Raw genomic sequence first — 54,978 nt, 5'->3', positions numbered from 1 at the left:
CCCGGCCCAGGGTCAGCGCCGCCACCAGGGAGACCAGCGCGAGCCCGAAGGTCACGGCCCCGGCGAGGTCGGGGCGGCCGCCGCGCGGGGCCCGGGACTCCGACAGGAGGCGTGCGGACAGGGCGGCCACGAGCACGGCGGCGGCGCCGAGAACGCCGTACGACACTCTCCAGTTCGGCATCGCGCCGCTCAGCAGAGGGCCGATCGCGATGCCGCCGCTCACGAACGCGCCCCATACTCCGGTCGCGTGCAGGCGTCCCCTGGGTGAGGGGAACGCGTGGACGATCAGGCCAAGGCTGCTCGCGAGGAGCGCCGCGCTGGCCGCGCCCTGGGCGATCCGGGCCAGGGTGAACAGCCAGGTGGACGAGGTCAGCGCGCCGAGGGCCGTGGTCAGGCCGAGCGCCAGGGTGCCCGCGACGAAGATCCGGCGGCGGCCGTAGTCGTCGGCGAGGCTGCCGGCGACCAGGAGGAGGGCGGCGAGGCCGAGCGGGGTGCCGTTCAGGAGCCAGGCCTGGGCGGACAGCGGGGTGTGCAGGTCGGCGGCGACATCGGGGAGCGTGACCATCGGCGCGGTGTACGTCATGAGGGCCACGGCGGTGGCCGTGCTGGTCAGGGTGAGCGTGGCGGTGGGGGGCGCGGGAGACGCCTCGGGGGTCTCGGCGGCCTTCACCTCAGTGAGAGTTCGTTCATTGAACCTAGCCATGGCGAAGACCGTAGCAGAGTGAGTTCGGTCATTGAACCCACGACCGGAAAATGGTTACAGTGGGCCCCATGGCACTGGGCAAGGACTACGCGACACAGGAATGCTCGATCGCCCGCGCGCTGGAGATCGTCGGCGAACGCTGGACCCTGCTCGTCGTCCGCGACGCCCTCTACGGCGTCCGGCGCTACAACGACTTCCTCGTCCACCTCGGCATCCCGCGCGCGGTCCTCGCCGCCCGCCTCCAGATGCTCACCGAGGAAGGGATCCTCGAGAAGCGCCGGTACCAGGAATCCCCGCCGCGCGACGAGTACGTCACCACCGACCGCGCCCTCGCGCTGTGGCCCATCCTGCGCGCCCTCGGCCGCTGGGGACGCGAGCACCGCGGCGAGAGCGCGCTGCGCCTCTTCCAGCACACCGAGTGCGGCACCGAGCTCGGCGCCTACGGCGAATGCCCCGCCTGCGCGGCCCTCGTACCGGTCGAGGAGGTGCTGATGGTGCCGGGCCCCGGACTCGATCCGGACCCGGCGGATCCGGTCAGCCGCGCCCTGCTCAAGCCGAGGAGGCTCTTGCAGCCCGTCGCGGTCGATCAGGTATAACCGGGGGAGGACCGACAACAGGGAGGGGGAGCGCCATGATCCGCAACTGGACGACCGTGCGCCCCGCCGCCGTGTTCCTGCTCCTCGTCCTCGACGTCGTCCTGCTCGACACCAGCAGCCTCTCCGCCGCGGTCGCGCTCGCCGCGACCGCCGCGGCCGGCTCCGCGTTCGCCGCCTGCTCGCTGATCGCCTCGCGCTGCGCGCCCGCCGTACCGCCCACCCGGGTCCGTACGGCCATCCGCGACCGCGCCCGCCGTACGGCCTTCCTCCCACAGCGTGACCCCGACGCCAAGGGGCGTTCCCGTCCCCGGGCGCCCGGCCACGCCCTCCGGACGATCACCGCGTAGGAACCCCTCGCGCACAGGGGTGTCCCGCGCGGGTCGTCATGCCGTCTCACCTCACTTCCGGCACGACGAGACCCCCGGAGGGCTCACCCATGTCCGTCTTCGCTGATCTGGTCCAGCACCTCGCTGACCTGCTCCACCCCCTCTTCGGCGCCACCGCGGCCGCCGCCGCGATCGTCCTGTTCACCGCGTTCGTACGACTGCTCGTGCACCCGCTGTCCCGCGCCGCCGCCCGCGGCCAGAAGGCCCGCACCAAGCTCCAGCCGAAGATCGCCGAGCTTCGCAAGAAGCACAAGGACGACCCCGAGAAGCTCCAGAAGGCCGTGATGGCCCTGCACGCCGAGGAGAAGGTCTCACCGCTGTCCGGCTGTCTGCCCGGACTGTTCCAGCTCCCCGCGTTCTTCCTGCTCTACCACCTCTTCTCCAACACGACGATCGGCGGGAAGGCCAACGAACTGCTCAGTCACGAGCTGTTCGCCGCGCCGCTCGGCGGACGCTGGGCGGACGCGCTCGGCAGCGGCGGGGTGTTCGGGGGAGCGGGGCTCGTATACGTCTGCCTCTTCGCGTTCGTGGTCGTGGTGGCGACCTTCAACTACCGCCGCACAAAGCGGATGATGGCCGCGAACCCGGTGCTGCCGGTGACGGACGGGCAGCCGGTGCCCGGGGTCGGCGCGGTGAGCAGGCTCATGCCCTTCATGTCCTTCTTCACGCTCTTCACCGTGGCGGTGATGCCCCTGGCGGCCGCGCTGTACGTGGTGACCAGTTCGACGTGGGCCGCGGTCGAGCGGGCGGCCCTCTACCGCTGAGCCGTCGTGGTGACGGTCCAGTCCGTGAACCGGGTATTGCGGACTGGACGCCCAGCTTGGAGGATCGACCAGTCATCCGATGGCTGCACCCGTCGGCGGACGCCCCGCGATCTAGGGAGATAGTGATCATGAAGCTGCTGCGAGTCGGTACGGCGGGAACGGAGACGCCCGCGCTGCTCGACGCCGACGGGGTCCTGCGGGACCTGTCCGGTGTCGTGGACGACATCGACGGGACGCTGCTCGCCGACGACGCGGCACTCGGCCGCATCCGCGCGGCCGCCGAGGCCGGGGACCTGCCGGCGCTGGACGCCACGGGGCTCCGTGTCGGGCCGCCGGTCGGGCGGATCGGGAAGATCGTCTGCATCGGCCTGAACTACCACGACCACGCGCGCGAGACGGGTGCCGAGCCGCCCGCCGAGCCGGTGATCTTCTTCAAGGCCGCGGACACGGTGGTCGGGCCCTACGACACCGTCCTGGTGCCCCGGAAGTCGGTGAAGACCGACTGGGAGGTCGAGCTGGCGGTCGTGATCGGGCGTACGTCCCGGTATCTGTCGTCCGCCGAGGAGGCGCTCGCCCATGTCGCCGGGTACGCGGTGGCGCACGACGTGTCGGAGCGGGAGTTCCAGATCGAGCGCGGGGGCACGTGGGACAAGGGGAAGAACTGCGAGACGTTCAATCCCCTGGGGCCGTGGCTGGTGACGGCTGACGAGGTTCCGGATCCGCAGGACCTGTCCCTGAAGCTGTGGGTCAACGGGGAGCTGAAGCAGAACGGCACGACCGCCGAGCAGATCTTCCCCGTGGGTGAAGTGGTGCGGTACGTCAGCCAGTTCATGACCCTGTACCCCGGCGACGTGATCAACACGGGCACGCCGGCCGGGGTCGCGATGGGGGAGCCCGAGCCCAAGCCGTATCTGCGGTCCGGGGACGTGGTGGAGCTGGAGATCTCGGGGCTCGGGCGTCAGCGGCAGGAGTTCAAAGACGCCTGAGGGGCGGGGGAACCTTCAGGCCAGCAAGGATGCGAGCTTGCGCCATGCCTCCCTCGGAAGGCTGTAGCGCGGGCCGCCGTCCACCACCTGCAGGGCCACGTGGTCCGCGCCCGCCTCGATGAACTCGTCGACGCGGGCGCGGATCTTCTCGTCCGTGCCCCAGGCGTAGACCGCGTCGACCAGGCGGTCGCTGCCGCCGTCCTTGAGGTCGTCCTCCGTGAAGCCGTTGCGGAGGAAGTTGTTGGTGTAGTTGGGCAGGGCGAGGTACATGGCCAGGTAGTCGCGGGCCACGGTGCGGGCCTTCACGGGGTCGGATTCGAGGACGACCTTCAGCTCCGGGGCCAGCAGGGGCTCTTCGCCCAGGAGTGCACGGGAGCGTGCCGTCTGGTCGGCGGTGATCAGGTACGGGATGGAGCCGGCCGCGCGGTCCCGGGCCAGCTCGATGGTCCTGGGGCCCAGCGCGGCCAGGACGCGGCCCTCGGCCGGGACTCCCGCCTCGTCCAGGGCGTCCAGGTAGGCCACCAGGGCCGAGTACGGCCGGCGGTACTGCTCCGCGAGCTTGGCGTGGCTGACGCCCAGGCCCAGGGTGAAGCGGCCGGCGTGGGCGGCGTTCAGGTCGGTGTAGCTCGCGGCGGCGGCCTCGGCCTCGTGGTCCCAGATGCTCTGGATGCTGGTGCCGACGACGATCCGCGACGTGGCCTCCAGGAGTGGGGCGGCGTTGGCGGCGGAGCTGCTGCCGCCCAGCCAGATCGCGCCGAACCCGAGCTCCTCCAGCTCGGCGGCGGCCTCGGCGCGTTCGCCCGCCAGGGACGGGTCCTCCCCGCGCAGACCGCCGCCGTTCCAGATGCCGTACTTTCCGATGCTCTGCTTCATGGCAGGTGCCAACGATCAGGAGCCCGGCGTCATTCCGGCCCTGGCTACCGCTCCTTGCTCAGAAACTCCTCCAGCGCCTCCACGACGAACCGGTGGTCCTGGAGCTGGGGCAGCCCCGAGACCGTCACCGTACCGACGACGCCCACGCCCTCCACGGTGATCGGGAAGGAGCCGCCGTGGGCCGCGTACTCGTCCGGGTCCAGGCGCGAGGACTCCTCGAAGGTGCTGCCCTTGGCGCGGAAGCGGGCGCCCACCAGGTAGGAGGCGGAGCCGTAGCGCTCCACGACCCGGCGCTTGCGGTCGATCCAGGCGTCGTTGTCCGGGGTGGAGCCCGGCAGGGCCGCGTGGAAGAGCTGCTGGCCGCCGCGGCGGATGTCGACGGCCACCGGGGCCTGACGCTCGCGGGCCAGCTCCACCAGCAGGGAGCCCAGCGCCCACGCGTCCTCGTACGTGAACTGCCGGAAGACCAGGCGGCGTTCCTGTGCCTCCAGCTCCTCCAGGGGCGGGGTGAGTTCCGGATGGAACTTCGGGGTCAGCTCGGTGTTGTGTGTCACAGCTCCACCGCCACTCCGTCGTGGGCCGAACGGCGCGCCGCCTCCAGTACGTCGAGGGCGGCGGCCGCCTCCAGCGCGGTCACCGGGTTGGTGCCGCCGTCGGAGAGGGCCCTGGCCACGGCCGCATAGTAAGCGGGGTAGTCGCCCGGGAGGGTGCGGACCGGGCTGCCGCCGCCCGTCACGGGGGACTCTCCCGCGCCCAGCCGGCCCCACAGCGACTCGGGCTCCTGACCCCAGCCGGCCGCCGTGCCGGGGCGCTCGCCCTCCCGCAGCGCCGCCTCCTGCGGGTCCAGGCCGTACTTCACATAGCCCGCCTTCGAGCCCAGCACCCGGAAACGGGGGCCGAGTTGGGCGGTGGTGGCGGAGACGTAGAGGTGGGAGCGGACGCCGCTCGTGTGGGTGATCGCGATGAACGTGTCGTCGTCGATCTCGGCGCCCGGGCGGCGGACGTCGGCCTCGGCGTACACGGAGGCGGCGGGGCCGAAGAGGGTCAGCGCCTGGTCGACGACGTGGCTGCCGAGGTCGTACAGGAGACCTCCGACCTCTGCGGGGTCGCCGGACTCGCGCCAGCCGCCCTTGGGCTGCGGCCGCCAGCGCTCGAAACGCGACTCGAAGCGCCATACGTCGCCCAGTTCGCCCTCGTCGAGGAGGCGTCGCAGGGTCAGGAAGTCGTTGTCCCAGCGGCGGTTCTGGAAGACGGAGAGGAGCAGGCCGCGGTCCTCGGCGAGGGCGGCGAGCTCGCGCGCCTCGGCCGCCGTACCGGCGATCGGCTTGTCGACCACGACCGGCAGGCCCGCCTCCAGCGCGGTGGTGGCGAGCGGGACGTGCGTCTTGTTCGGGGACGCGATGACGATCAGGTCCAGTTCGGCGGCGCGGGCGAACAGCTCGTCGGCGCCTGCGACCGTACGGACGTCCGGGAACTCGGCGCGGGCCTGTTCCTGCCGCTCGGGGTTCGAGGTCACCACCGTGTCGAGGGTCAGGCCCTCGGTGGCGGCGATCAGCGGGGCGTGGAAGACGGAGCCCGCGAGGCCGTAGCCGACGAGGCCCACGCGGAGGTCAGCAGCAGTCATGCCCCCACTTTCGCAACGGTGTTGCCAAAGTGCAAGCGTCGCGGACAATGGCAGGCGTGAACAGGACGAACGGTGGCGTCGGCCTCCTGGCCCCGCGCAGCCACAACACCGCGCTCGTGCTCGACCTGCTGCGGGGTGCGGGCGCCGGCGGGATCAGCCGACTGGAACTCGCCGAGCGGACCGGGCTGACCCCGCAGGCCGTCAGCAAGATCACCGGGCGGCTGCGGGAGGAGGGCCTCGCGGTGGAGGCGGGACACCGGGCCTCGACCGGCGGCAAGCCACGGACCGTCCTGCGTCTCGTGCCCGGAGCGGGCCACGCGGTGGGCGTCCACCTGGACCGGGACGCGCTGCGGGCCGTGCTGGTGGATCTCGCCGGGACGGTGGTGGGCGAGCGGTGTGCCGCGCTGGACCTGGGCGCGGGCGCGGAGGCTGTGGTGTCGGCGGTCGCGGGGGAGATCGAGATGCTGACGAGGGGGGAGCGGGACCGCGGCTTGACCGGGGGCGGCGGATTGAGTGCCGGCGATGGGCTTCCGGGCCCGGCGTCCGCGCCGGTGAAGGGGGTGCTGGGGCGCGGAAAGGGCGCCCTTTCAGGTGCCGGTACCGCGCGGTCGACAGCTCCCGGGCCCCAGGCCAGGGGTGCCGCCGCGTCGCCCGCCTTCGCTCCGCATCCCGCTGGTGGTGCGCCACCGGTCCCAGGCGCCCTCCCCTCCCTCCTCGGTGCCGGTGTCGCCCTCCCCGGACCCCTCGATCACACCCGGGGTGTGCTGCACCGCGTCACCGGCTTCCCCGAGTGGGACGGCTTCCCCCTGCGGGACGCGCTCGCGCGGCGGCTCGGGGTGCCCGTCGTGGTCGACAAGGACACCAACGCGGCCGCGCTCGGGCTCGCGGTCGCGGGGGAGCGCGGGTCGTTCGCGTATCTGCATCTCGGTACGGGCCTGGGCGCCGGGCTCGTCATCGGCGGGGCCGTGCACCGGGGTGCGCGAACCGCGGCCGGGGAGTTCGGGCACCAGGTCGTCCAGCTCGACGGGCCGCCCTGCGGCTGCGGCGACCGGGGCTGCGTCGAGGCGCTGTGCCTGGCCGCGGTGGCCCGCGGCGACCTCGCCGAAGCGGCCCGGGTCCTCGGCGTCGCGGCCGGCAACCTCGTCGCCCTGCTCGACATCGACCTGGTCCTGCTGGGCGGCCGTACCGTCGCCACCGCCCCCGACGCGTTCCTGCGAGGGGTCGCAGCCGTCCTCGGCGAACGCGCCCGACGCACCGGCGAGGACACGGTCCCGGTCCGCGCCACGGCCGGCGAGGTCGCCGAAGGCGCGGCACAACTCGTACTGGCCCCGCTCTTCGGCCGGGCCGACGCCTGACGTCCGCTGATCGAGGGGACTTCCCGGGCTGTACGGAGCGGCATCCCCCGCCGGCCGCATCCACCCGGCATGGTCATGTGTTCATGCGACGGTATGTGTACGGCTCCACGCCCGCTCTCCTCGGCCTCGCCGCGGCGGCCGCCCTGATCGCCGCGCCCCCCGCGGCGGCCCGCCCGGCCCCGGCCCCCGCCGACCCCTCCTGCGCCCCCACCGGCAGCGCCTTCCCCCTCACCACCCGCATCCACGGCGGTCCCACCGCTTACGAGGCCGGTGGCGGCTTCCGGACCTGGTACCTGGATCTGATCAACACGACCCGGCGCACCTGCGAAGGAATCCACCCGGTCGTCGTCCTCGTCGACGAGCGGCACGCCCTGAAGCCCTCGCAGGCCCGCCTGGAGTTCTACGACGGCCCGCGCACCCGCGCCGTCCGGTTCGAGAGCACCGACGAGGACGAACTCGTCGGGGCGTTCGGAGGCGCCGGGTTCACCGTCGGCCCCGGAAAGACCCTCTCCGTGAAGGTGCGGCTCGCGGTCGCCGCGGACGCCGTACCGAACGAGGTCACCGTCAACGCGGCCGTCGTCCAGCGGCACGGCGACGACGGCGACTGGGTGGGGCAGTCCGACGACTACCGCTTCGGCATCGGCTCCGCTCCGGGCACCAGGCCCGACACCACCTCCACCCCCACCGGTACCCCCACCGGTACCCCCACCCCCACCCCCACCCCCACCTCCACCCCCACCTCCACCCGGGAAAGCCTTCCCTTCACGGACGCGGCCGAGGAACTCGCCAGTACCGGCCCCGCCGTGGCCGCCGCCGCCCTCGCGGCCCTCGCCCTCCTCCTGGTCACGGTGGGCGCGATCCTGCGGGCCCGCGGCCGCCGCTGACCCCTGACCTTCCGGGACCTGTCCCCAGCCGGCCATTCCCCCAAGATCCGGCCATGTCTAGGCTGGGGCCGACGCAGCACGGCGTACACGCGTACGGCAGGAGATCCCGCACATGGCAGACCGCAAGCCCATCGATTCGTGGCTCACCGACATGGACGGTGTACTCATCCACGAGGGCGTACCGATCCCCGGCGCCGACGCCTTCCTCAAGAAGCTCCGCGAGTCCGGCAAGCCGTTCCTGGTGCTGACCAACAACTCCATCTACACCCCGCGCGACCTGCATGCCCGCCTGCGCCGCATGGGCCTGGACGTCCCGATCGAGAACATCTGGACTTCCGCCCTGGCCACCGCCCAGTTCCTGGACGACCAGCGGCCCGAGGGGACGGCGTACGTCATCGGCGAGGCGGGTCTGACCACCGCCCTGCACGACATCGGCTACATCCTCACCGACCACGAGCCCGACTACGTCGTCCTCGGCGAGACCCGCACCTACTCCTTCGAGGCCATGACCAAGGCGGTCCGGCTCATCAACGACGGCGCCCGGTTCATCTGCACCAACCCCGACGAGACCGGTCCCTCCGCCGAGGGCGCGCTGCCGGCCACCGGCGCCGTCGCCGCCCTGATCACCAAGGCGACCGGCAAGCAGCCGTACTTCGCCGGCAAGCCCAACCCGCTGATGATGCGCACCGGGCTCAACACCATCGGCGCGCACTCCGAGACCAGCGCGATGATCGGCGACCGCATGGACACCGACGTCCTGGCCGGCATGGAGGCGGGCATGCAGACCTTCCTGGTGCTGACCGGCCTGACCCGGCCCGAGCAGGTCGAGGACTTCCCGTACCGGCCCTCGAAGGTCGTGGACTCGATCGCGGACCTGGTCGACCGGATCTGAGACCCGTCCGGGACCTGACCCGAACGGAGTAACGCGGCACCTTCCCGGGATGCGGGCCCGGCCCTCCCGGGGGACTCTCCAGACATCTGGAGGTTCACGATGGGTTCAGTACGCCTCACTCTCTGTACCGCGGTCCTGGCTGTCGCCGCCTTCGCCCCCGCCGCGCAGGCGGCGGACGGGCGCGGCGTCTCGGTGACCCCGTCGACCCCCGCCGCCGGCACCGACCTCACGCTGCGGGTGACCGGCTGCACCGGGGAGACGGCCACCGCGGCCTCGGCCGCGTTCGTCGCGGACGCCCGGCTCACGGGGGCCGGCGGCAGCCTCGCCGGCGAGAGCCGTGTCCGCTCCTCGATCGAGCCCGGCCCCTACGACGTGAAGATCACCTGCGCCGACGTCGAGGTGCAGGGCACGATCACCGTCGTGGCGCCGACAACGGGCGGCGCGGCCCCGGCGTCCCCAGCCGCCCCCGTCGACGCCGGCGGCGGCTGGACCGCCACCCACCTCTCCGCCATGGAACCCCACGTCACCGAACCCGGCACCGGGCACGCGGTCACCGGCCTGGTGCTCGCCGGGGTCGCGGCGGTGGCCGTGGTGCTGCGCCGCAGCCGTCGGAGCCGCGGGGCGGAGTGAGCGGAGATGTCCGACCGTTTCTCCGACCGGGAAGGCGGCCGCGCCCCTCACCTACGCGTGTCGGGGACCGGGCGGCTGTCGGCCGGCGTCGTCTGGGCGACGCTGCTGCTCGGGCTGTGGCTGTGGGGGCGCGAGGTCACCGACGTGCGGCACGGCGGGTCCGCGCCGGCCACCGGTGCCGTGGCCGCGGTCGGGCGCCCGACCGCGGCCGTCGAACTGCCGCCCGCCGCGCGGCCGTTGACGGGAGCGAGGCCACAGCGCCTGGACATCCCGGACCTCGGGGTGCAGGCGCCCGTGGTGGCCCGCGGCCTGGACGCCCGGGGCGCCCTCGAGCCGCCGCCCTTCGGGCAGCCCGGCGTCGTCGGCTGGTACGCGGCCGGCGCGAAACCCGGGGCCGCCGGGACCGCGCTGATGGTGGGACACGTCGACACCGACACCCGGCCCGCCGTCTTCCACCGGATCAGCGCGCTCAGGCCGGGCGAGACGGTCCGGGTGATCCGCGACGACGGCAGGGTCGCCGAGTTCACCGTCGACGACGTGCGGACCCTCACCCGCGAGCACTTCGACGCCCACCAGGCCTACGGCCCACGCGAGCCGGGCCGCGCCGAACTGCGGCTGATCACCTGCGGCGGCACCTTCGACCGCGCGAGCCGCAGCTACACGGCCAACGTGATCGTCTCGGCGTATCTGACGGGCACGGGCCTGTAGGACTCCGTGGGCATCACCTGGCCCGGTCGGCGACCCGCTCCCCCCGAAGTCGCCGACCGGGCTGGTCCTCGACCGCACGCGCGCGGGCTGCGGGAGTAACCCGGCGACGGCGCGGGAGGCATGGAGGGCCTGGAGGCTCGGTGGTGATGACTGCGGCCAGGGGCTGGGGCCGTATCCCGATGAGAAGACTCTAGAACGGATGTGCGCCCGGGCCTAGAGGCTGAAGGGCGCCGAGCCCGTGCTCGTGGCGCACCGTCATACGCCCTGGTGGTCCAGGGTTCTACACGGGTCCGTCAGCGCGTCCGTCGACCTGGCGGCGCAGTTCGGCGTCCTCCGCGACACCCTCGATGACCGCGCTCGCCACCTGGTCCAGGGGCAGCCGGTGCCGTCGCGCGTACTGCCGCAGTGCCGTGAACGCGTGGTCGGCGGGGACACTCCAGCGCTCCGCGAGCATCCCCTTGGCCTGCTCGATGCGCACCCTGCTGGACAGGGCTTCCTGCAACTGACCGGACAGGGTGCGGTACCGCGCGTAGGTGTGACGGTTCTGCAGACCGAGGGCGGCGGCGTCGGCGAGCGCCTGGGCGACATGGAGCCCGGAGGTGGCGTCGTCGGCCGGGGTGCGGTCGGGCGGCGTGGGCACGAACACGTTGAGGGCGCCCAGCAGGTTCTCGCGGCGGCGCAGCGGGACCGCGAACGTCGTCACGATGTCGTGTCCGAGGGCCCGTTCGGTGAAGTCGGGCCAGCGGGCGGCCGCGTGGGCGACCCGTATGGAGACGGGCGGTACGGCCTTTCCCGAGCCGTAGCTGTCCAGACAGGGCCCGCCGCCGTGCTGCGCCTCCAGCAGGTCCAGCGCCACCTGCTCGTGCCGGCTGCTCGCGGCGAGCGACACCGACCGGCCGCCGTCGATGAGCATGACCCCGGCCGCCCGGGCGTCGAGCAGCTCCACACAGTGGTCGGACACCCGTTGTAAGTACCGGCCGGCCTCGAAGCCCTCGACGAGGGTGTCCGCCGCCTCCACCAGTGCCGAGGCCAGCCGGATCTCCCTGGTGGCGTACCGCATCGCTGAGCACTCCCCTTCATGGACGAGCGCCCCCGTACGGCGCGCACCTACCCCGACCTTCGGGGCTGTAACAGCTCCTGGACAAGGCTCCGGTGACCTCGTGGGCGGCGCGACCGGTGTGTCACGATTGAGACTTGCCACAGTGCACCCAGGGGGGAATTGGATGTACGTCAGCAGGGGGGCCGGGAGTGCGGCCCGGGCACGGGCGTCCGCGGCGGTGCTGGGGGCGGCACTGCTGCTCGCCGCGTGTTCGTCGTCGGGAGACGGGGACAAGGAGGGTGACGGCGACAAGGCAGGTGCCGGGATCACCCAGCAGCCCAAGGAGGCCGACCCGTTCTGGGTCAACCCGGACGGCAACGCGGCCAAGCAGGTCGCGGCCTACGTCAAGAGCGGCAAGGACGACGAGGCCGGACAGATCCGCAAGATCGCCCAGCAGCCGACCGGCGAGTGGATCGGCCCGGAGAACCCGGAGCAGGAGGCACGCGGCTTCACCGAGGCCGCGGACAAGGCCGGCCGCACCGCCCTGCTCGTCCTCTACAACATCCCGCACCGCGACTGCGGCCAGTACTCCCAGGGCGGCGCCGCCGACGGCAACGCCTACCGGACCTGGATCGACGGCGTGGCCGCGGGCATCGGCGACCGGCCGGTGACGGTGATCCTCGAACCGGACGCCGTCCTGCACCTGGTCGACGGCTGCACCAAGGACGAGTTCCACGAGGAGCGCTACGACCTGCTCAGCGGCGCCGTCGCGAAGCTCAAGTCCCTGAAGAACACGAAGGTCTACCTGGACGCGGGCAATGCGGGCTGGGGCCACCCCGACCAGATCTTCGAACCCCTCCAGCGGGCCGGCATCGCCAAGGCCGACGGCTTCTCGGTGAACGTCTCCAACTTCTACTCCACCAAGGACTCCATCACCTACGGCAAACAGCTCTCCGCCAAGGTCGGCGACAAGCACTTCGTCATCGACACCAGCCGCAACGGCAACGGCCCGTACAAGGACGGCGACGAGAACGAGCGGTGGTGCAACCCACCGGGCAGGGCGCTGGGGGAGACGCCGACCATAAAGACGGCGGACCCGCTGGTGGACGCGTACCTGTGGGTCAAGCGCCCGGGCGAGTCGGACGGCGAGTGCAAGGGCGGCCCGAAGGCCGGCCAGTGGTGGCCGACCTACGCCATGAAGCTGGCAGAGGCTTCAACTCCTTAGGGGCGCGGGGCTGTATCGATCTGCGGCTGCCGCCGCGTGGGCGCGACCAGCCCAAAACGCTCCCGCACCCGAAATCAAAGGTGCGGGAGCGTCTTTGGCATTACGGCACCCGAACCCACTGTGCCTTCGACGGCGTCCCCTGATCGTCATCGACGAACAGCATGTACCACCCCGACTGCACCAGGTTCTTGTTCTCCGGCACCGTCACCTTCACCTTGTCCCCGGACACCGTGAACTTCAGCTCGATGGACCGCTGATCCACATCGGTCACATGAGTCGACGCACTGGGCCGGATCAACCGCACCTTCTTGATCACAGAAGCCTGCGGAGAGGTGAACGTCCCGGACGAACCCCGGGCGATCGTCTGCGGCCCCCCGGACAGCGAAGGCCGGGAATCCCGGTACAGATAAGGCGGCGTGTAGATCTCGATCCGCTGCTCGAAGACACCCGGCTTGGTGTTCGCCTTGTCCCCGTACAGCGAGTCCGACCCGAAGAACATCACCCGCCCGTCCGGCAGCAGCAGCGACCCGGAGTGGTAGTTGCGCCCCACCAAGGGATCGGCCACCGACTCGAACGTGTTCCTGTCCGGGTGATACAGCCGGGCCTGAAGGATGTTGGAGTCACCGCGCCCGCGATAGTCCTCCGACCCCCCGGACACCAGCACCGAGTCGTCGGGAAGGATCGACGCCTGCGGATACCGCGTCCCCTTCTCCAGCGTCGGACCGTCCACGAACTTTGGGCTGTCCGCCTTCATGTCCACGATCCGCGTCCTGTTGCTGGACAGCTTGGACTCGCCGACCCCGCCGCCCCCGATCACCATGAACTTCTCGTCCTGTGCCGGAGGCAGCAGCACGGTCCCGGAGGTCTCCATCTCCTTCGCGTCGCTGAGACCGTGGACCTTCGTGAACTTGTTGCTGTCCACGTCCCAGATGCCCGGATCGCGCCCCACGTTGTCCGGCCCGTACCCGGCGTTGGACCCCGAGTAGAAGACCTTGCCGTTCTGCAGGAGGAACAGCGCCGGGTAGGTCGGGAACTGACGGACCTTCGACAGGTACGTCCACTTCTTGGTCTTCGGGTCGAAGACCTCGTTCTTGCCCGGCACCAGCTGCCCGATGTCGTCGAGCCCGGAGACACTGAGGACCTTCCCGTCGCTCAGGGTCGTGAGCGTCGGATACCAGCGGGCCTCGTTCATCGGGTCGACCTTGATGTACTTCTCGGCGACCGGATCGAACTCGAAGGCGTCCCGGATTCCCTGGAAGTCCTTCTTGTCGAGCGCGAGCTTCTGCGCGATGCCGTAGGTGTTGCGCGCGTCCGTCCCGGTCAGACCCTGGATCCGGTAGTTGTCCTGCGTACCGGTCTCGTACTTGGCGCCGCTCTTCTGCGCCTCGACGTAGATACGCCCGAGCCCGGGGTCGTTGCGCAGGAACTTCCCCGTCGCCTTGTCGAAGACCTTCGTGGCCCGCTCGACGACGACCGGGTCCCTGGACACGAACGTCCTGCCGTTCTCCTTGCCGGTGAACTTGGTGCCCGCCGGCAGGGTGATCGGCCGGTCCGGGTTCTCGTTGTGGACGATCATCAGGCCGCCGGCCTTGGTGACGTCACCCTTGAGCTTCTCGTACCGCTTGGTGCCACCGGCGATCAGCAGATTGCCGTTCGCCAACTGGGTGTGCCCCGTGCAGAACAGGTCCTTGGGCGTCGGCACCTTCTTGATCGTGCCCTTGACCGGGTCCCAGATCCGGGTGTCGAACCTCTTCGCGTCGAAGTTGTCCTGGTTGTTGCCCGAACCCGCCACCAGCAGCACCTTCCCGGTGCGCAGGAGCGCCGCGTGGATGGTGTTCTGCCGGTACTTCTCGGGGAACTGGACGATCTCCCACTTGCCGTTCTCGGCTTTGTACTCGGGTTTGTTGATCTGGTACTGGTGGTATTTCGCCGTCCCGAAGCGGTACAGCCACGGGCCGTTCATCCCGGCCAGCGCGAGCACCACCGCCGTACCGATCGCGAGTCGACGGGCGCGGCGGCGGCCTGCACGGTCGTTCATTCCTTACGTCCCCCAAGTCCACCGAGGGCGATCTGCATGGTCTGGTCGCCGCCCTCGTCACGCGTGTTCGAGTCGGCCCAGGTCGGCTTGTGGGCCGGGGTGTGCTGGGCCGGCAGCGGTTGCGGCTGGTACTGAGCCGGGATCGCCGGTCCGTGGGGCGCCTCGGCGGCCGCGGCGGGCCTCTTCTTCGCCTGGCGCAGCATGTGCCGCCAGGTGAAGATCGGTGTCGCGGTGATCAGCATGGCGAAGGTCGCCCAGGTGATCATCGCGGGGTGCGAGTGCCCGAGGGCGATACCGGCACCGATCGAGCCACCGAAGATCGCGATGAAGTACCAGTGGTAGCGGAAGGTCGCGAACCACCGGTCGGGGCTCGCCGAGTCGCCCTTCGGCGTCACCACGAACTTGCTCTTGCGCCGCAGCAGCGAGTCGACCAGGGCCTTCGCGTACAGCGGGGCGGACAGCGCCGACATCACCATGCCCGCGACACCGCCGGATCCCTCGGGCTCGTGCGGGGAGACGTTGTGCCGGCGGTTCCAGATGTACAGGCCGATCTGGAGCGCGGAGGCGTTGCCGTAGAGCATCAGCCACACGGTCGGGTCGATGTTCACACCCGAGGCGCCCAGGCCCAGGAACAGCGCGCAACTCATGGCCGCGAGGATCCAGTTGAGGGCGGACATCGGATAGAAGATGATCATCATCGTGTAGTTGAAGAGCTTGCTCGGCGGCAGCGAGTACCAGCCCTTCCAGTACTGCTTGAGGATCGTCTCGTACGTCCCGCGCGACCAGCGCATCTGCTGGGTGAAGAAGTCGGTCCAGGCACTGGGACCCTCACCGACGGCGAGGACATCCGGCGTGTAGACCGAGCGCCACTTCCTCCCCGTGGCCGGGTTCTTGTGGCGGTGGATCTCGAAGCCGGTCGCCATGTCCTCGGTGATCGAGTCGTACAGCCCGCCGACCTGCTTCAGCGCCTTGATCCGTACGGCGTTGGAGGTGCCCACGAACATCGGGGCGCCGTACTTGTTGCCGGCGCGCTGGATGAGCGCGTGGAAGAGGAACTGCTGGGACTCGGCGGCCTTGGTGACGAAGTTGTCGTAGTTGCCGTAGACCTGCGGGCCGATCACGAAGCCGACGTCCGGGTCGCGGAAGAAGCCGAGCATCCGCTCCAGGTAGTTGGGCAGCGGCACGTGGTCGGTGTCCACGGAGGCGAAGAAGTCGTACTCGTCGCCGTGGGCGTCGAGCCAGGCGTTGTAGTTGCCGTGCTTGGTCTTGGCGCGGTGCGGGCCCTTGGGCCGGTTCCACTTCTCGATGCCCTTGCGGGAGAAGTGGTGCACGCCGAGGCGGGCGCACACCTCCTTGACCGCCGGGTCGTCGCCCTCGTCCAGGAGCCAGACGTGCATGAGGCCGCGGTGGCGGATCCGCACCGCGGCTTCCAGTGTCCTCGTCACCATCTCCAGAGGCTCCTTGCCGGGCACGAAGGAGGTGAGGAAGGCGACTCTGGTGCCGGTCTCGGGCACCACCGGGATCGGGTCGCGGGCGACCAGGGTGGCGTGTGCGTTGGACAGGACGTTCATGCAGCGGAAGAACTCGATCAGGCCGATCGAGACGAGCATGACGATGTCCAGGGCCGGCAGCCACGAGAAGGCCGGGTAGTCCCGCTCGGTCCAGTGCTCGGGCTGGAGCAGCCAGGCCAGCAGCACCAGCGAGAGGAGTGGGGCCGCGGTGAGCATCAGGGCGACCCGGATGCGGTGCGGCTCCTGCGAGATCAGCGAGCGGTACTGCACCTTGTAGGGCCGGCCCGGGTCGGGTTGGGTGAGGGGACCGGCCAGTCTGCTGTAGTGCTCGTAGTCGTACTTCGGAAGGGTCTTCTTTATCCGGCCCAGCGTGCCGGTGCGATGCGAAGGCAGCCTGAGCTGTGTGGTGTCGGACGGGTCGAAGTTCTGCCGGGCGCCCGTCGGCGTCGACGTCATGAGTCATCCCCCCACACGCGGACGAGCCGCGTGTCGTCGTTTCCTTACGGCTGCTCTGGTCCCCCTCGACCTTCACAGACGTATCAGTGGTGGGCCGCAGTCACCACAATCTTCACAACACTAGACAGGTAACAGCGACCTTCCGGTTGCAGACGCCCCCCTCGGCGTCCTCCGAAGCGGGGCCCCTTTCCCCGCAACACCGGCAACCGGCTCCTTGCCCCCCAAGTGCCGCTTATACGCAGCATCTTGAAAGCCAGGGTTCTACGGTGCTCATCATGATCGCAAGATGCGAAACGCGGTGTTTACCGGTCATACGCGTTTATTGTGGCGCCTGACACGCAAGCAGCCCCTGCGCCTGAGCGAGGGTCCTTCCGTGCCGGTACGGCCCGCCAGGGAAACATGGCGGGCCCCCTGCTTTCGCGGGAGGCCCTGAACCCTCGTCACCCCGATCTGCCGGAGTGTCGTTCATGCCAAACATGGCGGGCCCCCCGCTTTCGCGGGAGGCCCGTCATGGTCTGTGCGCCGCCAGGGACTCGAACCCCGGACCCGCTGATTAAGAGTCAGCTGCTCTAACCAACTGAGCTAGCGGCGCTTGCTGACCTGCGCAACTTTACCCGAAGCGGGAGGGTGCTCAGGACCGCTCCCGGGGGTGCCGTACATCATTCGGACCGTCAGCATGCGCGTCGGGGCGACAGTTGAGAAACTGACGAATGTGCACAGTTGCGGACATTTTCACCTGGAGTGTGAGGGGCGTCGCATGGAGACTCCGGTATTCGAGGAAATCGATCCCGCGAGCGACTGCGACTGCCCCGGTTGCGTCCACTGGCGGCGCGTCCTCCCTCGATCGACCGGCGGCCACCACGCCGCCACCCGGGCCGTGATCCTCGCCGCCGCGGCCTCCACCGTCTTCGGCGCGTTCCACGCGGCCCCCGCCTTCGCCGCCTCCCACGTCCCGGCCCGTCCGGGTGCCCCCGTGGGCGACGAGCCCGGCACCCCGCAGGGCCACAAGGCCCCGCTGCACGGCCCCGGCGGCAGACCAGGGGCCGTCAAGGCACCGACCACCACCCGCGCCGACATCATCCGGCGGGCCAAAGAGTGGGTCGCCGCGAAGGTGCCGTACAGCATGTCGGCGTACTGGGACGACGGCTACCGGCAGGACTGCTCGGGCTTCGTGTCCATGGCCTGGAACCTGCCGGGCAACGAGTGGACCGGCAGTCTCGGCCAGTACGGGATCAGGATCGCCAAGGACGACCTCCAGCCCGGTGACATCCTGCTCTTCCACAACCCCGACAACCCCGAGCAGGGTTCCCACGTCGTCATCTTCGGCGGCTGGACGGACTACACGCACACCTACTACCTCGCCTACGAGGAGATCCGCCCGCACGCCCGCAAGCAGGCCACCCCGTACGCCTACTGGAGCAACTCGGACCGGTACGTCGCCTACCGGTACAAGGGACTCGCGGCCCCCGCGGGCGGTGCGGAGCCCGTCACCACCGAACCGGACACCGCCAAGCCGGCGGCCCCGGACGTGACGGCCTACCCCGGATCCGCCTACGTCGGTCCCGGGGCCAACAACAAGTACGTCACCCAGCTCGGCCGCATGCTCGTCAAGCGCGGCGCCGGGCGCTACTACACCTCCGGTCCCGGCCCCCGCTGGACGGACACGGACCGCAGGGCCACCCAGGCGTTCCAGCAGGCGCAGGGCTGGCAGGGCGAGGGCGCGGACGGGCTGCCCGGGGCGCAGACCTGGACGCTGCTGGTGACCGGCAAGGGCAGGGACATCGCGCCGGCAGGCGGGCAGACGGGGGCGGCGGGCCCGACGGCGCCCTCCTCGCACGGCGTCCCCGGTTACCCGGGGCGCGCGATGTTCCGACCCGGCGCGACCAACGAGTACGTCACCCGGCTCGGCAGGCAGCTGGTGAAGAAAGGGTTCGGCAAGTACTACACGACCGGGCCGGGGCCGCGCTGGGGCGAGCCTGACCGGCGGGGCGTCGAGGCCTTCCAGCGCGCCCAGGGCTGGCGGGGCGGCGCGGCGGACGGCTACCCGGGGCCGGAGACCTGGCGGCGGCTCTTCTCGTGACCGCCCGTGACACCTGGACCACTCGTGACGTCTGGACCACCTGTGACATCTGGCGCGGAGGCTGGAGACACACATGAGCACGACCACTTCACACACCCCCGAGTCCGAGGGCCCGTCCAGGTCCGCCCGGCTCATCCAGAACGAGGCGACCACCGAGATCCCCGTCCATCTGCTCTTCCGCGACGACCCGGACCCGGTCGCGGTACCGCTGAAGCCCGCGGTGGTGGCCCGTCGGCAGGGCACCGGGGAACAGCCCCGCCTGCGCAGGCCCGCCCAGGTGACCCCGCGTCCGGCCCCCGACGTCGACCCCGAGCTGGCCGAGCGCCCCGCGCGGGTGCTGCCGGGCTCGGCGGGCGTCCTCGCCGGCGCCTGCGGACTGGCCGGGTGCGCGGCCACCTCGTGGTGGGCCGGCCTGGTGCCGCCGCTCGTCCTGGCGGCGTTCAGGGTCCCGGCGTCCCCGGGCGCGGGCCTCGGTCCGGCGCAGTGGGCGGCGTACGCCGGAGCCGGTGCCCTCGGTCTGTTCGGGTTCGGCGGACTGGCCCGCGGCCGCACCGGCCGCGCCTGGGTGCTCGGGCTGTTCGGCCGCTACCGGGGGACCGTCCGGCGCACCGGCCTGATGTGGGTCAACCCGCTGCTGCTGCGCCGCCGGGTCGACGTACGGCTGCGGCACTGGCGCGGCGAGCCGATGCCGGCCGCCGACGCGAGCGGGGTCGCGCTGAGGGTCGTCGTCCTGGTGGTGTGGCGGGTGCGAGACACCGCGCGGGCCACGCTCGGCGTCGACGACCACGAGACGTACCTGCGCGAGTGCGTGGAGGCCGCGCTCGCCCGGGTGCCGGTGGAGGCGCCAGGCTCCGGCCGCGGCTCGGCCGACGCGGCGGGGGAGGCGCTGACCCGGCTGGTGGCCGCGGAGACCGCGCCGGTCGGCGTCGAGGTGTTCTCGGTCCAGCCGCTGCGCGTCGAGTACGCCCCCGAGGTGGCCGCCGCGATGCACCGGCGCCGGATCGCCGCGCTGGACGCCCAGCACCGGGCCACCGTGCTGACCTCGGTCGTGGACTCGGTGGAGGACACCGTGACCCGGCTGACCATGCGGGGCCTGGTGGAACTGGACGACTACGAACGCAAGGCGCTGGTGAAGGACCTGACGGTGGCGTTCTGCGCCGGACGGCAGGAAGCGGGCTCGTGATTGGTATGGACATGTTCAAGTAGCGGTAATAACCTGGCACTTGGTCTAGACCTGCAAGCTCACTGAACTTCCCCCACGTTCCCAGGAGCAGCAGCATGCGCAGAAAGGCCAAGTGGTACGCCACCGCACTCGGACTCACCACCGCCGGCACCCTGGTCCTCTCCACCGGGGGTGCCAGCGGCCACGGCTACACCGACCTCCCCATCAGCAGGCAGAAGCTCTGCCAGAACGGCACCGTGACGAACTGCGGCGACATCCAGTGGGAGCCGCAGAGCGTCGAGGGCCCCAAGGGCTTCCCGGCCGGCGGACCCGCCGACGGCCAGATATGCAACGGCGGCGTGAGCCGCTTCAGCCAGCTCAGCGCGCCGCGGACCCCGTCGGGCGCCTCCTGGCCGGCCACGAAGGTGACGGGCGGCCAGAGCTACACCTTCCGCTGGCAGTTCACCGCCATGCACGCTACGACCGACTTCAAGTACTACGTCACCAAGGCGGGCTGGAACCAGAACCACAACCTGGCCCGCTCCGACCTCAACCTCACGCCGTTCCTGACCGTCCCCTACAACGGTCAGCGGCCCCCCTCGACCCTCTCGCACAGCGGCACCCTGCCGTCCGGGCTCAGCGGACGGCATGTGATCGTCGCGGTGTGGACGATCGCCGACACGGCGAACGCGTTCTACGCCTGCTCGGACGTCACGTTCTGAGCATTGCTTGAGACAGTCCAGGCTTCCCCCGGGGTAGGTTCCCCCACACGATCACGCGATCGGTGCCTGACCTCGGGGGATCTGCCATGGACGCCTTCTTCTACGTCATTCCCGTCCAGATCATGGCCGTGGCCCTGTTCGGCGCGTACCTCGTGGTGCGGCGCTGGCACCGGACGCGCAGTGCCTGGAGGAGCGGGCTGACGGCCGAAGCGCGGTGCCTGCGGGTGTACGCGACGGCGCACGGGGGCGGTGACACCCGGGTGTACACGAGCCTGCGTCATGTGTACGAGTTCAGGACCCGCGAGGGCCGGGTCGTGCGTTTCGAGGAGGAGGGCGGTCCGGGGACGACGCTCGAGGGCGACATCGTCACCGTCCACTACGCCGACGGCCCGGACGTCGTGGCGACGGCCCGCCCCGGCCGTGGCGGGCACGGGTGCGCCGCCTGCGCGGTGATCGCCATGGCCGGCGTGGTCGTGCTCGTCTGCGCGGTCTTCATGGTCGCCCTCACCGCGATGTCCTAGTAGGACTCCGTTAGGTTGCTCTGGCTCTTGGGTTCTGGCTGGTGGCCGGTGTTCTGGGCAGGGGGCGGTGGCAGGTGGTGCAGGTGCCGGTCCAGCAGTTCAGCAGGTCCTGGATGGTGTCGAGGATCTGGTAGAGGGTGAGTCCGGTGTATCGGCTTTTGGGGCCAGGCGCTGTTCGGTGAGGAAGGCGTGGGCGGCGGTGACGAGGGTGACGTGGTGGTGCCATCCGGTCCAGGAGCGTCCCTCGAAGTGGTCCAGGCCGAGGCCGTGTTTGAGTTCGCGGTAGTCGTGCTCGATGCGCCAGCGGATCTTCGCGAGGCGGACCATTTCGGCGAGGGAGAGGGTGTCGGGCAGGTTGGACAGCCAGTAGTCGGTGGGTGTTTCGGCGCTGGCGGGCCATTCGACCAGCAGTGTGACCTCGGGCAGGACGCCGTCCCAGCTGCCTGGGTCGGTGGCGGCGGCCTGGGCGAGGCGTCGGGATTTGACCCCGGCCGGCCGCACCCGCAGCGCCAGGAAGCGTGAGCGCATCGGTCCGCGGGAGCCTTCCCGCCAGGTCACCTCGGTGAACGCCCGCCGCCCCTGGCCCGCCACCAGCGCGGCCACCGGGGACGGCTTGTCGCGGTAGCGGGGCTGCGGCTTGCGGCCGGTGCCCGACCACGCGGGGGCCGTGGGCAGCACATCATGCGGGTGGACGGTCACATCCGAGCGGATCGCCACCACGTAGTCGATGCTGCGCTGTTCCAGTCCGTCGCGGAAGTCGGCGTTCTGCCCGTAGCCGGCGTCGGCCACCACCACCGGAGGCACCAGGCCCCATCCGGCCAGCTCATCGATGGTGTCCAGAGCCAGGCGCCACTTCTCCCGGTGCCCGACCTCGTCGGGCATCCCGGTCTTGCACCGGCGGGCTGGATCGTCCGCCCACTCCTTAGGCACGAACAGGCGCCACTGCAGCGGACAGGACGCGGCATCGGTGACCGCGTGCACGCTCACCGCGACCTGGCAGTTGGCCTGCTTGCCCAAGGCTCCGCAGTACTGGTGGGCGACCGCCACCGACATCTTCCCGTCCTTGGGGAACGACACGTCATCGACCGCCCAGGCATCCGGGCCGACCCGGGACACCATCCGCTGCGCGATTCGCCGCCGTACTGGCAGCGGATCCCACGTCGACTGGTTCACGAACTGCTGCAGGTTCTGCTCGTTGCCGTCCGGCAACCGCTCCGCCATGGCCTGAACGGACTTGCGGCGGCCATCCAGCATCAGTCCCCGCAGATAGCAGTCGCTCTTGGCCCGCTGATCCTTCCGTGGCACCGAGGCGAACACATCAGCCACGAATAACGCCAACGTCGCCCGAGCCCGGCCCACTTCATGTGCGTCCACACCCTCAGCGTTCCCTCAAACAGGACCGACAGACAGACGTAACGGAGTCCTACTAGGACCCTCCACATCTGACGGTACGTCAACTACCGTACGCCTCCATGGACTCCAGGAGGCGTACGGTCGCGGAGCTCGTCGCCGGACGGTGGGGCGACCACCGGCCCGGGCTGTGGTTCGAGGGGCGCTCGCTCACCCACCACGAGGTGGCGGCGGGCGCAGCCGCCCGGGCGGCACTGCTCACCGACCTGCTGCCGGGCGCCGGGGCCCACATCGGTCTGCTGCTCGACAACACACCCGAGTACCCCCTGTGGTTGAGCGCCGCCGCCCTCGCCCGCGTGGCCGTCGCCGGGGTCAACCCCACCCGCCGGGGCCCCGAACTGGCCCGCGACATCCTGCACACCGAATGCCGTGTGCTGATCACCGAGGCGGCCCACCTGCCGTTGCTGCGCGGCCTCGACCTCCCCGGCGTCCGCCTGCTGGTGACCGGCACCGAGGAGTACGACACCCTGCTCGCGCCCTACGCCGGCGCCGAACCGGACGCCTCCCGCGCCGCCCCCGACGACCGGCTGCTCCTCTACTTCACCTCCGGCTCGACCGGCGCCCCCAAGGCCGCGCTCTGCTCCCAGGGCCGGCTGGCCGCCGCCGGGCGCTCACTGGCCGACCAGTTCCGGCTGGGCCCCGACGGCGTGCACTACGTCTGCATGCCGATGTTCCACGGCAACGCGGTGATCGCCGACTGGGCGCCCGCGCTGGCGAGCGGGGCCGGGGTCGCGCTCCGGCGGCGGTTCTCGGCCTCGGGGTTCCTGGCGGACGTGCGCGCGTACGGGGCGACGTACTTCACCTATGTCGGCCGGGCGATCCAGTACGTCCTGGCCACGGAGGCGCGTGAGGACGACCGGGACAACCCGCTGCGGCTCGGCTTCGGCACGGAGGCGGGGGCGGTGGACGCGGCGGCCTTCGAGCGGCGGTTCGGGGTGCGGCTGGTGGAGGGGTACGGGTCCTCCGAGGGTGGCGCGGCGATCCAGTGGGCGCCGGGGACTCCGGAGGGCGCGGTCGGTCGGGCGGGGCCCGGGCTCGTCGTACTCGATCAGGAGACGGGTCAGGAGTGTCCGCCCGCGCGTTTCGACGCGGCCGGGCGGCTGCTGAACGGGGACGAGGCGATAGGGGAGCTGGTGAACAGGGCCCCGAACCCCTTCGAGGGGTACTGGCGCAACCCCGAGGCGGAGGCCGAGCGGCGCCGGGACGGCTGGTACTGGACCGGTGACCTCTTCTACCGGGACGCCGGCGGCCACCTCTACTTCGCCGGCCGTACCGACGACCGGCTCCGCGTCGACAGCGAGAACCTGGCCGCGGCGATGATCGAGAACATCCTCGCGCGCTACGAGGGGGCGGTGGCCGTCGCCGTGTACGCGGTGCCGGATCCGGTGACCGGGGACCAGGTGATGGCGACGATCGCGGGGACCTTCGACCCGGAGACCTTCGCCGACTTCCTCGCCGCCCAGCCCGACCTCGGCACGAAGATGTCACCCCGGTTCGTGAGGGTGGTGGACCGGATGCCGGTCACGGCGACGAACAAGATCCAGCGGGCCCGGCTCAGAAAGGAGGGCGTGCGGTGCGCGGACCCGGTGTGGTGGCGGCCACCGGGGGAGAAGACGTACCGCAGGCTGGGTCGGGAGGCCACCGAGGACCCCCTCGCTCCCCACCAGGGCCAGCGACTTGACCCCCGAACCTGCTGATGCTGCGAGCTCAGGGGACAACCCCGACCACTACCCGGAAACGCCGAAGGGCCCCTCGCTCCCACGAGAGGCCCTTCACCGGTGCGCCGCCAGGGACTCGAACCCCGGACCCGCTGATTAAGAGTCAGCTGCTCTAACCAACTGAGCTAGCGGCGCATGACTCTCGCCCTCCGCCTTCGGCGGCTGGCGACAGAGAAAATACTACCCGGTCGGAGGGGGTGCTTCTGACCACGGGCGAGTGAGCCGGCCCAGGGCGCGGGGCGGTGTCGATGTACGGCTCCGCCGCGCGGGCGCGACCAGCCCCCACGGCCCCGCAGCCGACCGACGACCTTCCGCCCCGCTCCTAGATCGCCAGGGACAGCAGTACCGGCGCCGCCCCCCGGTTCAGCCGGTCGGTCGCCTGGCGCAGCCGATGCGCCTGCTCGACCGGCAGCGACAGCGCGAGGCATCCCACCAGCGACCCCGCCGTGATCGGTACCGCCGCGCACACCGTGCCCACCGCGTACTCCTGGAGGTCGAGGTGGGGGACCGTCGGCGGCTGGGTCTCCAGGCGGGAGAGCAGCAGTTTGTCGTTGGTGATGGTCCGCGAGGTGAGGCGGGTCATGCGGTGCCGGGAGAGATGGTCGCGGCGGCCGTTGTGGTCGAGCTGGCTGAGCAGGCTCTTGCCGAGCGCGGTGGCGTGCGCGGAAGAGCGGAAGTCCACCCACTCGTGGACCGCCGGGGTCGCGGGACCGTCGGCGTACTGGGCGATGGTGACCTCGCCGTCGACGTACCGGCTGATGTAGACGGCCGCGCCGATCGAGTCGCGCAGTTCGTCGAGGGTGCGCTGGAGCTTGTCGCGCAGCGCCTCGTCACGGTCGTGCGCGGAGGTCAGCCTGGTCAGGGCGTCCCCCGTCACATACGCGCCGTCGGCGACCTGCTCGACATACCCCTCGCGGCGCAGCATCCTCAGGAGCGCGGTCAGTCGCTCCGGGTCGAGGCCGGTGGTGCTGGTGAGTTCGGCGTCGGTGACTCCGGCGGTGTGCCGCGCCACGGTCTCCAGGACGCGCAGTGCGTCCTGGGCGGAGTGGTACGGCGCGGTCGGCTCGTGCTTCAGCGCCACGGTGTTCCCCCTGCGCTCGCTCGGTCGCACTACTACTGGGCCGTAATCCAGACAGCGATCCCCTCCACGATAACCGGCAAAAGGCTTGTAGTGAGCGGCTGTTGACGAGATTCCGTCCCCGGGCCGGCCCCTCTCAGCAGGGGCGCCGACACTCTGGCATATGCCAGAGACATGACCCGGGTCCGGGACCTCGGAGATTGAACACTGTTCACTTCTTGTGGTCAGAGAACCGCGCTCAGAAATTCCCGGGTGCGGTCCTGCTCGGGGTCGCTGAAGATCTTCTCCGGCGGGCCCGACTCGATGATGCGGCCGGAGTCGAACATCAGGACCTGGTCGGAGATGTCCCGGGCGAAGTTCATCTCGTGGGTCACACAGAGCATCGTGATGTCGGTGGTGCGGGCGATGTCCCGCAGCACGTCGAGGACGCCGGCGACCAGCTCCGGGTCGAGCGCGGAGGTCACCTCGTCGAGCAGCAGCACCCGCGGCCGCATGGCCAGCGCCCGCGCGATCGCCACCCGCTGCTGCTGCCCGCCGGACAGCTGGGTCGGCCGGGCGTCGGCCTTGTCGGCCAGTCCCACCAGGTCGAGCAGCTCACGCGCGCGTGCCTCCGCCTCGTCCTTGGACATGCCGAGCACGGTGACGGGCGCCTCGGTGATGTTGCGCAGCACCGTCATGTTCGGGAACAGGTTGAACTGCTGGAAGACCATCCCGATCTTCTTGCGCACCTCGCGCAGCTGCTTCTCCGGCGCTGGGAACAGCTTCTCGCCGTCGACGGTGACCGTGCCCTCGTCGGGCTCGGTCAGCGTCATCAGCATCCGCAGGATCGTGGTCTTGCCGGACCCGGAGGGGCCGATCAGCGTCACGTGCTTGCCGGAGTCGACGGAGAAGTTCAGCCGGTCCAGGACCGTGTTCGACCCGAACCTCTTGGTCACGTCCTCGAAGCGGATCAGCTCGCTGCCGTCCACCGGCGGGTTGGTGTTCGCGTCGGGTTCCTTCATGAGAGGGGTGTCAGCGGACAAGACGTCGCTCCAGGGATCGCAGGAGAAGGGAGGCCAGATAGGAGATGACGATGAAGGCCACGCCGATCACGGTCAGCGGCTCGGTGAACTGGAAGTGCTCCTGGGCGAACAGCCGCGCCTGGCCGAGCATCTCCAGCACCGTGATGACCATCAGCATCGGTGTGTCCTTGAGCATCGAGATCACGTAGTTGCCGAGGGCCGGCACGACCCGGCGGATCGCCTGCGGCAGGATCACCACCTGCCAGGTCCGCACCCGCGGCAGGTTCAGCGCCGTCGCCGCCTCCCACTGGCCGGCCGGCACCGCCTCGATACCGGCCCGGTAGACCTGCATGGTGTACGTCGAGTAGTGCAGGCCGATGCCGATGACACCGGTGGCCAGCGCCGAGAGGGTCACGCCCCACTCGGGCAGCACATAGAAGAGGAAGAACAGCTGGACCAGCAGCGGGGTGTTGCGCACGAACTCCGTGACCACCCCGACCGGCCAGCGCACGAACCGCGAGGGCGCGCGCATCAGCAGCGCCCAGACCAGCCCGAGGACGAAGGAGATCAGCGAGCCGAGCGCGAGGGCCTGCAGGGTGACCAGCAGACCGTCCCAGAACTGCGGCATGAAGTCGCTCACGGCACTCCAGTCCCATGTCATCCGACACCACCTCCGACGGGCTGGGGCACCTTGACCTCACGCGTGGGTTCCTTGCCGACCCCCGCCTTGAGCTTCTTCTCGAGCCCGCGCATCAACCGGGTGAGCAGGAACGCGATCACGAAGTAGATGAGCAGCAGATACGTGTAGATCCCGGCGCTCTCCTGGAGCGCGAGCCGCACCAGGTTGCCGCTGAACGCCAGATCGCCCATGCCCATCACGGACACCAGCGCGGTGCCCTTGAGCAGTTCGATCAGCAGGTTGGAGAACGGCGGGATCATCTCCGGCACCGCCTGCGGCAGCAGGATCAGCCTGAGCCGCTGCCAGGGCGTGAAGCTCAGCGCGATCCCGCCCTCCTGCTGGGCCGGGTCGACCGCCTTGAGCGCCCCGCGCACGATCTCGGAGCCGTACGCCCCGTAGGTCAGTCCGAGTGCGAGCGTGCCCGCCCACATCGGCACCAGCTGCCAGCCGAAGGCCGGGGGCAGCACGAAGAACACCCAGAAGATCATCACCAGCGCCGAGGTCCCGCGGAACACCTCGGTGTAGAAGCCCGCGAGGAAGCGGACGATCCACAGCCGGTGGGTGCGCGCGACGCCGACCACGAAGGACACCGCGGCGGCGAGCAGTGAGCTGAGGACCAGCAGCTGGACGGTCGTCCAGATGCCCTTGAGGACCAGTTCCCAGAGTCCGGTTGTCATCCGCCGCAGAGCTCCTTCGCGGTCAGGTCCGTCATCTCGGCCTGCGTGAACCCGAAGGGCTTGAGGACCCGGAGCAGTTCCCCGCTCTTCTTCAGCTTCCGCAGCTCCGCGTTGAAGGCGTCCCGCAGCTTCGTCTCGGTCCGGCGGAACGCGAAGGCGCCGCCGTCGGTGTGCGGCTTGCCGCCCACGATCGGGGTGAAGGCCTTCGTGGCCTCCGCCTTGGCCGACTTCTTCACCACCTCACGGGTGGTCAGCGCGGTCCCGGCGAACACGTCGACGCGCCCCGCCTCCACCGCGTTCAGCCCCGCGACCTGGTCGGGGACGATCAGGATGTCGCTCTCCTTGTATCCCGCCTCGACGGCGTACCCGATCTCCGCGTAGCCGGTCCCGGTGGCGAACTTCGCCTTCTTCTCGACGACGTCCTTGTAGTTGTGAAGACCTTTTGGATTTCCCTTGCGCACGATGAAGGAATCGAGCATCTGGTAGTCGGGATCGGCGAAGATCACCTGTTCGCAGCGTTCCGGGGTGACATACATCCCGGCCGCCACGACATCGAACTGCTGAGAATTCAGCCCGGGAATGAGCGAGCCGAACTCGGTGGGCACGGGCTGCACCCGGTCCACGCCGAGCCGCTTGAATATGACCTTCGCGAGTTCCGGCGCCTCGCCGGTCAGATCGCCGTTCTTGTCGATGTAACCGAAGGGGATCTCACCCGCGATTCCCAGCCGTACGACACCTGCCGCCCGCAGCCGGTCGAGCAGTTCACCGCCGCCTGTGGTCGAGGCGGTGGCCACGCGTGAGCAGCCCGCGGCGCCCAGGGCACCGAGCGCCGCCACCCCCGCGAGCAGCGATCGGCGGGTGGTCCCGGATATGTGTTCGCCATGTTCCAGTGGTGGAGCCATGGCGGCGCGGCTACCCGACCGAATGCGGTTTATGCGGATCGATTTGAGCCCCGTTTCGCGCCGAGGCCCTCTTGACCGGCGGGGGACCATGGAGTGCATGGCTGACCGCTACATCGAAGTCTCGCTGGTCAAGCGCGGGATCACCGCCAGGGCAAAGCTCCTGGACGACCGGGCGCCGATCACCTGTGCGGCGGTATGGGACGCCCTCCCGCTCGCCGGTGACGTCTATCACGCGAAGTACGCACGCAACGAGATCTACGCCCTCTTCCCGCCTTTCGCGGAAACAGAGCCGCCCCTGGAAAATCCGACAGTCACCCCGATTCCCGGAGATCTCTGCTATTTCTCCTTCGCGGGCACCGAGCTCGGCACGAAGTCCTACGGCTACGACCGCGAGGTCCGCGCGGGCACGACCGTCGTCGACCTGGCCCTGTTCTACGAACGCAACAACCTGCTCCTGAACGCCGACGTGGGCTGGGTGCCGGGGATCGTGTGGGGCCAGGTGGTGGAGGGGCTGGACGCCCTGGCCGAGGGCTGCAACGACCTCTGGCGCTCGGGCGCCCTCGGCGAGAGCCTGCGCTTCAGCCGGGCCCAGGGCCTGTCGTTCGGATCAGGCCGGCTGTGAGGTGCGGTGCTTTTCAGCCGACCCGAGCGGGGTCTGGTGCGTGCAGCTGCAAGGCGGAGGAGGGAGTCGACGCAATGGTGTCCCCCCGGTCGAGCAAAGCCGAGAGTGGGGAGTCGGCGACCGACGACAACGCCGCTGGGGGTCCCCCACGCCTTTTGGGCAGTGGGGGAGGGCGTGCCAGCCCCCGCGACGCCGGGATGATCCAAACGACAGGCCCTAGCTCACCCCGCGTGGGCCGGGGAGGGCGGCCGGAGGCCCGCGGCGCCTGCCTCGTACAGGGCGTGGGCCGCACGCAGCACCAGGTCGTCCCGGTGCCGGGCCGCCACGATCTGGAGTCCCACCGGCAGCCCGTCGCCGTCCGTGCCGACGGGCACGCTCGCCGCCGGCTGCTGCGTCATGTTGAAGGGATACGTGAACGGCGTCCACCCCGTCCACCGGTGATGCCCCGAGCCCTTCGGGACCTCCGTGCCCGCCTCGAACGCGGTGATCGGCAGGGCCGGGGTGACCAGCAGGTCGTAGGAGTCGTGGAAACGGCCCATCCGGCGCCCGAGTTCCATCCGGACGTCCACCGCGGCCAGGTAGTCGAGCGCGCTCATGCGGGCACCGAGGGCGCGGATCTCCCGCAGCCCCGGGTCCAGCAACTCCCGCTGGTGGGGCCCAAGATGCTGGGTCACCCGGGCCGCCCCGCTGAACCACAGGGTGTGGAAGGCGTCCACCGGGTCGGTGAGGTCGGGGTCGGCCTCGGTGACGTAGGCGCCGAGTCCGGCCAGGCGCTCCACGGCACGGCGGACCGCCGCCGCGACCCCGGGCTGTACCGCCACCTGGCCGCCGAGGGACGGCGAGAACGCGACCCGCAGCCCCCGCACCCCGCTGGACAGGACCGCCGAGTACGGGCCGGCCGCCGGCCCCAGCGCGGACCAGTCGCGGGAGTCCGGCACGCCGATGACGTCGAGCAGCAGCGCCGCGTCGGCCGCGTCACGGGTCATCGGGCCGACATGGGCCAGGGTGCCGAAGGCGCTCGCCGGGTAGAGCGGCACGCGGCCGTACGTCGGTTTCAGGGCGAAGATCCCGCAGAACGCGGCCGGGATACGGACACTGCCCCCGCCGTCCGTGCCGAGCGCGAGCGCCCCCGCGCCGAGCGCCACGGCCGCCGCGGCACCCCCGCTGGAGCCGCCCGCGGTGCGCGTCGGGTCGTACGGATTGCGGGTCACGCCCGACAGCGGTGAGTCCGTGACGCCCTTCCAGCCGAACTCGGGGGTGGTCGTCTTGCCGAGGAACACGGCCCCCTGCTCGCGCAGTCGGGCCACGGACGGGGCGTCCTCGTCCCAAGTGCCGCTCTCGGCAATCGTCTTGGAGCCCTTCAGTGTCGGGGCGCCGCGCGTCAGCAGGATGTCCTTCACCGTGACCGGAACGCCGTCCACCGCGCCGGACGGCTCCCCGCGTCGCCAGCGGTCGGCCGACGCGCTCGCCTGCGCCAGGGCCTCCTCGCCGGTCAGGCGCACGAAGGCGTTCACCTCCGGCTGGATCCGCTCGGCCCGCTCAAGAGCCGCCCGGGTCGCCTCCACGGGGCTGAACTCGCCCTTGCGGTAGCCCTCGACGAGTTGTACGGCGGTCAGTTCGGTGAGGTCCCGCATATGTGCCCCTCCGTCGACGTTCAGTGCCCTGGTACGTACCCGCGTTGCTTGTCGACCACGTTCGTCAGTGATCTGCCCGCCGCCCAGCGCTCGTACATCTCCACGAACTGCGTGCCGAGTTCATCGCGCCAGCCGACGGTGTCCCCGCTCATGTGCGGGGACACGATCAGACCCGGGACCTGCCACAACGGGCTCTGGGACGGCAGCGGTTCGGTGTCGAACACGTCCAGGGCGGCACCGGCGATCCACCGCTTGGACACCGCCTCCACCAGCGCGTCCTCGACGACCAGCTGACCGCGGCCGATGTTGATGAACCGGGCGGAGGGCTGCATCATCCCGAAACGGCGGGCGTCGAACATGCCGTGGGTCTCCGCGGTGAGCGGGGCGGCCGCGATCACCCAGTCCGCCCGGGCCATCAGCCGGTCGAGGTCGTCGGGGCCGTGGATCCCGGTGCGCGGGCGGCGGCCGACCAGGGCGGTGACGATGCCGAGCGCCTTGAGGGTGCTCACGATCGCCCGCCCGATGGGCCCGGAACCGACCACGCACGCGCGTGTGCCGGCCACCCGCTGGGACTCCCGGTGCCGCCACGTGCCCTCCCGCTGCAGCTCCAGCGTCCGGGGCAGGTCCTTGGCCATCGTCAGGACCAGCGCGGCGACGTACTCGGCGATCGGCTGGTCGAAGACACCGCGCGCGTTGGTCACCCTCGTGTCGGAGGCGACGAGTTCGGGACACATCAGGTGGTCCACGCCCGCGCTCGCCGTGTGCACCCAGCGCGGCCGCGGACCCTCGCCCGGCCACGCGTCCCGCACCGCGGTCGAGGTGAAGTCCCAGACCAGCAGCACGTCGGCGGACGGCAGCCGCTCGGCCAGCGTGTTCTCGTCCGTGTGCACGATCCGGGCCCGGCCGGTGAGTCTCCCGAGGCGCGGCAGGGGGTCGGCGTCAAGGACCAGAAGGGTGGGGACGGACATCGGAGGCACCGTTTCTACGGATTGTCGCGGCGGCTGCCAGGCGTCTGACATGGGAGGAGACAACCGTGTCGACACCGGTGTTTACGTGTGCGTGACATGGGCGGATTGACCACGCTCGCACCCGAACCTACCTTCGTCAACACGGGCGTTGTGCACGCTCCGCTGCTCCTCCGTCTCTCACCGTGAGGCCGGTCTTCGCCATGGACGTTTCCTTTCTGGGTGGTCCGCGCCCTCAGCGCGGTGTCGGTGTCGTCGCCCCCTTCGACTTCGCGCTCGACCGCGAGCTGTGGCGCTGGGTCCCCGACGAGATCTCGCTCCATCTGACCCGCACCCCGTACGTCCCCGTCGAGGTCAGCCTCGACCTGGCCCGGCTGGTCAGCGAGCACGAGACCCTGCACGAGGCCGTGCGCACGCTCAACGCCATCGCCCCCGAGGTCGTCGCCTACGCCTGCACCTCGGGCAGCTTCGTCGGCGGGATCGCCGGGGAACGCGCCATGTGCGCGGCCATGACCAGGGCGGGCGCGGTCCCCTCCCTGACCACGTCCGGCGCCCTCCTGGACGCCCTCACCGAGCTCGGCGTGCGCCGGGTGGCCCTGGTGACGCCGTACACGGTGTCGGTGACCAGGTCCCTCGAGGAGTACGTCGCCGAGGCCGGCGTCGCCGTCACCGGGTGCGCCTACATGGACCTGACCCGTCACATCTGGAAGGTGCCCTACCGCCGGGTCTCCGAGATGGCCCACAAGGCCGTACGGGCCGACGCCCAGGCGCTGTTCATCAGCTGCACCAACCTGCCCACGTACGACGTCATCCCGCAACTGGAGGCGGAACTGCGCATACCGGTGATCTCGGCCAACCAGGTGACCATGTGGGCGGCGTTGCGCCGACTGGGTACCCGAGCCGTGGGACCGTACCAGGCGCTGATCGACCCGGCGGCGAGGTCCGGTCCCGTGCGCCCGGAGATTCCGGGTCTGCCGGAAGTCCGGGAACTGCCGGACGGAGAACAGCAGCAGGAAGGCTGGACATGACCGCACTCGGATTCCTCTACCCGGGCCACTCCGCCGAGGACGACTATCCGCGCATCGAACAGCTCCTGGGCAGCGACATCCGCCTGGACGTGGTCCACACCGACATCGGCACGGACGCCCACCGCGTGGACGCCCTCCTGGAGATGGGCTCCGCCGAGCGGCTCGCCGCGGGCGTCGAGGAGCTGCGCATGTCGGGCGCCGAGTCCGTCGTCTGGGCCTGCACCAGCGGCAGCTTCGTCCACGGCTGGGAGGGCGCCCAGGAGCAGGTCCGCACCCTCGCCCGTACGGCCGGCATGCCCGCGTCCTCGACGTCCTTCGCCTTCGTGCACGCGGCGAAGGAGATCGGCGCCGGGCGGGTGGCGGTCGCGGCGACCTACCCGGACGACGTGGCGGCCCTGTTCGCTCAGTTCCTGCGCGCGGGCGGGGTCGAGGCCGTCCAGGTCCGCGGCGCCGGGATCATCACCGCCGCGGAGGTCGGCACCTGGGGCGAGGAGGAGGTCTTCGCGCTGGCCCGGGAGGCCGACTCGCCGGACGCCGAGGCGGTGCTCCTTCCGGACACGGCCCTCCACACGGCCTCCCACATCCCGGCCCTGGAGAAGGAGCTCGGCAAACCGGTTCTCACCGCGAACCAGGTCACCGTCTGGGAGGCCCTGAGGCTGACGGACCGCCGGGTGAACGCGCCGGCGATGGGGGCACTGTTCACCAGGGAGCCGATCGTCCAGGTCTGACGCGGGGTGGCTTCAGGCGCTCACCGTCGACGCTCCCGCGGGGGCGCCGGTGGTGAGCGCCGCGCGCATGGGACGCCGTCGGCGGTGCTGGCGGTTGGCGTAGCTCCTCGGGCGCGGTCGGGACCTGACCGCGGCTTCCGGTCCAGCTGGACGAGACCGTCCACCGAGCCTCCGGCGGCCCGCTTCTCCTTACGCTCCCCTCACAGCCGGTCCCGGCGGCGGACCGCACGCAACCGCATCGTCAGACCGACCGCCAGCAGCACCAGGGACACCGCGCTGTAGGCCCACGAGCCGGTGCCGCGCACGGCGTCGACGGCGGCCAGGATCACCCACAGGGCGGCGACGACGCTCAGCGCGGTCCACGCGATGTCGGCGATCCGGATGGACAGCTGGGCGCGCTGTCTGGTGCCGGGTTCGAGCGGTCCGAGGTCCGACGGCCGCGACGTGTTCTCCCGCGTCATGGGCGATCCCTCCGTTTTGTGGGGTTGTGCGCTCCGGGTACCCAGGGGCTTCTGCGACAAGCGGTCAAGTGCCGTACGGGATACGGAAGATGGGACTCCAGGGAGACGTGCGACCGTGCCCGGGAATAACCGGGGACACTCTCCTGTTGTCGCCAGGACGACAGCGCACGGCTCATGAGCAGGAGGCACCCCACCGTGGCGGAAGACGAGATCCGAGGTACTGCACAGGGCACCGCCCCCGTACCTCTCTCGGTACTCGACCTGGTCACCGTCGGCGCCGGACGCACGGCCTCCGACGCCCTGCGCACCAGCGTCGCCATCGCCAAGCTCACCGAGTCCCGCGGCTTCCACCGCTACTGGATCGCCGAGCACCACTCCATGCCGGGCGTGGCGTCCTCCTCGCCCGCGGTGATCCTCGCCCACCTCGCCGCCCACACCACCCGCATCCGGCTCGGCTCGGGCGGCGTCATGCTCCCCAACCACGCCCCGCTGGTGATCGCGGAGCAGTTCGGCACGCTGGAGGCGATGGCCCCGGGCCGCGTCGACCTGGGCCTCGGCCGGGCCCCGGGCACGGACGGCGCCACCGCCGCCGCCCTGCGCCGCAGCGACCGGCTGCGGGAGGGCGCCGACGACTTCCCCGAGCAGCTCATGGAGCTCACCCGCTTCCTGGACGACGACTTCCCGGACGGCCACCCCTACCGCCGTATCCACGCGGTCCCGGGCCCCGTCCAGGCGACCTCGCCCGGCGGCGTCCAGTCCCCGCACCGCCCGCCGGTCTGGCTGCTCGGCTCCTCCGGCTTCAGCGCCCAGCTGGCCGGCTCCCTCGGCCTGCCCTTCGCCTTCGCGCACCACTTCTCGGCGCAGAACACCATCCCGGCCCTGGACCTGTACCGCGAGTCCTTCCGGCCCTCCGCGGTCCTCGACGAGCCCTACGCCCTCATCGGCGTCTCCGCCCTCGCCACCGACGACGAGAGGGAGGCCCGCCGCCAGGTCCGCGCCGCCGCGCTCAACATGATCCGGCTGCGCACCGGCCGCCCCGGTCTGGTCCCCACCCCGGAGGAGGCGGAGGCCTACGAGTTCAGCCCGATGGAGGAGGAGTTCGCCAACTCCTGGAACGCCAACGTCGTCCACGGCACCGCCGACGAGGTCCGCTCAGGACTCGACGACCTCCACAAGCGCACCGGCGCCGACGAGCTGATGCTCACAGGCAACGCGCACAGTGGTGACGTACGCCTGCGTTCGTACGAACTGATCGCGGACGCCTACGGGTTGCCGACGGCCTGACGGTCAGACCTGGACGCCCATCAGCCCGGAGATACGATCCGGCGACACCGGCCGCGAGTACAGCCAGCCCTGGCCGGTGTCGCAGCCGATGCGGCGCAGGCGGCTGGCCTGGGCCGAGGTCTCGACGCACTCCGCGGTGACGGTGAGGCCGAGGCGGTGGGCCAGCTGGATCATCGCCTCGACGACGACCTCGTCGGCCGGGTTCGGGGCGACGCCCTCGCCCTCGTACTGGAATCCGCGCACGAACGAGCCGTCCAGTTTCAGGACGGAGACCGGGAGACGGCTGAGGTAGGCGAGGTTCGAGTAACCCGTGCCGAAGTCGTCGATCGCGATGCCGACGCCCATGTCGCTCAGCGCCTGGAGGGCCTGGAGCGGGCGGCCCGCCGAGCCCATCACCGCGGACTCGGTGAGTTCGAGCTGGAGCAGATGCGGGGCCAGGCCGGTCTCCGCGAGGGTCTGCGCCACGTCCGCGACCAGGTCGGAGTCCCAGACCTGACGGACCGCCACATTGACGCTGACGAAGATCGGCGGCTCGTCGGGGTGGTCCAGCTGCCACTTCCGGGCCTGCCGGCACGCGGTGGCGAGGATCCAGCGGCCGAGCGGGACGATCGAGCCGTCCTCCTCGGCCAGTGCGATGAACCGATTCGGCGTCAGCAGCCCGAACTGCGGATGGATCCAGCGCACCAGCGCCTCGACCCCGCGCAGCCGGCCGTCCTCCATGCTCACCAGCGGCTGGTACTCCAGCTTGAACTCACCGCGCTCGATGGCCGGGCGCAGCGTGGAGGCGAGGGCCTGGCGGGTCATGCGGTGGGCGTTGCGCTCGGGGTCGAACAGGGTCCAGCGGTCCCGGCCGTCGGCCTTGGCCCAGTACAGCGTGGTGTCGGCGGCCTGCATCAGCCCGGTCGCCGAGGTGCCCTGCGCCTGCCGTTCGACGACCCCGATCGACGCCGACACCGACATCCGGTGACCGGACAGGTCGAAGGGCGCCTGGATCGCCTTCAGCAGCGACTCGGCGAGGTCGGCGAGCTGCTCCGTACCGGTGGAGTCCTCGACGAGCAGCGCGAACTCGTCGCCGCCCAGCCGCGCCACCAGGGGGGCGGTCGCGCGGCCCTGGCCCGCCTCGTCCGCGCAGCGCGTCAGGCGCTCGGCCACGGCGGCGAGCAGCCGGTCGCCGACCCGGTGGCCGAGGGTGTCGTTGACGGCCTGGAACCCGTCGAGATCCAGGTAGCACAGCCCGATCCGGCCCGTGCCGCCCTGCTCGTACGACTCCGGCTCCAGCGCGGCCGTCAGCCGCTCGAAGAACAGCGTGCGGTTGGGCAGCCGGGTCACCGGGTCGTGCATCTGCAAGTGGCGCAGCCGGGCCTGGAGTTCACGGCGGGCGGTGATGTCGGCGACGGAGAGCAGGACACCGGGGGAGCCGTGCGCGTCCGCGGCCAGCGGCGTTACCGTGATCTGCGCCCACATGGAGTGCCCGTCGGGATGCTTGAGCCGGCGCTTGCAGCGCAGCTTGGCCTGCCGGCCGCGCAGCACCTCGTGGTAGGCGTGCCGGGTGCGGGTGTCCGAGGCCAGGTCCACCAGGTCGGCGGCCGGGGTCCCGGTCAGCTCCTTCGGCGCGGCGCCGAGCAGCTCGCCGAAGGCGGGGTTGGCGTCGACGACCGTGCCCTCGCGGTCCACCACGGCCATGGCCAGCGGCGCTGCCGTGAAGGCCGCCCGATGCGACGGGGGATTGGTACGAACAGGTGTCGCGATATCACTCTCTGTAACGGCTGACCCGTCGAGGTCTGCCGCGGCCGTCGGCCCTTCGGACGTTCCGTTCACCGCTAGCTCCCGCAGTGCACTCGATCGCTGTCCGCGCAGGAAAGTGTGCCGATCATAGAGGCTGCCCCCAGACCCTTCCAGCCATTGCCCGGTCCAGGGGGCCGGCAACCCCCTCTGGCAGATCGTTTCTGCCCACGGCTGGAAGGGTTCTTCAGCCCTGGGACCGGTTGTGACGTTCCGTGAGTGATTCGGGGGTGTCGGCCGGTTCGGCAGGTCACGCGGACTCACTCGTCCGGTGCAGATAAACAGGGCGTATCCCCACAAACTCACACAGGCTGGGTGCGGTGTCCCGTGAACCGCTCCCGGAGGTCCCGTTGCCGTGCTCGATTCAGCGCACTCTTCCGCGCCCCCGACTGCGCAGCACCGCCGCCGTGTTCACCACCATGGCGGCCCTCGCCGCCACCTCCCTCGTCACCGGCCCCTCGGTCGCCGGACCCTTCTCCTCGGCGCCCTGCACCCTGGAACGCACCGAGGCCCACCACTCGGAGGGGCTGGACACCTGGAACGCCGCCTATCCGCGCCCGGCCCGCGCCCTCGACGCGGTGATGGTCTTCCTGTCCTTCCCGGACGCCCCGCCGATGACCACCCCGGCCCAGCTGACCGCCGATCACTTCCCAGCCACCACCCGCTTCTTCGAGCGCGCCTCCTACGGCCGCTTCACCCTGCGCCCGCACCCGCTGCGGCACTGGATCCGGATGCCGCGCCCGTCGACGGCGTACGCCATACAACGCGACTGGAGCGCCGCGGACCGGGGTGCCTATCTGCGTGATGCGCTCGCCGTGGCCGACCGGCAGGTCGACTTCTCGCGCTACGACGTCGTCTACTTCGTCGCCGATCCGGATGCGCCCGGCGTCGACTCGGACGCCACGAAGGTCGTCAACCTGGACGTGCCGCTGCGGGCCGACCACACGGACATCCGCCGGGTCGTCACGGTCTTCGAGAAGCATCCGCCGGACCGTCTGGTGCTGGCCCACGAGACCGGGCATGTCTTCGACCTGCCGGACCTGTACCACCGGCCGATGGACGGCAAGGGCGACTGGGACACCTACGTCGGCGACTGGGACCTGATGGGCAGCCAGTTCGGACTGGCCCCCGATCTGTTCGCCTGGCACAAGTGGAAGCTGGGCTGGCTCGAGCGGCGGCAGGTGGTGTGCGTACGGGGTCCGAAACCGGTGCGGCTGACGCTGGAGCCGGTGGCGGCCGGTCCCGGCCGGGCCGGGATCTTCGGGCTCGGACGCGGCACGAGACTCGCGGTCGTGCGCACCGGGGCGGACAGCGCGCTCGCCTTCGAGGCGCGCGGGGCGGTGGGCAACGACGCGGCGGTCTGCCGGCAGGGCGTGCTGGTCTACCGCGTCCACAGCGGCGCGGCGTCCGGCGGCGGCCCGATCCAGGTGATCGACGCCCACCCCCGCACCAAGGCCTGCTGGGCGAACTCCGTCTACCCACCGCTCGCGGACGCCCCCGTGGAGGCGGGCGAGAACTTCAGGGTGCCGGGGGAGGACGTACGGGTGAAGGTGACGGGCCGCACGACCACGGGAGCGTGGGATGTGGAGATCGCGGTCGGATAACCCAGGGACACGCCGAAGGCCCCCCGCTTGCACGGAGGGCCTTCGCTGTCTGTGCGCCGCCAGGGACTCGAACCCCGGACCCGCTGATGCTGTGTCTTCCCGGGGGCAACCCCCGGACCCCCGGCCTGCTGGTGTGGGCCGGAGCGACTCGTCTCAACGCCGAAGGCCCCCCGCTTGCACGGAGGGCCTTCGCTGTCTGTGCGCCGCCAGGGACTCGAACCCCGGACCCGCTGATTAAGAGTCAGCTGCTCTAACCAACTGAGCTAGCGGCGCCTGCTGACGTCGTAGACCTTAGCATCCTGATCGGCCGGGGGAAAAATCGATATCCGCACGGTGCTGCGGGCCGCGCGTACGGCCGCCCAGAGCAGGATTTCCGGGCCCGGCAGCCAGGGGTGACGGAGGTCGGGGGCGACCAGCCAGCGGGAGGCCGACGCGGATTTCGCGCCGCTGAGCGGGGCCGGGACGGTCACCGCGTCGCCGGTGCCGTGGCACAGCAGCGGCGGGATCGCGGCCGTACGGCCGAACTCCTCCCAGCGCAGCAGGGACGGCAGCCGCTGGGCCGTGCCCGGCGCCGCGAACAGCAGCATCCTGCCCCGGAGCGTCGCCACCGGCCCCGAACCGGGCCCCTCGTCCCACAGCCGGTCGAGCATCCGGCGCCCGAAGATCGCGGGGGCGCTGACCACGTCGAAGACGGTGCCGCAGGGCAGGACGACCGGGGCGGCGGGGCGCTCCTCCCAGAGCGACAGGGTGCTGCGCGGATACGTCCCTGCCGAGGCGAGCCAGGCGGCCCCGTCCGGGGTGACGCCGGAGACGTCGAAGCGGTCGGAGAAGGGTTCGTCGCGAGTGCTCATGCCGCATACATCTACCGGGCGTGAGCGGACGGTTCCCCAGGGTTGCGGGAAACCGGGACAGGAGCGGACGGCGAGGGGTATCTTGCCCGCCTGGCATATGCCAGAAAGATCTCCGGAGGCTCACACGGGGTCGGCGTGCCCCGCTCCGCCCTCCGCGCCGCGCAGCAGATCCCGGCCGAACTCGACCATCTTCTTCGCGTAGTCCTCGGTCCACTCGGCGCGCTCGGCGATGTCCGCCGTCGTGAGCCGGTCGAAGCGCCGGGGGTCGGCCAGCTGGGCCGCCGCCATCGCCTGGAACTCCACCGCGCGGTCCGCCGCCGCGCGAAAGGCGTGCGCCAGCTCGGTGGACCGGGTCAGCAGCGCGCGCGGGTCGTCGATCGACTCCAGGTCGAAGAAGTGCTCCGGGTCGTCGGCCACCTGTGTGGGCTCGAACAGCAGGGGCGCGGGGCGTAGCCGCGGCTCGTTCCGACGCGGCGTGGGCTCCGCCATGTCTTCGTCCTCCTCGTACCTCGTCCGTACCTCGGCCCGCCTGTGGAGGGCCACCGTCCATTGTCCCGCGCCCGTGCAAGAGGGCGGAGTGTCTGCGGCGGTACCAAGGTCTACGGCCCCCGCGCCGCTCCCGCTCACGGTCTCCAGGCGACGCGATGCTCCGCCAGCCGCGCGAGCACCGCGTGGTTCGCCTCCCAGCCGTCCGGGAACTTCACCAGGGTTCCCAGCTGGACCGGTTCCGTGGACGGGTAGTCGTCCAGGAGGTCGCTCACGCCCGCCCGGCACACCACGACGCACGCGTGGCGGTGGCGGGAGGCCAGGACGCACAGGCGGCCCGTCTCCAGATGGAAGGCGGTGGCGTCGGGGCGGCCGGAGAGCGGGTGCAGGACGACCGTGACGTCGTACTCGCGGCCCTGGAGACGGTTCGCCGTGTCGACGGTGACGTCCGCGACGCCGAGGTCGGCCAGCGCCGCGCGGACCGCCGCCGCCTGGTCCCGGTGCGCCGTGCCCACCGCGATCCGGTCGGCGGTCAGCGGCACCGGGTCCGACGAACGCTCCGACGTGGCCGCCCCGCCCCGGTCAAGGAGCCGCCGTACGACCGCCGCGACCGCCCGCACCGCCTCCGGGTCCGTGCGCGGGGTGTGCCGTGCGGGCAGCTCCAGCAGGCCCCAGCCGGACTCGGCCGCCGCGTCGATCACCCGGTCGGGGCCCGAGCCGTCCGAGGGCACCGCGAAGGCGAGCCGGCGGTCGTCGTGGCCGGTGCCGCTGCGGAAGGGCGTGTACGGGTAGAAGGCGTCCGAGACCAGCGGCGCGGCCGAGGCGGGGAGTCGCCAGGACACCGGCAGGCGGTGCTGGGGCAGTTCGGGGTTGTGGGCCAGCAGGGTGGTCACCGCCGAGGCCGAGGGGTCGTACGACAGCCCCGCCCACTGCTCACTGCCCACGATCGCGAACGGGTCCAGCTGTCCCGGGTCGCCCACGAACAGCGCCCGCTCGAACAGCCCCGCCACCGCCAGCAGCGAGTCCGAGCGCATCTGGTACGCCTCGTCCACGATCGCGTGCGCCCACGGCTCGTCGACCTTCACGTGCCCCCACTTGGCGGCCGTGGAGATCACGACGGGCAGCCCGGTCAGATCCCCCGCCTTCGCCGACTTGCGGACCTGGGGCAGGTCGTCCAGCGCCTTGTCGTACGGGTCGGCGTCACTGCTGTGCAGCCGCCCGACCGGCAGCTCGGGGCTCTTCTCGGCGAGCCTGAGGACGAGGTCGTCGACCTGGGCGTTGGTCTGCGCGATCACCATCAACGGGCGTCCCGCGTCGGCCAGTTCGAGGGCCGCGCGGACGACGAGGGTGGACTTGCCGGCGCCGGGCGGGGAGTCGACGACGACTCCGCGGTGGGTGCCGTGCAGGGTGTCGTGGAGGATCGCGGCGGTGGCCCGCGCGGCCTCGGCACCGGGGTCGAAGGCCCCCGGGCCCCTGGGGGCGTGGATGGTCACAGCACGTCCTCCGGGGTCAGGGGATCGGCGCTCTCCTGCACGGCCTCGCCGGGCGGCCCGCCGTGCGTCCAGGGCGTGTCCTCAGGGTCGGGCAGCTTCGCGCCGCCGCGCTGCTCGTGCTCGAAGAGCGTGAAGCACACCCGGTCGCCCTTCTCGGGCACGGACCCGGTCTCCGGCTCCTTGCCGCGGCCCATCTTGTCCAGGATCTTGAGGACGATCAGGGCGCCCCCCTCCTCGGACCCCACGAACTCGGCCGACTGGGGCTTGCCGCCCAGGGAGCGGTACACCTTGGCCCGCTCGCCCAGATGCGGCCGGTCGTCGGTCCGTACGGTCACCAGCGGGCGCGGGCTCGGCCGCTTGCCCTCGCTGTACGTCATCACGACGTCCGTGACCTCCCCGGCGAACGCCTCCCCGGACAGCCGCCTCCCCGCCATCACCAGCGGGTCGTCGAGCGCCTCCTGCGCCTCCAGGCGGGCCTGTTCGCGCTCGCGCGCGGCGAGCTTGTTGGCGGCGGTGACCGCGTCGTCGCGGCGCGGCTGCGGGGGCTCGCCCGCCACGACCCGGTCCCGGTGGCTGGTGAACGACCACCGGTCGCGCGTCCAGCGCTCCTCGACGTGCGCCCCCGCGGGCAGCGCCCGCAGCAGGTCCACGCCCCGCCACACCGCGTCCCAGGTGGGGCGGGTGTGGCTCGCGACGAGCGCGCGGATCTCCTGCTCGGCGGCGGTGAGCGCGCCGAGCCGGTCGTCGGCCTCCAGACCGTCCTCGGCGGCGGCGAGAGCGGTCCGCGCGCGGTCGTAGCGCTCCAGGGCGGGGGCGAGCAGCATGTTGTCGAACGCCGGGTCGGTGGCGGGTCCGGCGGGCGGGTGCAGCAGCAGGCCGCGGTCGTCCCGGGCGAGCTCGGCCTCCAGGGCGGCCTCGGCGCCCGAACGGCCCGCGGGCGGGTCGATCCAGGCGAGCAGCGCGCCCAGGTGCTGGTCCTCGAGGGTGGACTGGCCGGTGGACCAGTGCCGGGCCAACAGGTCCGTCATCGCCGGCAGCAGCGAGGAGCCCGGCACCCGGGCCCGCTCCCCGAAGTGGGTCAGCCACCGGCCCAGCAACGGCACCCGGGGCGGGGCCGGATACGGGGTCTCCGGATCCTGTTCCGCCGTACGCCGAAAGCGCATGGACCGCCCGAGCAGCCGTACGAGATCGACGCCCGCGCGGCTCGGCAGGATCAGCTGCGGGGCGTCCGCGCACAGCTCGACCTCGACCTTGACCCGCTTGCCGGTCTCCGGATCGGTCTCGTTGCGCTCGGCGGCCTCCACCGACTCGGCGTATCCGTCCACGTACGGCAGCACGATGTCCGCCAGCTCGGCCAGGAAAGCGAACCTCAGGTCCCGGTCGCGGGGCTGCGGTACGACCAGGAGGTGGGGCGCGTCCCGGTCGGTCCCCACGAGCGCGCCGAGCGGTGCACCGGCCTCGCCCGCGGTGGTGAGCGGGACGAGGACGAGGGGGTGCTCGGCCAGGTGCCGGTGACGGACGGTCGCGGCGGGCTGGGCGCGGCCGGTGCTCACCGCTTCCAGCCGGGCGAGGGTCGTGATCAGGGACACGTGGGCTCCTGGGGACGCGGGGCCGGGGCGAGGACACGAGGGCGCGCGGGACGGCTCGACGCCGTCGCGGCCGGGACCGTTGTCACCACGCGCCACCTCCCGCCGCGGCCGTGATCCCGTGGCCCTCCAGCGCCTCGGCGCGCAGCCGCGCCGCTCTCCGCAGCGCCGCCACCGCCGGGTCGTCGGGATCGCCGGCCTCACCGCGGGCCGCCGCCAGGACCTCGTCGACCGTGGTCAGGCCGCCCAGCTCGGCGCGGACCGAGCGGCCCAGGGAGGTCACCGCGCCGGCCGCGCGGGAGCGGTCCCGGCAGTGGAAGGCCAGTTCGCACGCGGACAGGCACTCGGGCGCGTAGGTCGCCGGGACCGACTCGACCGCGGCGGTCAGTTCGGCGGCGGGCAGGTCGGGGGCGAAGCAGGTGCCGTCGGGCAGGGCGTCGGCGATGTCCTGGATGCGGGTGAGACGCGCCAGCTGGCGGGCGGTGACCGCGCGCTGCTTGCGGATGTCGACGGCCGAGGCGGTGGGCAGGTTGGAGAAGTCCTTGGGGCAGACCAGCAGGACCCGGTGGCGGACCTTCGGGGCCGGTTCCAGGCGGGCGGCGACCTCCTCCAGCGCGAGGACGTACACCGCGGCTTGGCGGGCGGCCGCGCCCACCTTCGACGGGTCCGCCGAACCGTCCAGCATCGGGAAGGACTTGATCTCCACGACCGTCCAGCTGCCGTCCGGGTGCACCACCACCGCGTCCGGCTCCAGGAAGGCGGGGGAGCCGGCGACGTCGAGCGCGAGCATGGGGTGGTCGAGCAGCGTCCACCCCTGTGTCTCGGTGGCTTCACGCAGGGCGAGGGCCGTACGCGCGGTACGGCCCTCGGGTCCGATCGCGGTGAGGTCGGGAACCTGGGCGTCGGTGGGCGGTTCGGCGCTCCGGTCCAGCCGCTCATGCACCAGCCGGAGCAGCTCCGCGCCGCCGTCCGCCTTGACCTTCGCCTCGAAGGCGTTGCCGCGCGTCAGGGCGAACTGCGACTGCCCGAAGGCGGACGGCGAACCCAGCGCGCTCGCCAGCGCCGTCTTGTTCACCCCGGCGCCGTCGAGGATCGCGCGCCGCTTGCAGCCGGGGTTCGCGGCGAGGGCCGCCAGGGCGCGCGCGTCCAGTGCCTTGGCCGGTACCTCGGGCCCGCGCAGCTCAGCGAGCCGCTGCCGGAGCGCCGTCCCCCGCGTCCGTGGGAGCGGCACTCGGCTCGGCTCCGCTTCCGAAGCGTGACTCGCGCTGCCGTGGAATGTGCTCACCCGCGGAAGTCTGGCATCCGCCACTGACAATTGAGGGCTCTGTGTCCCGAGAGGCGACGGAGACGGTCGCTATCCGGGCGCGAAGGCCCGCCGTGGCCCGATCCGCGGCCCGGCTGACGTACGGGGCGAGCAGGAAGCCGAGCCCCATCACCGCCGCACCCGCGGCCGCGTCGAGGAAGTAGTGGTTCGCGGTGCCCATGACCACGATCGTGGTGATCAGCGGGTAGGCGACGGCCGCGGCCTTCGTCGTACGCGTCCTGCCGTGGCGCCACAGCATCACACCGCACCACAGCGCCCAGCCGACGTGCAGGCTCGGCATCGCCGCGTACTGGTTCGTCATGCCGCCCATGCCCCGGGGGGCGCTCGCCTCGCCGCCCCACCAGCCGTACGAGCTGTACTGGGCCATGGTGTCGACGAAGCCGTGGCTCGCCGAGAGGAGGCGGGGCGGGCAGGTCGGCAGCAGGGTGAAGCCGATCAGACCCATGAACGTGGACGTCATCAGCCAGGTGCGGGCTGCGCGGTAGTGCACGGCGCGGGAGCGGAAGAGCCAGATCAGCACGGCCGGTGTGACCAGGTAGTGCAACGAGGCGTACCAGAAGTCGGCCGGTACGCCGATCCAGGTCTGGCTGGTGAACAGCCGGTTGAGCGGGTGTTCGGCGTTGAGGTGCAGGACCTTCTCGACCTTGAGGATCGCCAGGCCGTGGTCGACCGCGCCCGTGACGTCACCCCTGGCCAGGAGCCGGCCGGCGCTGTAGCAGGCGTACACCAACAGGATCAGGGGCAGCTCGGTCCACCAGCGCAGCCGCGTGTCCGGGACTGCCTCGGTGCCTGGTGTCTCGGTCAGCGGCATCCGATCCTGTCCCCCTTCGTTTCGCGCGGCGTCCGGCGGTCCTGTCCGGTCGTGCCACTTTACGGCGTCGTGTGTGCGGGCCCTTGCGGAGTGCCCCCACGCAGCGCCTTCGGCCCTCAAAGACGCTGGGATCGCCCGTCGGGTTGCCCTCCCCCAGCGTGCGCGATGATGGAGAGGTTCCGCCTCCGCTTTCCCCGGAAAGGTTTCTCCATGGCACCGCGCATCCTGCTGGCCCGGCACGGACAGACCGAGTGGTCGCTGTCCGGCAAGCACACCGGCAGGACCGACGTGCCGCTCCTGGAGGAGGGCCGGCGGGGCGCCAAGCTGCTCGGCGAGCGGCTGCGCCGGGCCCCGTACGACGACCTTCCCGGGGTGGAGATACGCACCAGCCCGCTGGCACGCGCGCGTGAGACCTGCGAACTCGCCGGGTTCGGTGAGCGGGCGGCCACCTGGGACACGCTCATGGAATGGGACTACGGCGCGTACGAGGGCATGACCCCGGAGGAGATCCACGCAGCGCGGCCGGGGTGGCTGATCTGGCGGGACGGGGTCCCCGAGGGGGAGTCCCTGCAGGAGATCACTTCTCGCGCGGACGAGGTGGTCACGTGGGCGCGCGCCGCGGACCGGGACGTGCTGGTGTTCGCCCACGGGCACATCCTGCGGTCCATCGGGGCGCGGTGGCTGGGGTTGCCGCTCGACTTCGCGGCGCGGGTGCGGCTGAATCCGACGTCCTTGTCCGTGCTGGGCTGGGCTTATGGGGAGCCGGCGATCGAGAGCTGGAACGACCTGGGGCATCTGGGGTAGTCGCTCGAGTAAGTGCAGTCAGCTCTTTCAGGGGCGCGGGGAACTGCGCGAACCCGCAGCCGACCGACTACGCGGTCCTCGGCATCGACGCATGGCGTTCCAGAAACGCCGACACCCCCGAAGCCCGCCGGTGGGGCAACAGCACCCTCGCCGTCGCCGCCAGCATCGTCTGGATGCGGGACGACTGGACCTCGCCCAGCAGCTCCAGCACCCGCAGCCCCGCCGCCGCGCCCTCGTCGGGGTGGCCGCCCCGGGCCAGGTCGTCGGCGAGTTCGGCCGTGTACAGCGCGATGTTGCGGGTGAAGTGCGGGTCCTGGAGATGCGCCGCGCGGCGCGCGTGCCGGGCGGCCCGGCGCCAGTCGCCCAGCGTGGACCAGCACTGCGCCTCCAGGCCCTCCAGTTCGGCCTCGCCGTAGAAGCTCATCCACTCGGGGTCGGCGTCCGAGAGCCCTCGCTCGAAGAAGGCCTGCGCGCGGGCGAGAGCCTGCTCGCACCCGGTGCGGTCGGCGAGTCCCGCCCAGCCGCCCGCCTCACGCAGCGCGAGCAGTGACATGAGCCGGGGCGAACCCAGGGGCCGGGCGACCCGCTGCGCGGCCTGCGCGGCCCGCACCGCCTCACGTGGCCGTCCCGCGTCGCGCGCGAGGAAGGCGGTGTTGCAGAAGGCGTGCGCCTCCAGGGCGTCGTCACCGGTCACCCGGGCCGTCGCGAGCGCCTCCGCGTAGTGCGAGCGGGCGTCGTCGAACCGTCCGGAGTCGTGCGCGAGCCAGCCCACCGAGATGGCGAGTTCACCCGCTCCCGAGTGCAGCCGGTCGGCGGTGGTCTGCCGGGTCGCCCCGGCGTCCAGCAGCGCGTAGGCGGCGCGCAGTGGAGCCGCCGCGCGCTGGTACAGGCCGTCCGCGCCGTGCCGGTCGTCGAGCAACCGGATCCTGCGCACGGCCTCTTCCAGGGCGCTCGCCTCACCCGCCCCGGCGCGGCGGACCGGCCGTCCGGCGGCCTCGGCGTCCAGGGCGAGCCCGAGGGGGCCCAGTGAGGCGGCGGCGACCGTGGCGCCCCCGCCGGTCATGAATGCGCGACGCAGCACGTCGCTCTCCTCGTAGTTGTCGTACGTCTCGTCAGGGTCCTGCGTGTCTTGCGTGTCATACGGCTCGTACGCCTCCGGCGTCTCACCCGTGGTCCGCGGTCGGCGTCCGCGGACCGACGCGCGGGAGGCGAAGCCCAGGTCGGTGAGCGTGCGGCCGGGGAACATGTGCAGGAACACCCGTTCGTACGCGTAGTTGGGGCAGCGGATCTCGCCCGCCTCGACGCGGCCCACATAGCGCGCGTCGCAGCTGACGCTCTCGCCGATCTCGCGCGCGGCCCGTCGCACCGCCGCGGCGAACTCGGCCGGCGAGCGCTGTCCGCGCAGGCGCCGGAACGCGAGATTCGGCCGCGGTGGTGTGGGGGACTGGGACGAGGTCACCATTGACGACGCCATGGCCGGGTCCTCTCGTGCGAACCGTCGAACCATGCCGGAGGTGGGGCGAGTTGACTGGTTTGTCAGTGTGACGCCCTGTTTCCGGCGGGCAAGAACGTACCTGTTGTGTCCGGGTCGCCATGCGGGGTTTGGCTACAAACCGGATATCTCATCCGGGATCCGCCATGAAGTGCCATCCTTTGCGGCGGACTTCGGCCGTAGCCGTTGACGCCGGCGCGCGTTGAACCTCTCGGAGTCGGACGAGGGTTCCTTGATGGAGGCCGCGATGGAGATCAGCTGTGACGTGGTCACGGTACCGACGCGACACGGCCTGGAGGCCGTCGACATCCTGCGGCGGGGGGTGGGCGAAGGGGTCGGGCCCGTGCTGCACGACGACGGCGGCCAGACGCTGGGTTTCCTGGTGCCACCGGGGACGGCCGCGGGGTGGGACCTCCCCGGCAGCACGTGCACGGAGACCGACGGCCGGGGGCTACGACTGGCCCCCGAGCCTCCTGTGGAGGGCGCGGACTGGCTGCTGCCCCCGGGAGACGCGGACCTCGCGACCGACCCGGCGGTACTGCGAGCGGCACTGGACGAGGCGGCGAGACTCATCGAGGCAGCGGACAACTGCCGGTGACCGCGCCCACGACAAGCCCCCACCGGGCGCGGGCCCGCGGACGCGAGACGGCCCACCGCCCCGGATAATGGCGGAGTGGGAAAGTCCAGAAGGTCCGCCGAAGCCGTCGTAGAACCCGTCGACGGCGGCCTCGCCGAGCTCATCCCCGACCGTGAGCGCACCCAGGCGTGGACGCTGCTCATCGACGGCGCACCGCAGTCCCACGTGGACCTTGACGACCCGACCCACCTCTCCTTCGAGTACCAGCGCCGACTAGGCCACGTCATCGACCTCGCCGCACCTCCCGGCAAGCCCGTGCACGCCGTACACCTCGGCGGAGGCGCGTTCTCCCTCGCCCGGTACCTCGCCGCCACCCGCCCCCGCTCCACCCAGCAGGTCGTCGAGCGGGACGCGGCCCTCGTCCAACTGGTCCGGCAGAAGCTCCCCCTGGAGCCGACCGCGCGGATACGAGTGCGGTCCCTCGACGCCCGCGACGGACTCGCCAAGGTCGCCGACGGATGGGCCGACCTCGTCATCGCCGACGTGTTCAGCGGAGCCAGGACCCCGGCACATCTCACCTCGACCGAGTTCCTCGACGAGGTCCGAAGGGCGCTCAAGCCGGGCGGCTGCTACGCCGCCAACCTCGCCGACGGACCGCCGCTCGCCCATCTCCGCGGCCAGATCGCCACCGCCGCCGCCCGCTTCCCCGAACTCGCGCTCGTCGCCGACCCGACGGTCCTGCGCGGCAAACGCTTCGGCAACGCCGTCCTGGTCGCCTCCGACACCCCCCTGCCGATCGCGGAACTGACCCGCCGCGCCGCCTCCGACCCGCACCCGGGCCGCGTCGAACACGGCAGGGCGCTCCTCGACTTCACCGGTGGGGCCGTACCCGTGGCGGACGCCGAGGCGGTGGCCTCCCCGGCGCCGCCGCCGTCCGTGTTCAGATGACCCGGTGACTCAGTAGGTCCCGATCTCCACCCGCGGCGGCCCGTCGTGCCAGGTGCAGAACACCGACACCCGGTCCGCGCCCGAGGAGAACTCCACCCGGATCCACGACTCCGTCTTCCACACCTGCATCGACCAGCCCGTGCCCGGCGTCGCGGACACCAGGGTCGCCGACTTCTCGCCGAGGTCGAAGACCGCCCGGCCGCCGTCGGTGTCGTAGCTCTTGATCTGGCCGGAGGCGGTGGGGGAAGGGCTCTTCGAGGGCGTCGGTCGCGCGGTCGTGGGGCTCGGCGTCGGCGCGGGGCTCTTCGACGGAGTGGCCCGCCCGGTCCGCGTGGGCGTCGGTGACGTCAGCGGTTTCGACTCCTGGGTCGTCGCCCCGGCCGCCGTGATCGGCAGCGCGCGCGGCGGGTCGTAGGCCGTGCCGGCCATGACCGTGTGGACACCCCACCACGACAACGTGACCGCTGCGCCGGTGGCGAGCAGCCAGGCCAGTACGTGTACGAGTCCTCTGCGCATCGCCCGCCATACTGCCTCACGCGTCCCACAGGCCGCACACGGACTGAGTTATCCACAGGCCCCGGCCGTGCCCGCCCGAATCGCGTACGGTGCGGCGCATGGCAAGTGTGCTCGTGGTCGAGGACGACCAGTTCGTCCGCTCGGCGCTCATCCGGCACCTGACCGACGCGGCACACACCGTGCGCAGCGTCGGGACGGCGCTGGAGGCGCTGCGCGAGGTCGCCCATTTCCGTTTCGACGTGGTGATCCTGGACCTCGGACTGCCCGATCTCGACGGGTCCGAGGCCCTGAAGATGCTGCGCGGGATCACCGACGTCCCGGTCATCATCGCCACCGCGCGGGACGACGAGACGGAGATCGTCCGTCTGCTGAACGCCGGGGCGGACGACTACCTCACCAAGCCCTTCTCGGTCGAGCACCTCTCCGCCCGGATGGCCGCCGTCCTGCGACGGTCCCGGGCCGCCGGAGGTGACGCACCGCCCGAGACCGTGCTGCGCGTCGGCGGCCTGAGCGTCGACCCGCTGCGCCGCCAGGCCGAACTGGACGGAGCCCGACTCGACCTCACCCGCCGCGAGTTCGACCTGCTCGCCTTCCTGGCCGCCCGGCCCGGCGTGGTCGTGCCCCGCAAGGAACTCCTCGCGGAGGTCTGGCAGCAGTCCTACGGCGACGACCAGACGATCGACGTCCATCTGTCGTGGCTCAGGCGCAAGTTGGGCGAGACGGCCGCACAGCCCCGCTATCTGCACACCCTGCGGGGCGTCGGCGTGAAGCTGGAACCACCGGGCGGGGGGCTGCCGCTGTGAGGTGGGCCCTGGTCAAGGTGTGTCTGGCGGTCACCACCATGGTCGTGGTCGCCTTCGCCGTCCCGCTCGGCCTCGTCATCAAGGAGATGGCTCGGGACCGCGCGTTCTCCAACGCCGAGCGGGAGGCGGCCGCCGTCGCCCCCGCCCTGTCCATCACCACCGACCGCGACCAGCTGGAGCGGGTCGTCGCCTCCGCGGGCTCGGACTCCGGGATGGCCGTCCACATACCGGCGGGCGGAGGCCAGCGGGCCGTGGACATCGGACGGGAGCGGGCCGCCGCCGACGACATCGCGACCGTGCGCAGGCTGGGCCGCGCCTCCACCACCGAGGTGCCCGGCGGCTCCACCCTGCTCCAGCCGGTCGCGCTCAGCTCCGGCGAGATAGCCGTCGTCGAGGTGTACGTCCCCGAGTCCGAGGTGAGCAACGGCGTCGCGACCGCCTGGGCGGTTCTCGCGGGCGTCGGTATCGCGCTCGTCGTCGGCTCGGTCGCGGTCGCCGACCGGCTCGGCGTACGGATGGTGCAGCCCGCGCAGAAACTCGTCGAGGGCGCCCATGAGCTGGGGGAGGGGAAGCTGGGCGCACGGGTGCCGGAGGAGGGGCCGAACGAACTGCGGCTGGCGGCGGTCGCGTTCAACTCCATGGCCGACCAGGTCGTACAACTGCTGGCGAACGAACGGGAGCTGGCCGCCGACCTGTCCCACCGGCTGCGCACCCCGCTGACCGTGCTGCGGCTCAACGCGGCCTCGCTCGGGGACGGTCCGGCCGCCGAGCAGACCCGGGCGGCGGTCGCGCAGCTGGAGCGCGAGGTCGACACCATCATCCGTACTGCCCGGGAGGCCAAGCCGCAGACCGCGGCCGTCGGGCCCGGCGCCGGGTGCGACGCGGCCGAGGTGGTCCGGGAGCGGATGGGGTTCTGGTCGGCGCTCGCCGAGGACGAGGGCCGCAAGTGGCGGGTGGCCGGCACCGAACGGCCGGTGCGCATACCCGTGGCCCGGGCGGACCTCGCGGCCGCACTGGACGCCCTGCTCGGCAACGTCTTCCGGCACACCCGGGAGGGCACGGCCTTCGCGGTCGACGTGCACAACGGCGAGGACGCGGTGATCGTGCTCGTCTCCGACGCGGGCCCCGGCATCCGCGACCCGGAGGCCGCCATGGCGCGCGGGCGGGGGTCCGGCAGCACCGGGTCGACCGGGCTCGGGCTGGACATCGTGCGGCGGCTCGCCGAGGCGACGGGCGGGGACGTACGGATCGGGTCGTCGGTGCTGGGCGGCACCGAGGTGCGGCTGTGGATCCAGCTGGACGGGCGGGAGCCGGTGCGCCGGGGACACCGGGTGCGCAGGCGCCGGACGGGCAGACTGGTCTCGACCTTTAACCGGCCCCGATCCCTTCCTTAAGCGTGCCCTAAGATCCTCAACGCCCGCCCTGATCAGGCCATTTGCCCGTTTCCGGATCGCTAGCGTGCCACGCCATGAGCATCCATCGGCGCAGAGTGAGCGGCAGGAACAAGGCGATCGGCGGGGTGGTCGCCGCCGCCGTGGTGGGGACCGGCGCGGTCCTGTTGAGCGGTACGGCCCAGGCGGCCGGGATCGGGGCGGCGTACACGAAGACCAGTGACTGGTCGACGGGGTACAGCGCGCAGTACGTCGTGACCAACAACAGCGGGGCGGCGGAGCGGGACTGGAAGCTGGAGTTCGATCTGCCGTCGGGCGCGAAGCTCGGCTCCCTGTGGAACGCCGAGTCGGCGGTCAGCGGGCAGCACGTCACCGTGACGTCGGCGAAGTGGGACACCGACGGGCTGGCGCCCGGCGAGTCCGTCACCGTCGGCTTCGTCGTCAACGGCGCCGCCGACCCCACGGGGTGTCTCGTGGACGGCGCGAAGTGCTCCGCCGACGACACCTCCGCCCCCACACCGACCGTCACCCCCACACCCACCCCCAGCGCCACACCCACCGCCACCCCCACACCCACCTCCGCCCCGACCTCGACCGCCTCCCCCTCGGCCGGCGCCCGTTTCGCCCCCTACGTCGACACCTCCCTCTACCCGGCCTTCGACCTCCTCGCGAGCCAGGCGGCCACCGGCGTGAGGGACTACAACCTCGCCTTCGTCACCGACGGTGGCGGCTGCACCCCCAAGTGGGGCGGGGTCACCGACCTGGCGAGCGATGCCGTGGCCGCGCAGATCGGCGCGCTGCGGGCGAAGGGCGGGGACGTCCGGGTCTCCTTCGGCGGCGCCTCCGGCTCCGAGCTGGCCACGACCTGCTCCTCGGCGGACGCGCTGGCGGCGGCGTACGGCAAGGCCGTGGACGCGTACGGCCTCACCAAGGTCGACTTCGACGTGGAGGGCGGGGCGCTGCCGAACACCGCCGCGAACACCCGGCGGGCGCAGGCGATCGCGAAGCTCCAGGACCGGCACCCCGGCCTGGACGTCTCCTACACCCTCCCGGTGATGCCCGAGGGCCTCACCCAGGACGGCGTCGACCTGCTCGCGAACGCCAAGTCCAACGGCGTGCGGATCGACACCGTGAACATCATGGCGATGGACTACGGGGCCTCGTACAGCGCAGACATGGGCACGTACGCCGAGCAGGCCGCCACCGCCACCCAGGCGCAGGTCAAGGGCGTCCTCGGGCTGTCCGACAGCGCGGCCTGGAAGGCGGTCGCCGTCACGCCGATGATCGGGGTCAACGACGTGGCCTCGGAGATCTTCAAGGTCGACGACGCCTCCCAGCTCGTGGCCTTCGCCAAGGCGAAGGGTCTCGGCGGGCTGTCGATGTGGTCCGCGACCCGGGACAAGCAGTGCTCCGGCGGTGCGAAGCCCACCGCCGACGCGAGCTGCAGCTCGATCGTCCAGGACGCGTTCGCCTTCTCGAAGGCCTTCGCCGCCTACAGGTGAACCCGTCGCGGGCGAGGCTCCTGTGTCACCGGTAGGCAGGGATGTCGGTCACGTTTCGACAAATCGGGTCGATAGCTATTGACGCATGACCTGACATAACGCTGTCATTGCGCCACCGTGTTCGGTCAAGTTGGTTTCTGGTCGATTACGACCGGTCGCCGAATCCCTCCGTGACTGAACCCCTGCCTTCAGGAGCCGTACATGCGTGACCTTTCGTCCTCCCTCCCGTCGCCCAGCCGTCGCGGTCTGCTCAAGGGCGTCGGTGGTGCCGCCCTGCTCGGAGCCGGTATCCCCCTGCTGTCCGCCTGTGGCAGTAGCGGCAGTTCGTCGGACCCCAAGACCGTCACGCTGGGCTCCAACCAGTCGGACGCCGTGCCGAAGAAGGCGTACGGGGAGATCTACACGGCGTTCACGAAGCAGTCGGGGATATCCGTCAAGGTCAACACCAAGGACCACAACACGTTCCAGGAGCAGATCAACTCGTATCTGCAGGGCACGCCGGACGACGTGTTCAACTGGTTCGCCGGGTACCGCATGCAGTTCTTCGCGTCCAAGGGACTGGCCTCCCCGATCGACGACGTGTGGGAGAAGATCGGCGACAACTTCCCCGACGCGATGAAGAAGCTGTCCAAGGGCGCGGACGGCAAGTACTACTTCGTGCCGCTGGTCACGTACCCGTGGGCGATCTTCTACCGCAAGAGCGTCTTCGCGCAGCACGGCTATGAGGTCCCCACCACGTGGGACGCCTTCGTGGCGCTGTGCAAGCAGATGAAGAAGGACGGTCTGGTCCCGATCGCGTTCGGTGACAAGGACGCCTGGCCGGCGATGGGCACCTTCGACCAGCTCAACTTCCGCACCAACGGCTACGACTTCCACGTCGATCTGATGGCGGGCAAGGCCTCCTGGACGGACGCCAAGGTCAAGACCGTCTTCGACCACTGGGCCGAGATACTGCCCTACCACCAGGACGGTTTCATGGGCCGCACCTGGCAGGACGCGGCGCAGACCCTGGTGGCCAAGAAGGCCGGCATGTACGTGCTGGGCACCTTCGTGGCGCAGCAGTTCACCAACAAGGCCGACCTGGACGACCTCGACTTCTTCGCCTTCCCGGAGATCAACTCCGCGTACGGGCAGGACACCGTCGAGGCTCCGGCCGACGGCTTCATGGTGTCCAAGTCGCCGAAGAACAAGGCGGGCGTCACCAAGCTCATGCAGTACCTGGGCACGCCGGACGCCGAGCAGATCTACCTCAAGTCCGACACCAGCGTGGTGGCCGCCTCCAACAAGGCCGACACCTCCTCGTACACGCCGCTGCAGAAGAAGGCGTACGAGATGATCACCGGTGCCAAGAGCCTGACCCAGTTCATGGACCGGGACTCGCGTCCCGACTTCACCTCGACGGTGATGCAGCCCGCGCTGCAGAAGTTCCTCCAGAACCCCAAGGGCGTCGACAGTCTGCTGTCCTCGATCGAACGCCAGAAGAAGACGATCTTCGCGTCCTCCTGAGCTGAGCGGCTGAATGACTACCGACACGAACACGAAGAGCCCGGAGGCGGCCGCGGTGCCGCCTTCGGGCCCTGCCCCTGTCAACAAGCGGGTTCCGCGGGGGCACAAGCGCCTGCTGACCCGCCGTGACCGGCTCACGCTCGGCTTCATGGCCGGCGTG

The 54,978-nt window shown here is 71.3% G+C and carries 52 protein-coding genes, 3 tRNA genes and 1 pseudogene (1 of these 56 only partly in view); 28 read left to right on the top strand and 28 right to left on the bottom strand.

Annotation, left to right across the window (positions count from 1 at the left end; translation table 11 throughout):
• Positions 1 to 703, bottom strand: partial view of an MFS transporter gene (locus ABZT06_RS30885; protein ID WP_355748152.1) — the 5' portion only. It extends 689 nt beyond the left edge of the window; 703 of the gene's 1,392 nt are visible here — the first part of the coding sequence; its start codon is at positions 701 to 703; its stop codon lies beyond the left edge, outside the window.
• 68 nt (positions 704 to 771) lie between these two features.
• On the opposite strand from ABZT06_RS30885, the gene ABZT06_RS30880 reads away from it, so the two are divergent.
• The 4 genes from ABZT06_RS30880 to ABZT06_RS30865 all read left to right on the top strand — a co-directional run bounded on the left by ABZT06_RS30880 (position 772) and on the right by ABZT06_RS30865 (position 3,435).
• The gene (locus tag ABZT06_RS30880) at positions 772 to 1,299 is read left to right on the top strand and encodes a helix-turn-helix domain-containing protein (RefSeq protein WP_355748149.1); all 528 of its coding nucleotides are present in this window, start codon (positions 772 to 774) and stop codon (positions 1,297 to 1,299) included.
• A gap of 35 nt (positions 1,300 to 1,334) precedes the next feature.
• On the top strand, positions 1,335 to 1,646 hold the full coding sequence (locus tag ABZT06_RS30875; RefSeq protein WP_355748146.1) for a DUF6412 domain-containing protein: 312 nt from the start codon (positions 1,335 to 1,337) through the stop codon (positions 1,644 to 1,646).
• A gap of 89 nt (positions 1,647 to 1,735) precedes the next feature.
• On the top strand, positions 1,736 to 2,449 hold the full coding sequence (locus ABZT06_RS30870) for a YidC/Oxa1 family membrane protein insertase (protein WP_355748143.1): 714 nt from the start codon (positions 1,736 to 1,738) through the stop codon (positions 2,447 to 2,449).
• A gap of 128 nt (positions 2,450 to 2,577) precedes the next feature.
• Positions 2,578 to 3,435, top strand: a complete 858-nt coding sequence (locus ABZT06_RS30865) for a fumarylacetoacetate hydrolase family protein (RefSeq protein ID WP_355748140.1) — start codon at positions 2,578 to 2,580, stop codon at positions 3,433 to 3,435.
• Positions 3,436 to 3,450: 15 nt separating this feature from the next.
• On the opposite strand, the gene ABZT06_RS30860 is transcribed toward ABZT06_RS30865, so the two are convergent.
• Genes ABZT06_RS30860 through ABZT06_RS30850 form a run of 3 tightly spaced genes read right to left on the bottom strand, consistent with a single transcriptional unit; the run spans position 3,451 to position 5,932 of the window.
• A complete protein-coding gene (locus tag ABZT06_RS30860) occupies positions 3,451 to 4,308 on the bottom strand; it encodes an LLM class F420-dependent oxidoreductase (protein ID WP_355748137.1) in 858 nt (285 codons plus the stop codon).
• Between the two features lie 44 nt (positions 4,309 to 4,352).
• Entirely contained in the window at positions 4,353 to 4,862 is a 510-nt protein-coding gene (locus tag ABZT06_RS30855) for a heme-degrading domain-containing protein (RefSeq protein ID WP_355748135.1), read from the bottom strand.
• Positions 4,859 to 5,932 (bottom strand): Gfo/Idh/MocA family oxidoreductase, encoded by a 1,074-nt coding sequence (locus tag ABZT06_RS30850; protein ID WP_355748132.1) that lies wholly within the window; start codon positions 5,930 to 5,932, stop codon positions 4,859 to 4,861. Before ABZT06_RS30850 ends, ABZT06_RS30855 begins: the two co-directional genes overlap by 4 nt.
• A 56-nt stretch (positions 5,933 to 5,988) precedes the next feature.
• Here ABZT06_RS30850 and ABZT06_RS30845 point away from each other — a divergent pair, with 56 nt between their 5' ends.
• From ABZT06_RS30845 to ABZT06_RS30825, 5 genes are all read left to right on the top strand, one after another.
• Positions 5,989 to 7,287 (top strand): ROK family transcriptional regulator, encoded by a 1,299-nt coding sequence (locus ABZT06_RS30845; RefSeq protein WP_355748129.1) that lies wholly within the window; start codon positions 5,989 to 5,991, stop codon positions 7,285 to 7,287.
• A gap of 83 nt (positions 7,288 to 7,370) precedes the next feature.
• Positions 7,371 to 8,171: a hypothetical protein gene (locus ABZT06_RS30840; RefSeq protein WP_355748126.1), complete on the top strand. Its 801-nt coding sequence runs from the start codon at positions 7,371 to 7,373 to the stop codon at positions 8,169 to 8,171.
• A gap of 112 nt (positions 8,172 to 8,283) precedes the next feature.
• Entirely contained in the window at positions 8,284 to 9,063 is a 780-nt protein-coding gene (locus ABZT06_RS30835; protein ID WP_007382293.1) for an HAD-IIA family hydrolase, read from the top strand.
• A 99-nt stretch (positions 9,064 to 9,162) separates the two neighbouring features.
• Positions 9,163 to 9,693 carry a hypothetical protein gene (locus tag ABZT06_RS30830; RefSeq protein ID WP_355748123.1) on the top strand — a complete coding sequence of 177 codons (531 nt, stop codon included), beginning with the start codon at positions 9,163 to 9,165 and terminating at the stop codon, positions 9,691 to 9,693.
• Positions 9,694 to 9,699: 6 nt separating this feature from the next.
• Positions 9,700 to 10,401, top strand: a complete 702-nt coding sequence (locus tag ABZT06_RS30825) for a class F sortase (RefSeq protein WP_355748120.1) — start codon at positions 9,700 to 9,702, stop codon at positions 10,399 to 10,401.
• A gap of 280 nt (positions 10,402 to 10,681) precedes the next feature.
• Here the strand turns inward: ABZT06_RS30825 and ABZT06_RS30820 are convergent, their stop codons facing one another.
• Positions 10,682 to 11,461, bottom strand: a complete 780-nt coding sequence (locus tag ABZT06_RS30820; RefSeq protein ID WP_355748117.1) for a GAF and ANTAR domain-containing protein — start codon at positions 11,459 to 11,461, stop codon at positions 10,682 to 10,684.
• Between the two features lie 163 nt (positions 11,462 to 11,624).
• Between ABZT06_RS30820 and ABZT06_RS30815 the strand changes: the two genes are divergently transcribed.
• Positions 11,625 to 12,665 (top strand): glycoside hydrolase family 6 protein, encoded by a 1,041-nt coding sequence (locus ABZT06_RS30815; RefSeq protein ID WP_355748114.1) that lies wholly within the window; start codon positions 11,625 to 11,627, stop codon positions 12,663 to 12,665.
• A gap of 100 nt (positions 12,666 to 12,765) precedes the next feature.
• On the opposite strand, the gene ABZT06_RS30810 is transcribed toward ABZT06_RS30815, so the two are convergent.
• The 3 genes from ABZT06_RS30810 to ABZT06_RS30800 all read right to left on the bottom strand — a co-directional run bounded on the left by ABZT06_RS30810 (position 12,766) and on the right by ABZT06_RS30800 (position 17,262).
• Positions 12,766 to 14,703, bottom strand: coding sequence for a kelch motif-containing protein (locus ABZT06_RS30810; protein WP_355748111.1), 1,938 nt, complete (start codon positions 14,701 to 14,703; stop codon positions 12,766 to 12,768).
• Entirely contained in the window at positions 14,700 to 16,670 is a 1,971-nt protein-coding gene (locus tag ABZT06_RS30805) for a glycosyltransferase family 2 protein (protein ID WP_355748108.1), read from the bottom strand. Before ABZT06_RS30805 ends, ABZT06_RS30810 begins: the two co-directional genes overlap by 4 nt.
• Before the next feature lie 518 nt (positions 16,671 to 17,188).
• Positions 17,189 to 17,262, bottom strand: a tRNA-Lys gene (locus tag ABZT06_RS30800).
• Positions 17,263 to 17,427: 165 nt separating this feature from the next.
• On the opposite strand from ABZT06_RS30800, the gene ABZT06_RS30795 reads away from it, so the two are divergent.
• The 4 genes from ABZT06_RS30795 to ABZT06_RS30780 all read left to right on the top strand — a co-directional run bounded on the left by ABZT06_RS30795 (position 17,428) and on the right by ABZT06_RS30780 (position 21,155).
• Entirely contained in the window at positions 17,428 to 18,750 is a 1,323-nt protein-coding gene (locus tag ABZT06_RS30795) for a peptidoglycan-binding protein (protein WP_355748105.1), read from the top strand.
• A gap of 73 nt (positions 18,751 to 18,823) precedes the next feature.
• Entirely contained in the window at positions 18,824 to 19,933 is a 1,110-nt protein-coding gene (locus ABZT06_RS30790) for an SPFH domain-containing protein (RefSeq protein WP_355748102.1), read from the top strand.
• 95 nt (positions 19,934 to 20,028) lie between these two features.
• Entirely contained in the window at positions 20,029 to 20,634 is a 606-nt protein-coding gene (locus tag ABZT06_RS30785) for a lytic polysaccharide monooxygenase (protein ID WP_355748100.1), read from the top strand.
• Between the two features lie 86 nt (positions 20,635 to 20,720).
• Positions 20,721 to 21,155 carry a hypothetical protein gene (locus ABZT06_RS30780; RefSeq protein ID WP_355748097.1) on the top strand — a complete coding sequence of 145 codons (435 nt, stop codon included), beginning with the start codon at positions 20,721 to 20,723 and terminating at the stop codon, positions 21,153 to 21,155.
• 99 nt (positions 21,156 to 21,254) lie between these two features.
• Here ABZT06_RS30780 and ABZT06_RS30775 read toward each other — a convergent pair whose 3' ends face one another.
• Positions 21,255 to 22,529, bottom strand: a complete 1,275-nt coding sequence (locus tag ABZT06_RS30775; protein ID WP_355748094.1) for an IS701 family transposase — start codon at positions 22,527 to 22,529, stop codon at positions 21,255 to 21,257.
• Between the two features lie 98 nt (positions 22,530 to 22,627).
• On the opposite strand from ABZT06_RS30775, the gene ABZT06_RS30770 reads away from it, so the two are divergent.
• On the top strand, positions 22,628 to 24,262 hold the full coding sequence (locus tag ABZT06_RS30770; RefSeq protein WP_355748091.1) for a long-chain-fatty-acid--CoA ligase: 1,635 nt from the start codon (positions 22,628 to 22,630) through the stop codon (positions 24,260 to 24,262).
• Between the two features lie 82 nt (positions 24,263 to 24,344).
• Here the strand turns inward: ABZT06_RS30770 and ABZT06_RS30765 are convergent.
• From ABZT06_RS30765 to ehuB, 6 genes are all read right to left on the bottom strand, one after another.
• Positions 24,345 to 24,418, bottom strand: a tRNA-Lys gene (locus tag ABZT06_RS30765).
• A 187-nt stretch (positions 24,419 to 24,605) separates the two neighbouring features.
• The gene (locus ABZT06_RS30760) at positions 24,606 to 25,364 is read right to left on the bottom strand and encodes an IclR family transcriptional regulator C-terminal domain-containing protein (RefSeq protein ID WP_355748088.1); all 759 of its coding nucleotides are present in this window, start codon (positions 25,362 to 25,364) and stop codon (positions 24,606 to 24,608) included.
• A gap of 221 nt (positions 25,365 to 25,585) precedes the next feature.
• Positions 25,586 to 26,362: an ectoine/hydroxyectoine ABC transporter ATP-binding protein EhuA gene (gene ehuA, locus ABZT06_RS30755; RefSeq protein ID WP_355748085.1), complete on the bottom strand. Its 777-nt coding sequence runs from the start codon at positions 26,360 to 26,362 to the stop codon at positions 25,586 to 25,588.
• Positions 26,363 to 26,372: 10 nt separating this feature from the next.
• On the bottom strand, positions 26,373 to 27,023 hold the full coding sequence (ehuD, locus tag ABZT06_RS30750; protein ID WP_355748082.1) for an ectoine/hydroxyectoine ABC transporter permease subunit EhuD: 651 nt from the start codon (positions 27,021 to 27,023) through the stop codon (positions 26,373 to 26,375).
• Positions 27,020 to 27,718, bottom strand: coding sequence for an ectoine/hydroxyectoine ABC transporter permease subunit EhuC (gene ehuC / locus ABZT06_RS30745; RefSeq protein ID WP_355748079.1), 699 nt, complete (start codon positions 27,716 to 27,718; stop codon positions 27,020 to 27,022). Before ehuC ends, ehuD begins: the two co-directional genes overlap by 4 nt.
• Positions 27,715 to 28,620 (bottom strand): ectoine/hydroxyectoine ABC transporter substrate-binding protein EhuB, encoded by a 906-nt coding sequence (gene ehuB, locus ABZT06_RS30740; protein WP_355748076.1) that lies wholly within the window; start codon positions 28,618 to 28,620, stop codon positions 27,715 to 27,717. Before ehuB ends, ehuC begins: the two co-directional genes overlap by 4 nt.
• Positions 28,621 to 28,717: 97 nt before the next feature.
• Here ehuB and ABZT06_RS30735 point away from each other — a divergent pair, with 97 nt between their 5' ends.
• Positions 28,718 to 29,242: a DUF3830 family protein gene (locus tag ABZT06_RS30735; RefSeq protein WP_355748073.1), complete on the top strand. Its 525-nt coding sequence runs from the start codon at positions 28,718 to 28,720 to the stop codon at positions 29,240 to 29,242.
• Between the two features lie 221 nt (positions 29,243 to 29,463).
• On the opposite strand, the gene ABZT06_RS30730 is transcribed toward ABZT06_RS30735, so the two are convergent.
• Positions 29,464 to 30,876 carry an amidase gene (locus tag ABZT06_RS30730; RefSeq protein ID WP_355748070.1) on the bottom strand — a complete coding sequence of 471 codons (1,413 nt, stop codon included), beginning with the start codon at positions 30,874 to 30,876 and terminating at the stop codon, positions 29,464 to 29,466.
• Between the two features lie 20 nt (positions 30,877 to 30,896).
• Positions 30,897 to 31,844 (bottom strand): D-2-hydroxyacid dehydrogenase, encoded by a 948-nt coding sequence (locus tag ABZT06_RS30725; RefSeq protein ID WP_355748067.1) that lies wholly within the window; start codon positions 31,842 to 31,844, stop codon positions 30,897 to 30,899.
• Positions 31,845 to 32,044: 200 nt separating this feature from the next.
• Between ABZT06_RS30725 and ABZT06_RS30720 the strand changes: the two genes are divergently transcribed.
• Complete coding sequence (locus ABZT06_RS30720; RefSeq protein WP_355748063.1) at positions 32,045 to 32,869, top strand: aspartate/glutamate racemase family protein; 825 nt, start codon at positions 32,045 to 32,047, stop codon at positions 32,867 to 32,869.
• The gene (locus ABZT06_RS30715; RefSeq protein WP_355748061.1) at positions 32,866 to 33,597 is read left to right on the top strand and encodes a decarboxylase; all 732 of its coding nucleotides are present in this window, start codon (positions 32,866 to 32,868) and stop codon (positions 33,595 to 33,597) included. The genes ABZT06_RS30720 and ABZT06_RS30715 overlap by 4 nt, the downstream gene beginning before the upstream one ends.
• A gap of 200 nt (positions 33,598 to 33,797) precedes the next feature.
• Here the strand turns inward: ABZT06_RS30715 and ABZT06_RS30710 are convergent, their stop codons facing one another.
• The gene (locus tag ABZT06_RS30710; protein WP_355748059.1) at positions 33,798 to 34,058 is read right to left on the bottom strand and encodes a hypothetical protein; all 261 of its coding nucleotides are present in this window, start codon (positions 34,056 to 34,058) and stop codon (positions 33,798 to 33,800) included.
• Between the two features lie 174 nt (positions 34,059 to 34,232).
• On the opposite strand from ABZT06_RS30710, the gene ABZT06_RS30705 reads away from it, so the two are divergent.
• Entirely contained in the window at positions 34,233 to 35,342 is a 1,110-nt protein-coding gene (locus ABZT06_RS30705; RefSeq protein ID WP_355748056.1) for an LLM class flavin-dependent oxidoreductase, read from the top strand.
• 3 nt (positions 35,343 to 35,345) lie between these two features.
• On the opposite strand, the gene ABZT06_RS30700 is transcribed toward ABZT06_RS30705, so the two are convergent.
• A complete protein-coding gene (locus tag ABZT06_RS30700; RefSeq protein WP_355748053.1) occupies positions 35,346 to 37,160 on the bottom strand; it encodes an EAL domain-containing protein in 1,815 nt (604 codons plus the stop codon).
• A 284-nt stretch (positions 37,161 to 37,444) separates the two neighbouring features.
• Between ABZT06_RS30700 and ABZT06_RS30695 the strand changes: the two genes are divergently transcribed.
• Positions 37,445 to 38,728, top strand: coding sequence for a M6 family metalloprotease domain-containing protein (locus ABZT06_RS30695; RefSeq protein WP_355748050.1), 1,284 nt, complete (start codon positions 37,445 to 37,447; stop codon positions 38,726 to 38,728).
• Between the two features lie 199 nt (positions 38,729 to 38,927).
• Here ABZT06_RS30695 and ABZT06_RS30690 read toward each other — a convergent pair.
• From ABZT06_RS30690 to ABZT06_RS30660, 7 genes are all read right to left on the bottom strand, one after another.
• Positions 38,928 to 39,001, bottom strand: a tRNA-Lys gene (locus ABZT06_RS30690).
• Positions 38,992 to 39,579 (bottom strand): bifunctional DNA primase/polymerase, encoded by a 588-nt coding sequence (locus ABZT06_RS30685; RefSeq protein WP_355748047.1) that lies wholly within the window; start codon positions 39,577 to 39,579, stop codon positions 38,992 to 38,994. The genes ABZT06_RS30690 and ABZT06_RS30685 overlap by 10 nt, the downstream gene beginning before the upstream one ends.
• Before the next feature lie 120 nt (positions 39,580 to 39,699).
• A complete protein-coding gene (locus ABZT06_RS30680; RefSeq protein ID WP_355748044.1) occupies positions 39,700 to 40,068 on the bottom strand; it encodes a hypothetical protein in 369 nt (122 codons plus the stop codon).
• Positions 40,069 to 40,202: 134 nt separating this feature from the next.
• Complete coding sequence (locus ABZT06_RS30675) at positions 40,203 to 41,558, bottom strand: AAA domain-containing protein (RefSeq protein WP_355748041.1); 1,356 nt, start codon at positions 41,556 to 41,558, stop codon at positions 40,203 to 40,205.
• Entirely contained in the window at positions 41,555 to 43,147 is a 1,593-nt protein-coding gene (locus ABZT06_RS30670; RefSeq protein WP_355748038.1) for a hypothetical protein, read from the bottom strand. Before ABZT06_RS30670 ends, ABZT06_RS30675 begins: the two co-directional genes overlap by 4 nt.
• An 82-nt stretch (positions 43,148 to 43,229) precedes the next feature.
• On the bottom strand, positions 43,230 to 44,375 hold the full coding sequence (locus tag ABZT06_RS30665) for a hypothetical protein (protein ID WP_355748035.1): 1,146 nt from the start codon (positions 44,373 to 44,375) through the stop codon (positions 43,230 to 43,232).
• Complete coding sequence (locus tag ABZT06_RS30660) at positions 44,326 to 45,279, bottom strand: phosphatase PAP2 family protein (RefSeq protein WP_355748032.1); 954 nt, start codon at positions 45,277 to 45,279, stop codon at positions 44,326 to 44,328. Before ABZT06_RS30660 ends, ABZT06_RS30665 begins: the two co-directional genes overlap by 50 nt.
• A 210-nt stretch (positions 45,280 to 45,489) precedes the next feature.
• Here ABZT06_RS30660 and ABZT06_RS30655 point away from each other — a divergent pair, with 210 nt between their 5' ends.
• Positions 45,490 to 46,083 carry a histidine phosphatase family protein gene (locus tag ABZT06_RS30655; RefSeq protein ID WP_355748029.1) on the top strand — a complete coding sequence of 198 codons (594 nt, stop codon included), beginning with the start codon at positions 45,490 to 45,492 and terminating at the stop codon, positions 46,081 to 46,083.
• A gap of 67 nt (positions 46,084 to 46,150) precedes the next feature.
• On the opposite strand, the gene ABZT06_RS30650 is transcribed toward ABZT06_RS30655, so the two are convergent.
• Entirely contained in the window at positions 46,151 to 47,557 is a 1,407-nt protein-coding gene (locus ABZT06_RS30650; RefSeq protein ID WP_355748026.1) for a tetratricopeptide repeat protein, read from the bottom strand.
• Positions 47,558 to 47,822: 265 nt separating this feature from the next.
• On the opposite strand from ABZT06_RS30650, the gene ABZT06_RS30645 reads away from it, so the two are divergent.
• A complete protein-coding gene (locus tag ABZT06_RS30645; protein ID WP_355748023.1) occupies positions 47,823 to 48,173 on the top strand; it encodes a hypothetical protein in 351 nt (116 codons plus the stop codon).
• Positions 48,174 to 48,248: 75 nt separating this feature from the next.
• Positions 48,249 to 49,100: a fused MFS/spermidine synthase gene (locus tag ABZT06_RS30640; protein WP_355748020.1), complete on the top strand. Its 852-nt coding sequence runs from the start codon at positions 48,249 to 48,251 to the stop codon at positions 49,098 to 49,100.
• Positions 49,101 to 49,109: 9 nt separating this feature from the next.
• Here ABZT06_RS30640 and ABZT06_RS30635 read toward each other — a convergent pair whose 3' ends face one another.
• Positions 49,110 to 49,616 carry a hypothetical protein gene (locus tag ABZT06_RS30635; RefSeq protein ID WP_355748017.1) on the bottom strand — a complete coding sequence of 169 codons (507 nt, stop codon included), beginning with the start codon at positions 49,614 to 49,616 and terminating at the stop codon, positions 49,110 to 49,112.
• Positions 49,617 to 49,714: 98 nt separating this feature from the next.
• Between ABZT06_RS30635 and ABZT06_RS30630 the strand changes: the two genes are divergently transcribed.
• From ABZT06_RS30630 to ABZT06_RS30610, 5 genes and pseudogenes are all read left to right on the top strand, one after another.
• Positions 49,715 to 50,419 (top strand): response regulator transcription factor, encoded by a 705-nt coding sequence (locus ABZT06_RS30630; RefSeq protein WP_355748014.1) that lies wholly within the window; start codon positions 49,715 to 49,717, stop codon positions 50,417 to 50,419.
• Positions 50,416 to 51,813, top strand: coding sequence for a HAMP domain-containing sensor histidine kinase (locus ABZT06_RS30625; RefSeq protein WP_355748011.1), 1,398 nt, complete (start codon positions 50,416 to 50,418; stop codon positions 51,811 to 51,813). Before ABZT06_RS30630 ends, ABZT06_RS30625 begins: the two co-directional genes overlap by 4 nt.
• A 74-nt stretch (positions 51,814 to 51,887) precedes the next feature.
• Positions 51,888 to 53,312, top strand: coding sequence for a cellulose binding domain-containing protein (locus tag ABZT06_RS30620; RefSeq protein WP_355748008.1), 1,425 nt, complete (start codon positions 51,888 to 51,890; stop codon positions 53,310 to 53,312).
• Between the two features lie 201 nt (positions 53,313 to 53,513).
• Positions 53,514 to 54,818 (top strand): extracellular solute-binding protein, encoded by a 1,305-nt coding sequence (locus ABZT06_RS30615; RefSeq protein ID WP_355748005.1) that lies wholly within the window; start codon positions 53,514 to 53,516, stop codon positions 54,816 to 54,818.
• 13 nt (positions 54,819 to 54,831) lie between these two features.
• Positions 54,832 to 54,978, top strand: a pseudogene (locus ABZT06_RS30610) (sugar ABC transporter permease); the annotation flags it as partial.

This window comes from Streptomyces sp. NPDC005483 (assembly GCF_040606035.1).
Taxonomy (GTDB): Bacteria; Actinomycetota; Actinomycetes; order Streptomycetales; family Streptomycetaceae; genus Streptomyces.
This window is presented reverse-complemented; position numbering and strand designations above follow the sequence as displayed.

What these genes read in the sequence shown, in the direction of transcription:
- ABZT06_RS30770 (WP_355748091.1), top strand. Translation starts at nt 22,628, where the DNA reads ATGGACTCCAGGAGGCGTACGGTCGCGGAGCTCGTCGCCGGACGGTGG.
- ABZT06_RS30710 (WP_355748059.1), bottom strand. Translation starts at nt 34,058, where the DNA reads ATGACGCGGGAGAACACGTCGCGGCCGTCGGACCTCGGACCGCTCGAA.
- ABZT06_RS30830 (WP_355748123.1), top strand. Translation starts at nt 9,163, where the DNA reads ATGGGTTCAGTACGCCTCACTCTCTGTACCGCGGTCCTGGCTGTCGCC.
- ABZT06_RS30795 (WP_355748105.1), top strand. Translation starts at nt 17,428, where the DNA reads ATGGAGACTCCGGTATTCGAGGAAATCGATCCCGCGAGCGACTGCGAC.
- ABZT06_RS30840 (WP_355748126.1), top strand. Translation starts at nt 7,371, where the DNA reads ATGCGACGGTATGTGTACGGCTCCACGCCCGCTCTCCTCGGCCTCGCC.
- ehuD (WP_355748082.1), bottom strand. Translation starts at nt 27,023, where the DNA reads ATGACATGGGACTGGAGTGCCGTGAGCGACTTCATGCCGCAGTTCTGG.
- ABZT06_RS30880 (WP_355748149.1), top strand. Translation starts at nt 772, where the DNA reads ATGGCACTGGGCAAGGACTACGCGACACAGGAATGCTCGATCGCCCGC.
- ABZT06_RS30650 (WP_355748026.1), bottom strand. Translation starts at nt 47,557, where the DNA reads ATGGCGTCGTCAATGGTGACCTCGTCCCAGTCCCCCACACCACCGCGG.
- ABZT06_RS30820 (WP_355748117.1), bottom strand. Translation starts at nt 11,461, where the DNA reads ATGCGGTACGCCACCAGGGAGATCCGGCTGGCCTCGGCACTGGTGGAG.
- ABZT06_RS30630 (WP_355748014.1), top strand. Translation starts at nt 49,715, where the DNA reads ATGGCAAGTGTGCTCGTGGTCGAGGACGACCAGTTCGTCCGCTCGGCG.
- ABZT06_RS30835 (WP_007382293.1), top strand. Translation starts at nt 8,284, where the DNA reads ATGGCAGACCGCAAGCCCATCGATTCGTGGCTCACCGACATGGACGGT.
- ABZT06_RS30685 (WP_355748047.1), bottom strand. Translation starts at nt 39,579, where the DNA reads ATGAGCACTCGCGACGAACCCTTCTCCGACCGCTTCGACGTCTCCGGC.
- ehuA (WP_355748085.1), bottom strand. Translation starts at nt 26,362, where the DNA reads ATGAAGGAACCCGACGCGAACACCAACCCGCCGGTGGACGGCAGCGAG.
- ABZT06_RS30865 (WP_355748140.1), top strand. Translation starts at nt 2,578, where the DNA reads ATGAAGCTGCTGCGAGTCGGTACGGCGGGAACGGAGACGCCCGCGCTG.
- ABZT06_RS30715 (WP_355748061.1), top strand. Translation starts at nt 32,866, where the DNA reads ATGACCGCACTCGGATTCCTCTACCCGGGCCACTCCGCCGAGGACGAC.
- ABZT06_RS30645 (WP_355748023.1), top strand. Translation starts at nt 47,823, where the DNA reads ATGGAGATCAGCTGTGACGTGGTCACGGTACCGACGCGACACGGCCTG.
- ABZT06_RS30620 (WP_355748008.1), top strand. Translation starts at nt 51,888, where the DNA reads ATGAGCATCCATCGGCGCAGAGTGAGCGGCAGGAACAAGGCGATCGGC.
- ABZT06_RS30870 (WP_355748143.1), top strand. Translation starts at nt 1,736, where the DNA reads ATGTCCGTCTTCGCTGATCTGGTCCAGCACCTCGCTGACCTGCTCCAC.
- ABZT06_RS30730 (WP_355748070.1), bottom strand. Translation starts at nt 30,876, where the DNA reads ATGCGGGACCTCACCGAACTGACCGCCGTACAACTCGTCGAGGGCTAC.
- ehuC (WP_355748079.1), bottom strand. Translation starts at nt 27,718, where the DNA reads ATGACAACCGGACTCTGGGAACTGGTCCTCAAGGGCATCTGGACGACC.
- ABZT06_RS30875 (WP_355748146.1), top strand. Translation starts at nt 1,335, where the DNA reads ATGATCCGCAACTGGACGACCGTGCGCCCCGCCGCCGTGTTCCTGCTC.
- ABZT06_RS30615 (WP_355748005.1), top strand. Translation starts at nt 53,514, where the DNA reads ATGCGTGACCTTTCGTCCTCCCTCCCGTCGCCCAGCCGTCGCGGTCTG.
- ABZT06_RS30810 (WP_355748111.1), bottom strand. Translation starts at nt 14,703, where the DNA reads ATGAACGACCGTGCAGGCCGCCGCCGCGCCCGTCGACTCGCGATCGGT.
- ABZT06_RS30790 (WP_355748102.1), top strand. Translation starts at nt 18,824, where the DNA reads ATGAGCACGACCACTTCACACACCCCCGAGTCCGAGGGCCCGTCCAGG.
- ABZT06_RS30735 (WP_355748073.1), top strand. Translation starts at nt 28,718, where the DNA reads ATGGCTGACCGCTACATCGAAGTCTCGCTGGTCAAGCGCGGGATCACC.
- ABZT06_RS30635 (WP_355748017.1), bottom strand. Translation starts at nt 49,616, where the DNA reads ATGCGCAGAGGACTCGTACACGTACTGGCCTGGCTGCTCGCCACCGGC.
- ABZT06_RS30680 (WP_355748044.1), bottom strand. Translation starts at nt 40,068, where the DNA reads ATGGCGGAGCCCACGCCGCGTCGGAACGAGCCGCGGCTACGCCCCGCG.
- ehuB (WP_355748076.1), bottom strand. Translation starts at nt 28,620, where the DNA reads ATGGCTCCACCACTGGAACATGGCGAACACATATCCGGGACCACCCGC.
- ABZT06_RS30660 (WP_355748032.1), bottom strand. Translation starts at nt 45,279, where the DNA reads ATGCCGCTGACCGAGACACCAGGCACCGAGGCAGTCCCGGACACGCGG.
- ABZT06_RS30780 (WP_355748097.1), top strand. Translation starts at nt 20,721, where the DNA reads ATGGACGCCTTCTTCTACGTCATTCCCGTCCAGATCATGGCCGTGGCC.
- ABZT06_RS30850 (WP_355748132.1), bottom strand. Translation starts at nt 5,932, where the DNA reads ATGACTGCTGCTGACCTCCGCGTGGGCCTCGTCGGCTACGGCCTCGCG.
- ABZT06_RS30725 (WP_355748067.1), bottom strand. Translation starts at nt 31,844, where the DNA reads ATGTCCGTCCCCACCCTTCTGGTCCTTGACGCCGACCCCCTGCCGCGC.
- ABZT06_RS30815 (WP_355748114.1), top strand. Translation starts at nt 11,625, where the DNA reads ATGTACGTCAGCAGGGGGGCCGGGAGTGCGGCCCGGGCACGGGCGTCC.
- ABZT06_RS30825 (WP_355748120.1), top strand. Translation starts at nt 9,700, where the DNA reads ATGTCCGACCGTTTCTCCGACCGGGAAGGCGGCCGCGCCCCTCACCTA.
- ABZT06_RS30805 (WP_355748108.1), bottom strand. Translation starts at nt 16,670, where the DNA reads ATGACGTCGACGCCGACGGGCGCCCGGCAGAACTTCGACCCGTCCGAC.
- ABZT06_RS30785 (WP_355748100.1), top strand. Translation starts at nt 20,029, where the DNA reads ATGCGCAGAAAGGCCAAGTGGTACGCCACCGCACTCGGACTCACCACC.
- ABZT06_RS30860 (WP_355748137.1), bottom strand. Translation starts at nt 4,308, where the DNA reads ATGAAGCAGAGCATCGGAAAGTACGGCATCTGGAACGGCGGCGGTCTG.
- ABZT06_RS30720 (WP_355748063.1), top strand. Translation starts at nt 32,045, where the DNA reads ATGGACGTTTCCTTTCTGGGTGGTCCGCGCCCTCAGCGCGGTGTCGGT.
- ABZT06_RS30705 (WP_355748056.1), top strand. Translation starts at nt 34,233, where the DNA reads ATGAGCAGGAGGCACCCCACCGTGGCGGAAGACGAGATCCGAGGTACT.
- ABZT06_RS30655 (WP_355748029.1), top strand. Translation starts at nt 45,490, where the DNA reads ATGGCACCGCGCATCCTGCTGGCCCGGCACGGACAGACCGAGTGGTCG.